This is a genomic window from Azospirillum sp. TSO5 (assembly GCF_003116065.1).
Classification (GTDB): domain Bacteria; phylum Pseudomonadota; class Alphaproteobacteria; order Azospirillales; family Azospirillaceae; genus Azospirillum.
On the sequence record NZ_LGQY01000041.1, the window covers coordinates 1 to 57,099 of the forward strand.

Consider the following 57,099-nt stretch of genomic DNA (forward strand, 5'->3'; position numbering starts at 1 on the left):
GGGCCGGGGGGCGAAGACGCCCGCCTCCGCCACGCCGGGACGCGGCATGATGGCATGGGCGCGGCCGGGCGTGGCGGTGGTGAACAGCACCTTGCCGCCGCGATCCAGCGCCGCGACGCCGAAGCTCGGCTCCGCCCCGGCGGTGGCGTAGGCGTTGAGATAGAGCGTGCCGGCGTCAGCCGCATGGGCCTTGCCGGTCAGCACAGCCAGCAGCCCGCCGATGATGCGCCCACCCATTGCGCGTCCACCAAGAACCGGCCCGGCAAGCACGCCCAGGATGTTCCTGCGGTCCATCGCCATGGTCAGTCTCCGTCCAGTTCGTTGAAGCCCAGCGTGATGTCCAGCAGCGGGGCCAGCGTGCCCAGCATCTCCACCCGCGCCGCCTTGACCAGCCGCAGCGCGCTCTCCGTCTTCTTGCGCGTGGCGGGGTCGGTCACCGCCTTGTCCAGCGGACCGGGGATCGCCTCCACGGCGCTGATCGCGGCGGCGAAGCTCTCGTCGATGGCCTGCTTGGCGGTGGCGCCGTCGTCATTGGCCGGCAGCAGCGAGACGAAGCCCGGCCCGCCATGCTCGCCCATCAGCAGGGCGCGCAGGCCCTCCAGGTTCAGCGCAATGTTGCGGAGCGACCGGCCGCTACGCAGCGCCTCCACCACCAACGGCTTGGCGTCCTCGATGCTGCCGCCGAGCGGCGCCATCAGTTTCTGGTCGATCACCACCTGCATGGCGGTGATGGCGGCGGAATAGAGCGTGTTGACCGCTTCGGAGGCGGTCGGGCCGAGGACGGTCGGCTGGCCGGCGGCGAGCGGCGCCTCCAGCTCCTTCCAGCCGTCGCGCGCTTCGGTCGCGATGGCGGCGATGTTGCGGGCGGCGGCGACGGCCAACTGGCCGCGATACAGCTTGGCGTCGCTGCCGGTGAAGTTGTCCGCGGTCACGCCCTCGTCGAACAGCAGCCGTTCCAGCACGGTCAGCCCCTGCACCGCAGCGCTCTGGCGGGCGAGCGCACCCGGTTGCAGCAGCTTCGGGTCATGGTCGCGCAGGATCTGGCCGATCTGGCGCTGGACCACGCCGGGTCGCTCCGGCCAGAAGGACATGCGGTCGGCGCGCAGGTTCATGGTCAGGGGACCCGGCCGCAGATGCTGCACGGACGCCCAGGCATCGGTGACCTTGGTGTGGGCCGCGCGCGCCTCCTCCAGTCCGGAGGCGGAAGGCGCGGCGGCGAAGCGGCCGAGCGTGTCGACATAGCCATTGGCGGCAGCGACCAGCGCGTCGAAGCGCGGCAGGGCATGGGTGCGGACCATGCCGCCCAGGAAGGCGGCGTCCTTGTCGGACTGGCGGGCGGCGAAGGCCGGGGTCCGCGGCAGCAGAGCCGCCATGGCGGCGGCAGCGGACATCAGTCCAAGCACTATGCGGCGTCGCATACGATCAAATCCCTTCTGCCGTTGATTCTGCCGTTGGTGTGGATCGAAGCCCCCGCCCTTCCTTTACAAACCCAGCACATAACGCACCAGCCGTTTCCGCTCCCCGCCGGGCAGGGTCATGAAGCGGTCCTTCGCCCCTTCCGCCTCGCCGCCGTGCCACAGGATCGCTTCGGCGACGCTGCGGGCGCGCCCGTCATGCAGGAGCGACAGTTGCCCGTCCTTGGCCGCCAGCCGGTTCAGGCCCCACAGCGGCGTGGTGCGCCAGTCCGACCCGCGTGCCTCACCCATCGGCAACTCGTCCCCCAAGGCGGGGCCGAGGTCGTGCAGAAGCATGTCGCTGTGTGGGAAGATCTCGCGGTTGGAAAGGGCAGGGTGAGCCGGGTCCTCCGCCGTGCGCCAGGACGGGCGATGGCAGGCGGCGCAGCCGGTGTCGGCGAACAGCTTGGTCCCCGCCTTGTCCTTCGGCGCCTCCAGGCTGCCGTCGGGCGGCAGGTCGCGCAAATAGCCGTCGATCAGGCCGATGATCGTGCTGGGAATCTCCAGCCCTTCGAACTGTTTGGAATCGCCATGCGGGGCCTCGCGGCAGGCGGTCTGCGCCGGGGTGCAGTCACCCCAGGGATCGCGATAGGCCGGGGTCGACATGCCGATGTCGAGGCTGAAGGCCTCCGCATCCTGATGGTCCAGGGTGGGGTGCATCGCCTTCCAGCCGAAACGGCCGACCTGACGCTTGCCGTCCACCGTCACGTGGTTCACCCGTCCGACGATGGGACCGCCTGACGCTTGCTGCCGCGCGGCTTCGGCCTCGATGGCTTCGGCCGGGATGCGGTCGAGCAGGCCCATGCCGTGGACACGCGGCGGCACGCGGGCGGACATCACCGTCGCTTCGGCCAACGGGCCATAGCCGAGATCCTCGACCACCGGCGTCGGGTGGCGCAGGCGGACGGTCTCGCCGTCGGGGAAGCGCACCTCCTCCTCGCGGTAGGTGACGCGGGGACGGCCTTCGATCACCTGTCCGAGGGTGGCGTTGGACTGGATCTGCCGGCCATAGACCGGGTCGCCGTTCAGCTTGATCGCATAGCCGATGCCCTGGTCGCCCTCCACCGCCGGATCGGGCGGCCGGCCGCCGCCGGCGCGCGGGTGGCAGGTGGCGCAGGAGCGGGCGTTGTAGAGCGGTCCCAGACCGTCCGCCGCCTGGGTCGCGGTGGGCGCCGCCACCCACATGCGGCGGAACAGCGCCTCGCCGATGCGGTTGTCGAGGCTGTCGGCGGCCTGGGCGGTCGGGGCGACGAGGAGGAGCAGGGCGGCAACAGTCGCAGCGCGCAGCGACATACCCTCTCCCCCTCGGGGAGAGGGGGGGGACCCGCGCCGCAGGCGCGGGGAGGGTGAGGGGGCCGGCGCGCCATCGCGCGCCGCCAAGGGGCATTCTGCCACTTGGCAATCCCCTGGCATGGGCTGGCGCCCATGCTGCCCCCTCACCCTGACCCTCTCCCCGGGGGGGAGAGGGGATTTCAGGTGCGTAAGTCGTGAATCAAGCAACGCGGATGTATCCCATCATGCCGGTGTCCTGGTGTTCGATGATGTGGCAGTGGAACATCCAGTCGCCGGGATTGTCGGCCTTGATCGCCACGCGCAGCCGTTCCTTCGGTTCCAGCAGCACCGTGTCGGCGTGGTGGGGCACCACCTGTCGGCCGTCGGAGGACAGCACCTTGAAGGTGTAGCCGTGGATGTGGATCGGGTGCAGGTGCGGCGTCAGGTTGGCCAGCTCGAAGATGTAGCTGCGGCCCTTTTCCAGCGTGACCAGCGGCGGCGGCAGATGTTCGTGCCCGCCCTCCGGCCAACTCTGCTGGTTGATCGCCCAGAAGGTCTTCGCCGACAGGCACAGCGCGTCGGCATAGGGCAGGCCGGGCAATACCGCCGGGTCGAAGCTCTGCGCTACCGCGGTGGCGGAGAAGGCCATCGGGATGATCGGCGCGTCCTTCAGGTCCGGCTCGGGAATGGCGGAGGCGGGCAGGGCCCGCGGCTTGAAGCGCTTGTTCGGACGGGTGGGACCGACGGCGCGGAAGGTGGCGAGCGGCCGGGGCTCGGCCGAATAGACGTTGGTCAGCCGCAGGGTCTGGCCCGCCTTGGCCGGAGCGCGGAACAGCACATCGATGCGCATCGCCGGCCCCATCGGCCAGCCGTCCAGCGGACGCGGCGGCAGCGGGTTGCCGTCGACGGCGATGATCCAGGCCTCCGCCCCCTCCACCCGCAGATCGACCACGCGGGTGCTGTCGATGTTGTAGAGGCGGGCGCGGATGTCGCCGTTGGTGGGAACCTCGATCACCGGATCGATGGCGCCGTTGACGGTGGACACGCTGCCGAAGGTGCCGGCGCGTGAGGCGCCGCGGTCGGTCATGAAGGTGCCGAATTTGCCGGTCTTGTCCAGCTGCCAGTCCTTGACCAGACAGACGAGGTCCGCATCGAATTTCGGTGCGTCCGGCTCCTCGACGATCAGGACGCCGGCAAGGCCGCGACCCAGCAGCTCCACCGTGTTGCAATGGGGATGGAAGAAGAAGGACCCGGCATCCGGCGGGGTGAACTCGTAGACATGGCGCTCGCCCGGCTTGGTCGGCGGCTGGGTCAGGTAGGGCACGCCGTCTTCCAGATTCGGCAGTCGGATGCCGTGCCAATGGACGGAGGTGTGCTCGTCCAGTTCGTTCACCAGGGTGGCGCGCAGCCGCTGGCCCTTGCGCATGCGGATGATTGGGCCGGGGAAGTGGTCGGCATAGGTGATGAGCGGCGACGGTTCCGCCGGTTCGGGCAGGATGCGCTGCATCCGCTGTTTGGCGACCAGTTCGACCTCGACCAGATCGCCGGCCGAGGTGACGGGCGCCGGGCCGGCAAGGCCGGGCTTCAGCGCGCCGGCATCGGGAGCCTTCAATCCAGTTCCGCCGAGCGCCATCGCCGCGACGGCGGCACCTCCGGCACGCAGGAGGGCGCGGCGGGACAGCGGAACGGCGAGACGATGCGGCATGACGGCGGTCCAAAAACTTCAGGCGGGAAGAGAGCCGGCTCCGGCCCCGCCTCCGCTCCCTGCCTGATCGGCCCGGAAGGGAAGCGCGGGTGGTTCGATCATGCGCGGGACGGCGCGGGACCGGAGCCGGGATAAGCGTGTTTACCTGTCGAGGCTTACTTGCCGACCTTCGACGGATCGTCGAGGCTGTCGGACCCCTTGACATCGACCGAGACGCCGAGGGCAGCGACGGCGCCTTCCAGCGCCTTCTTCTGGGCGACCAGACCGTCGATGCCGTTGGCGACCAGCTTGTTGCCCTCGTCGTTGTCGGCGGCGATCATCTGGTCGTAGGCCATCTTGCCGCTGTCGGCGGTGTCCTTGATCGCCTGCATCGCCTTCATGGTGTTGCCCATGGCGGTCTTCACCGCGGCGTCGGCGTCGGCGGACTTGGCGGCGACCAGCTGCGACAGCGAGGCGCCCGACACGGTCTTGCCGTCGGTGCGCTTGTAGCTGCCGTTGTAGACGTTCACCATGCCGACTTCGTCGTAATAGTGCGAGTTGTGGGTGTTGTCGGAGAAGCAGTCATGCTCCTCCTCCGGGTCGTGCAGCATCAGGCCGAGCTTCATGCGCTCGCCGGCCAGTTCGCCGTAGCTCAGCGACCCGAGGCCGGTCAGCATGCGGGCGACGCCCTCGCCCTCCGGCGCCTTGGCGATGGAGACGCGGGCCTTGCCCTTGGTGGCCCAATCGGCGGTCATCTCGGACAGGTCGTCCACCAGCATCTGGGTGGCGACCTTCAGGTACTGGGCGCGGCGGTCGCAGTGGCCGTTGGTGCAGTCCTTGCCCTTGGCATAGTCGGTGGCCTTGCGCTCGCCGGCGCCCGGACCGGTGCCGTGCAGGTCCTGGCCCCACAGCAGGAACTCGATGGCATGGTAACCGGTGGCGACGTTCGCCTCGACCTTGCCGGCCTCGTGCAGCTTGTCGGCCAGCAGGTCCTTGGTGATCTTGGTGGCGTCGATGGTCTTGCCGCCGGCCGTGATCTTCGGGTTGGCGATGACATTCGCCTTGGCGTAGGGGTTGCTCTCGCCGCCGGCATAGCCCTCGTCAACGTAGTCGATCAGGCCCTCGTCCAGCGGCCAGGCATTCACCTTGCCCTCCCACTCGTCGACGACCGGGTTGCCGAAGCGGAAGGCTTCCGTCTGCATGTACGGAACGCGGGCAGCCTTCCAGGCCTCGCGCGCCTTCGCCAGCGTTTCCTCGGTCGGGTTGGCGACCAGGGCGTCCACCGCCTTCTTCAGCGCCTTGGCGCCGTCAGTCGCGTCCTGATAGGCGGCATGGGCGATGTCGGCGTAATTCTTCGCCACGTCCTTGTAGGCCGGTCCGGCCGCCTGGGCGGCGAACGGCAGCAGGGCAACGACGGCTACGGCGGCGAAGCCGGCAGCGCGCTTCGACATGGAGGTCTCCTCGAACGTCGGTGGTCGGTAATGACAGCAAGTGCGACTTATTCTCAGCGAATAACGTCGCGAATCATTCTCACTGTCAAGCCCTATCCGCGTTGGGGGTACTCGGAAAAGCGCATGCCGCCGGTGCCGCCTCGATCTGTCCCGGCGCTTAGCCCTGGCCGAGTGATTGGCCGAGCGCCTGATCCAGGTCGTCGTAAAGATCCTCGGGCGACTCCAGGCCGACCGACAGGCGCAGCAGGTCGCCCGGCACGGGGGAGGTCGGGCCTTCGATGCTGGCGCGATGCTCGATCAGGCTCTCGACCCCGCCGAGCGAGGTGGCGCGACGCCAGATGCCGACGCGGGCGGCGGTGTCGATGGCGGCCTGGGTGCCGCCCCTCACCCGGATGGACAGCATGCCGCCATAGCCGCCGGTCATCTGGCGGGAGGCGATGCCGTGGCCGTGGAAGCCGGGCAGGCCGGGATAGAGCACCTCCGACACCCGCGGATGGGCGGTCAGCCGCTCCGCCAGCGACATCGCCGCGGCGCTCTGCCAGCGGACGCGGGCGAACAGAGTGCGCAGGCCGCGCTGCAGAAGCCACGCCTCGAAGCTGCCGAGGATGCCGCCCTGCTGGGTCTGCACCGCCTTGATGCGGCCCCAGAACTCGTCCTTGCGGGCGGCGGTCAGGGTGCCTGCGACGACGTCCGAGTGGCCGTTCAGGTATTTGGTCGCCGAATGCATGACGATGTCGGCGCCCAGTTCGATCGGCCGGGTCAGCACCGGCGTGGCGACCGTGCTGTCCACCGCCAGCCACGCCCCGGCCTCGTGCGCCAGTTCGGCGACGGCGGCGATGTCGGTGACGGTCCACAGCGGGTTGGCCGGGGTCTCCACCCAGACCAGCCGCGTCTGGCCGGGACGGAGCGCCGCGCGCACCGCGTCCGTATCGCTGGTGTCCACCCCTTCGACCTTCAGCCCCCAACGGGTGGCGGGTCCATGCACCCAATTGCGGAAGGCCCAGTACATCACGTCGGGCACCAGCACATGGTCGCCCGGATCCAACGCCTGGAACACGGCGGTCGCCGCCGCCATGCCGGATGCGAACAGCAGGGTGTCCGCGCCCTTTTCCAGTTCGGTGATCGTCCGCGCCGGAATGTCGAAGGTCGGGTTGTCGGCGCGGGCATAGACCCGGCCGCGGTCATAGCCGTTGTCGGGGTCGCGGACATAGGTGGTGGACGGGTGGATCGGCGGAATGACCGCGCCGCTGGCCGCGTCCTCGAAGCCCAGGGCGCCGGCAGCGATGGTTTCGGGACGGTGGGGACGGTCGGTCATTGCCGGGGCACTCCGGTATCTGGCATGGAGGGGGGAAATCAGGATACGCCCCGGAGCGGAGCCGGCGCAACGCCCCGTCCCGGGATTCCGCCTTTCATCCCAAACGGTTCAGGCGTACCGCGCGATCAGCCGGGCGAGCGGCGGGCCGGACAGCACCACCACGAACAGCCGCAAGGTCTGCAGCGCCAGCACCAGCGGCAAATCCACCCCGCTTCCCAGCGCGATCACCACCACGGAATCGAGCCCGCCCGGGCTGGTGGCGAGGAAGGCGGTCAGCGGATCGGTTGGCAACAGCGTGACCAGCACCCAGGCCGACAGGCTGCACAGAGCGATCATCAGCCCGGTCGACAGCAGCATCTGCGGCACGGCGCGCATCGCGTGGCGCAGCACCTCGCGGGTGAAGCGCAGGCCGATGCTCCAGCCAATGACGGTGTAGGTGACGGTCAGCAGCAGGTGCGGCAGCTGCAGGGTCACCCCGGCGCCGGCCTGGACCAGCGCGCCCAGCACCATCGGCACCAGAAGCGCGCCCGAGGGAATCCGGAAGCGCTGCCCGATCCAGCCGCCCACACCCGCGACCAGCAGCGTCGCCGCCAGCCCACGCAGGTCCAGCGCCTCCACCGGTGCCACCGGCAGGGCGCCGCCGTCCGGAGCCGCGGTCAGCGCGTGCGTGACCAGCGAGGCGCTGAGCACCACCAGCACCACGCGCAGATACTGCATCACCGCCACCAGCCGCGCGTCCGCCCCGTATTCCCCGGCCATGGCGACCATGGCGGCGGCCGCACCCGGCGACACGCCCCAGGCGGCGGTGGTTCCGGGCAGGCTGCCGTAGCGGACGAACAGCCAGCCGACGATGCCGCTGACCACCACCGTCAGCCCGACGGTTCCCAGCATCAGCGGCCAGTTCCGCGCGATGGACAGCAGGATCGACGAGGTGACGGCGTGGGCGACGAGGCAGCCGATGATCGCCTGCGCCATGGTGAAGCCCGAGGGCGGCACCCGGATGGAGGCTCCGCCGACGCCGAGCGCGATGGCGCCGATCATCGGCCCGATCAACCAGGCCGCCGGCAGCCCGACCGCCTCCAGTCCCAACGTCACCGCCGCCGACAGGGCGAGCAGGCCCGCCCATTGCGCCACCGTTCGCGCGCGGAGCTTCGGCCAGCCCCCTTCCGCCCCGTCCCTTGTCCCGACCACGAACTCTTACCTGTGCGAATGATTTGCGTCCCCGGCATGCTGCCTGCCGCCGGCCTTGCCCGTCCAGCAGGCGAACGGGCGCGGCAGCCATGCGCGGCGGATCAGCGAGCGGTGCGGATGCGGGTCAGGAAATCGCCGACGCCGCGGTTCAGGTCGTCCGCCTGCCGGTGCAGCAGACCGGCGGCGGCCAGCACCTCCTGCGCGATGCCGCCGGTCTCCGACGAGGATTGCGTCACCTGACCGATGGAGTCGGTGACCCGGCGGGTGCCGACCGCAACCTCCTGCACGTTCCGGGTGATTTCCTGGGTGGCGGCGGTCTGCTGTTCCACCGTGGCGGCGACGGTGGTGACGATCTCGTTGATGTGAGTGATGGTGCGGCCGACAGCGTGGATCGCCTCGGCGGCATTGCCGGCGGCGCTCTGCATGCCGGCGATCTGGCTGGAGATGTCCTCCGTCGCCTTGGCGGTCTGGTTGGCGAGGTGCTTCACCTCGTTGGCGACGACGGCGAAGCCCTTGCCCGCCTCGCCGGCCCGCGCCGCTTCGATGGTGGCGTTCAGGGCCAGGAGGTTGGTCTGGCTGGCGATGTTGCTGATCAGCTTGACCACGTCGCCGATGCGCTTGGCCTCTTCGACCAGCCCGCTGACGGTGCTCTTCGTCCGCTCCGCCTCGTCGACGGCGGAGGAGGAGATGCGGGACGATTCGGTGACGTGGCGGCTGATGTCGGAGATGGAGATCGAGAGCTGTTCGGTCGCCGCGGCCACCGTCTGCATGCTGGACGAGGTGACTTCGGTTTCCGACGCCACGTCGGAGGAACGGCGGCTGGTGCTGGTGGCGATTTCCGACATTCGCTGGGCATGGGCCTGCATCTGGTTGGAGGCGGCGACCGTGCCCTCCACGATGCCCTTCACGCTGTCCTCGAACGTGCCGGCGAGCCGGTCGAGCGTGGCGCGCTTGCTCTCTTCCTCCGCCTCCCGATAGGTCTCAAGAAGCAACTCGATGTCGAACCACGCGATCTTGTTGAGCGTTTCCAGCTGGGCGGCGCGGGTGCGGCGGGCGGCGGCGCCGAACAGGTTGGCGGCCAGACCATCGTCGCCACCGGTGAGGCCGAGCTCGCGGGCGATGTTGGAACTGACGACGTAATGGCAGATCGACACCGCATAGGCCGGAACGCCGTTCCGATAGAACAGGGTCGCGAGCCGCTTCGCGGAGTCGGCGAACTCGGCATCGATCCGGCCGGACGCGGCCCGCGTCCAGTGATCCGTCCGGGCGGCGTGCACGTCGGGGCGCTTCAGCGCCGCCTGGATTTCCGGCCAAGCGTCGAAATGCCGGTGCCATTGCTCGAGAAGCGCGGGCAGCCGCCGCTCCGCAAACTCGCGGTTCCCCCGGAGCCGGGCCAGATCGTCATCGGTGATGGAGAAGGTGGCAAGTCGCTTCGCCTGCGCATCTGTCAGCTTGACGGTCATGATTTTGGACGATCCTCGGTTCCGGTGCCTCTTTAGGATCGTTTTACGTAAGCGAGGCCGTTCCGGATTGGCGGCAAGCGGCCGCGGATGGCCCCTTTTTCTTCATACCCAGATATGCGTAGGAAAGAGTGCAGCGGCCGATCATAGACGGGCGACCGCCCATGAGCCCGCGCACCTTCGGCCTATCATGCGGGTCGCGGGCGCAGGCCGTTCAGCAGAAGGGCGATGGACTGGCGGGAAATCTCCGCCGGGTCCAAATCGCCGTCCGGGCGGTACCAGCGCGCGACCCAGCTGAGCGCGCCCGACAGGGTGAAGGCGGCGATCTTCGGATCGCAGGGAGCGATGCTGCCCTCGGCGATGCCGCGCTCGATCAGGCTGCGGAATTTCAGGTCGATGCTGCGCTTCAGGCCACGCAGGGTGCGGCGGCTTTCCTCGGTCAGCGGCTCCTCGCCGACGCGGATCACGCACATGCCGAAATCCATGGTGACGATGCCGACATAGGTGGTCATCACCGCCACCAGCTCGTCATAGGCGCTGCCGCCATGACCGATCACTTCGCTCGATGCGCTGTCGAGCAGTTCCAGCCCGATCCGCACGCACTCGAACAGGATCTCCTCCTTGTTCTTCACATAGTAATAGATCGTCGGCTTGGTGACGTTCAGCCGGCGGGCGATGTCGTCCAGCGAGGTGGCGTGATAGCCAAGCTCGTTGAACGCCTGCGCCGCGGTTCGCAGCACGGCGATCCGCTTTTCCTCGCGCTCGCTGCGGCGGTCGGCGGCGGTCTTCCATGGCGACTCCGACATGCGGCGTTGGCTCCCTTCGATCATTGTCCTGCGTTCCTGCCCATCGCTTTCCCACTTGCCGGTGCCTATGTCCAGGGGCAGCGTTCATCCGTTCGTTCAGCAAACTTGTTTCCGTTCCTACTTTCAAGTAACTTAGGTTCCAGTCAGTAAAAAAGAAATCCGGCCGCGCCCGTGCATCGGTGAGCGGCGCCGGTCGCGAAAACCTGAAAACCGGGAGGACACGCATGCCTATGGACGTTGCGAACAACGCGATCGCCGCGGCGCGCGGTATCAGCATCGGCGGTGCTCTGGCACGGGCGGCGCGGCGGCATGGCGGCCGTATCGCGCTCCGCTATGAAGGCCGCGAATGGAGCTTCACCGACCTGCACCGTGCCGCGAAGCGGGTGGCGAGGCGGTTCACGGACATGGGCCTGAAGCGGGGAGACCGGGTGGCGGCCTTCGGGCGCAATTCCGACGCCTATGTCGTGGCGTGGCTCGGCTGCGCGATCGGCGGCTTCATCCATGTGCCGGTCAATTACGCCCTGACGGGGGAAGAGCTGTCCTACATCCTGACGCAGTCCGGCGTGCGGATGGTGCTGCACGACGCCGATCTGGCTGGCCCTCTGGCCGATGCCGGTGACGCGGCTCGGCTGGAATGGACCGGGACGCTGGCGGCCGGCAGCGGTGAGCTGGACGTTCTGTCCATCGCGCAGGATGCGGGCGCATCGGCGGACATCGAGGTGGTGGTGGATGCCGACACGGTGGTTCAGCTTCTCTACACCTCCGGAACCACCGCGGCGCCGAAAGGCGCGATGATGACCCACGGCAGCCTGCTGGCGGAGTATGAAAGCGCCATCCATAATTGCCGCTTCGCCGAAAGCGACCGCGCATTGGCGGCGCTGCCGCTCTACCATTCGGCGCAGATGCACGTCTTCCTGATGCCGCAGCTGATGGTCGGCGCCACCACGTTGCTGATCCAGACCCCGGCGCTGAAGCAGTGCCTGGAGTTGATCGCGGCGCACCGCATCACCTCCTTCTTCGCGCCGCCCACGGTGTGGGTCGGGCTGCTGCGCCATCCCGATTTCGACGCGTATGATCTGGGATCGCTGGAAAAGCTCTATTACGGCGCCTCGATCATGCCGGTTCCGGTGCTGCAGGAGCTTCGCCAGCGCCTGCCCAACGCCCGCGCCTTCAACTGCTATGGCCAGAGCGAGATCGGCCCGCTCGCCACCGTTCTGGCGCCGGAGGAGCATGAGGAGCGTCCCGCCTCCGCTGGCAGCCCGGTGCTGAATGTCGAGACGCGGGTGGTCGATCTGGAGATGAACGACGTGCCGCCGGGCACCCATGGCGAGATCGTCCACCGCTCCCCCCAGCTGATGGTCGGCTACTGGGACAAGGAGCGTGAGACGGAGGAGGCGTTCCAGGGTGGCTGGTTCCATTCCGGCGACGTCGGCTATCTGGACGAGGCCGGCTATCTCTACATCGTCGACCGGATCAAGGACGTCATCAACACCGGCGGCGTGGTGGTCGCCAGCCGCGAGGTGGAGGAGGCGATCTACACCCACCCCGCCGTCGCCGAGGTCGCGGTGGTGGCTCTGCCCGACCCGAAATGGATCGAGGCGGTGACCGCCTTCGTCGTGCTGCGCAGCGGACAGAGCGTCGATGCCGAGGGGCTGATCGCCCATTGCCGCGGCCATCTGGCGCCCTTCAAGCTGCCCAAGCAGGTGCATTTCGTCGACAGCCTGCCGCGCAACACCGCCGGCAAGCTGCTGAAGCGCGAGCTCCGCCGATCCTACAGCGAGACCGCCGCATGAGCGCGTATGAACCGCCGCTGCAATCGGTCCGCTTCCTCGTCAACGAGGTGCTGAAGGCTCCCGAGGCGCTTGCCGCAGCGGGTTGGGAAGACGCGACGCCGGATGTGTTCGACGCGGTGCTGGCGCAGGCCGGGCGGCTGGCGGTGGACGTGCTGCTGCCGCTCGACCGTTCCGGCGATGAGGAGGGCGCGCGGGTCGAGGAGGACGGCGTGCGCATGCCGGCCGGCTTCCATGAGGCGTGGCGCCATTGGCGCGAGGGCGGCTGGAACGGGCTGGCCGGCGACCCGGCCTATGGCGGGCAGGGGATGCCGGCGCTGCTCGACACGCTGGTGACGGAGATGGTGTGCGCGGCGAACCTCGCCTTCAGCATCACCCCCGGCCTGACCCAGGGCGCCATCCGGGCGCTCGCCGCCCATGGCGACGCGGCGGTGAAGGAACGCTGCCTGCCGCCGATGCTGGCCGGCGACTGGACCGGCGCCATGGCGCTGACCGAACCGCAGGCCGGCACCGACCTGGGCCTGCTGCGCACGCGAGCGGAGCCGGTGGGCGATGGCACCTACAGGCTGGCGGGGCAGAAGATGTTCATCTCCTCGGCCGACCATGACCTGACCGGGAACCTCGTGCATCTGGTGCTGGCCCGCCTGCCCGACGCGCCGCCGGGCACCCGCGGCATCAGCCTGTTCGTCGTGCCGAAGCGCCTGTCCGACGGAGCCCGCAACGGCTGGTCGGTGCTGTCGGTCGAACGTAAGATGGGGTTGCACGCCTCGCCCACCTGCGTGGTGTCCTATGAGGGTGCCGTCGGCTGGATGGTGGGGGAGCCGCACCGCGGCCTCGCCGCCATGTTCACGATGATGAACCACGAACGGCTGTTCGTCGGCATCCAGGGCATCGGGGTGGGGGAACGCGCGGCGCAGGCGGCTTTGACCTATGCCCGCGAGCGCGTGCAGGGCAGGGCGCCCGGCGGCGATGAAGGCAAACCGATCCTGCATCATCCCGACGTGCGGCGGATGGTTCTGACCGCCCGTGTGCTGACCGATGCCGGACGGGCGCTTGCCGGATGGGTGGCGCTGTGGCTCGACCGCGCCGCCAAGGATCCGTCGCTGGCGGAAGAGGCGGAGGATTGGGCGGCCCTGCTGACCCCGGTGGTGAAGGCTGCCGGCACCGATTTCGGCTTCGAGGTGGCGGTGCTGGCCCAGCAGGTGATGGGCGGCCACGGCTACATCCGCGACAATGGCGTCGAGCAGCTGGTCCGCGACGTGCGGGCGACGCAGATCTATGAAGGCACCAACGGCGTCCAGGCGCTCGACCTCGTGCAGCGCAAGCTGGGCCTGCATGGCGGCCGACCGCTGACGCGGATGCTGGACGCGGTGGAGGATGCCGCGGCGACGCTGGCCGACGACCCTGTGACCCGGGAACTGGCGGAGCCCCTGCGGAGCGCTGCAGACCGGTTGCGCGGCCTCGCCGACTGGCTGCGGCAGGAGGGGCGCGACCCGCGCGATGGGGCGGCCGGGGCGACCGACCTGCTGCGGCTGACGGCGCTGGTCGCCTATGGCTGGATGTGGGGGCTGACCGCCTCCGCCGCGATCGGGCGACCGGCAGGTTATGATCCGGCATTCCTCGATGCCCGCATCGGGTTGGCGCGTTTCTTCATGACCCGGCTGCTACCCGAAACCGCCATGCTGGAGGCACGCATCCGCAGCGGCTATGCCGGGTTGGATGCGGGACTGTCCGACCGGCTGGGGGGCATCGAAGGATAGCGATCCGTCACGCCGCCGCCACGATCAGAACGGCCGCGATCAGCACCACCGCATCTTCAATCAGGGCGGCGGGGCGGTCGCGGCCAAAGGCGGCGGCCATCCGCATGCGTGCCGCATAGCCGACAAGCGTGCCTGCGACGGCGCCGATGCCGCCGGCGACCAGACCGCCGACCCAGAATCCGGCATTCGCCCCGACGGCAGCCCCGGCGATGGCCCCGCCGGCGATGCGGCTGGCGAAGGGGAAGGGCAACTTGCGGCTGGGGGTGGTCGGCAGCTTGTCGACGATCAGCTCCACCACGGCCAAGACGGTGAAGACCCAGGGCGACACCGGGTGTCCGAGGAAGAACAGCCAGCTTCCCGACACGTCGAGCCAGCCGCCATAGGCGGCTCAACTGACCGCGGCCGGAGCGAGCAGCGTGCGCGAGCCGGAGACTGCGCCGATCAGGAAGGCGAGGATCAGGGCAAGCATTCGGTCATCCATCATCAATTCGGCGTCGTCAATTCGGCATCGTCAATTGCGAGAGCGTCCACGCACCGCCAGCACCATCCGCCGGAGCGCCTCGGTTCGGGTGCCGGGGCCGCCATGGAACAGGCGCAGAGCGGCCAACATCAGCGCGTCGTCGCCCTCGCGCGGAGCGTCGAAATGCGGGCGCAACCGCCCCGTGCGCACCGAGACGGTCTTCACCTGCGTCATCTCCAGAAGCCCTTCGGCACCACGGGTGACGCCCCAGCCGCTGGCATGCCGTCCGCCGAAGGGCAGGCGCGGATCGGCGGTCGGCACGATCAGGTCGTTGATCGTCACCGTCCCGGCATCGATCCGCCCGGCCAACTCCCGAGCCTGAGCCACCGGCCCGAAGACCGACGCCCCCAGCGCGTAGGGGCTGCGCGTCGCCGCATCCAACGCCTCCTCGATGTCCCGCACCGGCACCAGCGATAGGACGGGGGCGAAGATGTCCTCGCGCAGCAACGCCATGCCGGGCCGTGCGTCGGCTAGGATCAGCGGCGTCATGGCGGGGGCTTCGTCCTCCGGTACAGTCCCCAGAGCACGCGCGCCCTCCGCCATCGCATCGTGCGCAAGGGCGGCGAGCCGGCGTCTCACCGGCAGGGACACCGGCACCGGGGGGATCGTGGCGACCTGACGGACAAGGGCGGCCTCCAGACCTGCGGCCATCCCATGCGGAACGAAGACCCGCCGCGGCGCGATGCAGGTGGCGGAGCCATTGAGCCGCAGGCCGAAGGCCAGCGCGCGGGCGACCTGATCCGCGTCCGCGCCCGGCAGAACGAAGACGGCGTCATTGCCCGACAGCTCCATCGTCGAGGGCACCAGATGGCGGGCGAGACGTTCCGCCACCGCCCGGCCGGTGTCCGCCGAGCCGGTCAGCACCAGCTTGTCGATGCCGGCGGCGATGGCCTCGCCCACCGCCCCGGCGGACTCGTCCAGCACCTGGAACAGCCCCGGCGGCAGGCCGGCCTCCTCCAGCCATTCCCCCAGCAGGACCATCGGTGCGCCGCATCCCGGCGCCGGCTTGACCAGCACCCGGTTGCCGGCCGCCAGCGCCTGCACCGCCTGCACGCCCGGCAGCAGCAGCGGGTAGTTGGACGGCCCGACGATCAGGACCGTGCCGATCGGATCCCGCCGCACTTCCGCCTCCACGCCGAACAGCCAGACCGGGCGCCCGCGCCGGCCCAGCCGCCTCGGCGCCAGCAGGCCGGCCGCCTCGCGTTCCAGGAATCGGCAGGCCTCCGCCAGCGGCAGGATTTCGGCACTGACGCTCTCCGCAGCATGCCGGCCCGGTCGTGTCTCCAGTGATCGCACGAGCCTCTCGGCATCGGCCGCAATACGGTGGCGAAGTTCGCGAATAATCGAAAGTCGTAGTGAAATGTCCTGGGCACGCCATGCCTTAAACTCAGCTGATGATCGAAATTTTTCATTGATCATCGAAAGGGTTACGACATCAGGAGAGGGGCTGTTGTTGCGATCCATTTTCGACCCGGCTGCGTAACCACGAAGACAGAGTTCGGCAGCGCAGGAGCGTTTGGCAAGCGCATGGAACGACAAGTCGTGATCATCGGCGCGGGACCGGGCGGATTGGCATCCGCGATGCTCCTGGCGCTTACGGGTGCAAAGGTGACGGTGCTGGAACGGCAGGACCGCGTCGGCGGCCGGTCGGCCGGCTTCTCGATGGACGGATACCGCTTCGACAGCGGCCCCACCTTCTTCCTCTATCCCCGCATTCTGGAGGAGATCTTCGAGGCCTGCGGACGCCGCCTGTCGGACGAGGTCGACCTGATCCGCCTCGACCCGCTCTATCGGCTGGTGTTCGAAGGCGGCGGCGAGTTGCGCGTCCAGGCCCAGATGAAGGCGCTGATGGCGGAGATCGCCAAACTCAGCCCGCGCGACGCCGAAGGTCTGCCGCGCTTCCTGGCCGACAACCGGGCGAAGATGGAGCGTTTCCGCCCGGTTCTGGAATCCGACTTCTCCAGCCCCTGGGCCCTGGCTTCGCTGCCGATGCTGAAGGCGCTGGGCAGGCTGTCGCCGCACCGGTCGGTGGACCGCGACCTGTCCCGCTATTTCCAGGACCCGCGCATCCGCCTCGCCTTCTCGTTCCAGAGCAAATATCTGGGCATGTCGCCCTTCCGCTGCCCCAGCCTGTTCACCATCCTGTCCTTTCTGGAGCATGAACATGGCGTCTTTCATCCCCGTGGCGGGACGGAGGCGGTGATGGAGGCGATGCGCCGGGTGGCGGAAAGCCTGGGCGTCACCGTGCGGCTGAACGAGACGGTGCGCCACATCAAGTTCCAGGGCCGCCGCGCCGTCGGCGTACGGACGGAAGCCGGCGACTATCCCGCCGATGCGCTGGTCATCAACGCCGACTTCGCGCGGGCGATGACGACGCTTGTGCCCGACGACCTGCGCCGGCGCTGGAGCGACGCCCGCCTCGCCACCAAGAAATTCTCCTGCTCCACCTTCATGATGTATCTGGGCATCGAAGGCAAAGTGGACGGGCTGGACCACCACACCGTCTATCTGGCGGAGGATTACGCCCGCAACCTCGCGGAGATCGAGGAGTGCCGGGAACTGCCGCGCCGGCCTTCGATTTACGTCCAAAACGCCTGCGTCACCGATCCGGCGATGGCGCCGCCGGGCGGCAGCACGCTCTACATCCTCGTTCCGGTCGGCCACCAGCGTGGGCACATCGACTGGCAGGCGGAGGCGCCGCACTACCGCCGGCTCGTACTCGACCGGCTGGCAGGCTTCGGTCTGACCGATCTTGAGCGCCGCATCCGGGTGGAGCGGGTGGTGACGCCGGCCGACTGGGAAAGCCGGTTCGCGGTGCATCGCGGCGCCACCTTCAATCTGGCGCACAGCCTGGACCAGATGCTTCACCGCCGCCCGCGCAACCGGTTCGAGGATCTCGACGGCGTCTATCTGGTGGGCGGCGGCACCCATCCCGGCAGCGGACTGCCGGTCATCTTCGAAGGCGCACGGATCACGGCGCGGCTGCTGGCCCAGGAACTGGGCCTGCCGACGCCCTGGCGCACAAAGACCATGGGATTGTCCGGCATGCTGCGGCAGGCCGTTGCAGGGGGGATGGCATGACGGATCGCATCGCGGTGATCGGTGGGGGCCTGGGCGGTCTGGCGGCGGCGGTGGTGCTGGCGGCGCGCGGGCACACGGTGACCCTGCTGGAAAAGAACGCCTGGGTCGGCGGCAAGGCCGCCGTGCTGGAGGACAGCGGCTTCCGCTTCGACATGGGGCCGACCATCCTGACGGTGCCGCGTGTCCTGCGCCGCATCCTGGAAGAGGCCGGCTGCGACCTCGACCGCGAATTGGAGATGGTCCGGCTGGAGCCGCAATGGCGCTGCTTCTTCGACGACGGCACCGTGCTGGACCTGTCGGAGAATGTCGGCACCATGGCGGCCGAACTGGACCGGCTGGCCCCCGGCCGTGGGGCGGGGGATGGCTATCGCCGCTTCCAGGCGATGTCGGAACGGCTGCACGGCATCTCCGAACGCTTCTTCTTCTGGAAATCAGTGGAGGATTTGGGCGACACGCTGAACTTCCGCAACAGCTTCAACGCCAGCACCCTGTCCGACGTGCTGGCGCTCCGCATGGGCAGCACGGTGGCGGGCACCATCCGCAACCATGTGCCGGACGCGAGGGCGGCGCAGATGCTGGACCATTTCACCCAGTATGTCGGCTCCTCCCCCTACGGCTCGCCGGCAGTGCTGTGCGCCATCGCCCATATGCAGACCAATGACGGCGTCTGGTATCCGATGGGCGGCACCCGTGCCGTGCCGGCGGCGCTGGAGCGGGTGGCGCGGCGGTTGGGCGTCGACATCCGCACCAACACCGGCGTCCGCCGCCTGCAGGTGGAGCGCGGGCGCGTCATCGCGGTCGAAACCGACGAAGGCGAGCGCATCCCGGTCTCCGCCGCGGTGTCGAACATGGATTCCGTCCGGACCTATCAGGAACTGGTCGGCGGGCAGCCGGCCAAGCGGTTCTCCAAGCGCCGCAGCTACGAGCCGGCCTGTTCCGGCGTGGTGTTCTATCTGGGGCTTGACCGCGCCTACGATCACCTGCTGCACCACGACTTCGTCTTCTCCCGCGATCCGGAGGAGGAGTTCGACTGGATCTATAGCCAGGGGGAACCGGCACCCGACCCGACCTGCTACATCGCCGCGCCCGCCCGCACCGAACCGGGCGTCGCACCAAAGGGTGGGGAGGCGCTGTATGTGCTGGTCCACACCCCCTATCTGCGCCCGCGCCACGACTGGAGCCGCATGCTGCCGGCCTATCGCCGGGTGGTGTTCGACAAGCTGAAGCGCACCGCCGGCATGGCCGACCTGGAGGACCGCATCCGCGTCGAACATGTGCTGACTCCGCAGGATATCCACGACCGTTACAAGGTCCTGAACGGCGCAATCTACGGCTTGGCGAGTCACGGCCGCTTCATGGGCGCCTTCAAGCCGGGCAACCGCTCGCGCGATGTGGAGGGGCTGTATCTGGCCGGCGGGGCCGCCCATCCGGGACCGGGCATGCCGATGGTGCTGATGTCCGGCTGGATCGCCGCCGACAGCCTGGACCAGGACATGCGTGGCTCAGCCCGTGCCGTGGCCTGACGGAAGGCGGCCCAGGGGATTGACGAACGGCATGACGGACGATCCGGTCGCGTTACGGTCGCGGTTTCTCTGCTGGTACTTCGGCGGCGTCATGGCACGGCGTCTGCAGCGCGGCTTCCATGCCATGAGGCTGGCCCGACCGGGCTGGCCGGTGCTGCCGCCGGGCCGGCCGGTCATCGTCTATCTGAACCACCCGTCCTGGTGGGACCCCGCCCTGCTGATCGTGATGGGGACCACCCGCTTCCGCGGCCGTCCGGGTTTCGGGCCGATCGATGGGGGGATGCTGCGCCGCTACCGCTTCATGCGCCGGATCGGCCTGTTCGGGCTGGAGCCCGGCCGGGCCGGGGCCGTCACCTTCCTGCGCACTGCCGAGCATATCCTGGCCGATCCACGCGCCATGCTGTGGATCACCGCGGAGGGCGCCTTCACCGATCCGCGCCGCCGCCCGGTGACCCTGCGGCCGGGAATCGCCCATCTTGTCCGCCGCATGCCCTCGGCCGTGGTGGTGCCGCTGGCTGTCGAATACCCGTTCTGGGACGAACGCACACCGGAGGCTCTGCTCCGTTTCGGCGAACCGATGGATGCCGCCTGCTTCGCCGATCTGCCGGTGCCGGAGATCGCGGCGGATCTGGAGGGGCGGCTGGAGGCGGTGATGGACCAGCTGGCGCTCGATGCGCAAAGCCGGGACCCAGCGCGTTTCCTGACGCTGATGGAGGGGACGGTGGGGATCGGCGGGGTTTACGACCTATGGCGCCGGGCACGGGCCTGGGCGGGCGGACAGGCCTTCTCCGCGGCACACAACGATGGGCAGAGGCCGATGCCGCAGCGGGAGGTGAAACGGCAATGAGCGTCATCGACCTGATTGCCGGGCTGTTGCTGGTTCTGGCGCTGCTGCCGCTGGGGCAGGGAATCGTGAACCTGTCCCTCTATCGCCGTCCGACCGCCGCCCCGCCGCTGGGCACCGCCGTCAGCATTCTGATCCCCGCCCGGAACGAGGAGGCCGGCATCGCCGCCGCCATCGATGCGGCGCTGCTCAGCCGTGGTGTCGAGGTGGAGGTCGTGGTGCTCGACGACCACTCCACCGACTGCACGGCGGAGATCGTCCGCAGCATCGCCGCCCGCGACGCGCGCGTCCGGCTGGAGCCTGCACCGCCGCTGCCGCCGGGCTGGTCGGGCAAGCAGCATGCCTGTCAGGCGCTCGCCGGGCTGGTGCGCCATCCGGTGCTGTTGTTCCAGGATGCCGACGTGCGTTTGTCCCCCGCCGCCGCCCGTCTGACCAGCGGCGCCCTGCTGTCGGGCGGGGACGGTCTGGTCAGCGGCTTCCCGCGCGAGGAAACCGGGACGCTGGCCGAGGCGCTGGTGATCCCGCTGATCCATTTCCTGTTGCTGGGCTACCTGCCGATGGCGGGAATGCGGCGGTCCACCGACCCGCGCTTCGGCGCCGCCTGCGGCCAGCTGATCGCGGTGCGGAAGGACGCCTATCTGGCGGCCGGGGGCCATGCGGCCATCGCGGCGTCGCTGCACGACGGGGTGACGTTGCCGCGGGCCTTCCGCCGGGCCGGGCAGGGCACCGACCTGTTCGACGCCACCGGCCTTGCCCGCTGCCGGATGTATCGCGGCTGGCGCGAGCTGTGGTCCGGCTTCTCCAAGAACGCGACTGAGGGGATGGCGACCCCGGCCGCCCTGCCGGTCTGGACTCTGCTGCTGTTCGGCGGCCATGTGCTGCCCTGGATGCTGCTGGGCTGGGCGGCTCTGCACCGGCTGCCCGTGGCGGCGGTCGTCCTGGCCGGGCTGGCGGCGGTGGCCGGGGTGATCTTCCGCCTGCTGCTGGCCGTCCGTTTCCGCCAGAGCGTCGTCGGCGCCCTGCTGCACCCGGTCGGAATCCTCATCATGCTGGCGATCCAATGGTCTGCGCTGCTGCGCGCGCGCCATGGCAAGCCGTCGGAATGGCGGGGCAGGGCCTATCCGGCCGGGCCGGGACCGGACGCGCCATGACCCCCTGGCTGCGCCGGAATGGGCACCGCATCTTCCACCCACTGGCCGGCGCCGACGCCGCCACGCTCGCCACCGTGCTGCGCGACGGCGGCGGTGTGGGGCCGCTGCACCTGCACCGCGTCGCGACCGCGGTCGGCGCCGCCGCGATCCGCGCACCGTTCGACCTGCTGGAGCAGCGCCGGGTGAAGCGGCTGGCGGGGCAGGGCAGGGCCGCAGGGCCGCCGCCGCTGTTCATCCTCGGCCACTGGCGCAGCGGCACCACCCATCTGCTGAACCTGCTGGCCCAGGATCCCCGGTTCGCCGCTCCCGATCCGCTGGCGGTCGGCCTGCCCTGGGGCTTCCTCGGCCTGAGTTCCTTCTGGCGCTCAAGGATGGAGGAATGGCTGCCGCCCGACCGCATCATCGACGCCATGCCGGTCGACCCGACCTCCCCACAGGAGGACGAACTGGCTTTGGCCCTGATGCAGCCGCTGTCCTACTACCACGGCATCTTCTTCCCCAAGCATCTGCGCCGCGCCTTCCGCCAGGGCGTGTTGTTCGAGGATTGCCGGCCGGAGGCCGTCGACCTGTGGCGCCGCCGGATGGACCTCTACCTGACCAAGATGCAGATCTATTGCGGCGGCCGGCGCCTGCTGATCAAGAATCCGGCCCACACGCCCAAGCTGGCGAAGTTGCTGGCCCTGCGACCGGACGCCGTTTTCGTCCACATCCACCGCGACCCTTACGAGGTCTTCAGCTCCACCCGCCGCATGCTGCTGACCCTGCTGCGGGAGTTCTCGCTGCAATCCTACGATTCGCGTGTGGTCGACGGTTTGGTGCTGGACCTCTACCCGGCGATGATGGCGCGGTTCGACCGTGACCGGGCGTTGCTGCCACCCGGCAGGCTGGTGGAAATCCGCTATGACCGCTTCATCGCCGACCCGCTGGAGACCCTGCGCGTAATCTATGATGGGCTTGCTCTCGGCCCGTTCGAGCCGGTGCGGCCGCGGGTCGAGCGCTACCTCGCAGACGTGCGCGACTACCGCCGCGCCCGCCACGATCTGGAGGACCCGGCCCGCAGCGCCGTCCGTCGGCGCTGGGCCTTCGCCTTCGACCGCTGGGGCTATTGAGCCGTCACGTCTCGCCGCGTTCCTCGCGCTTGGCCTGCTGCCAGAGGGCTTCCATCTCGTCCAGCGTGGCGTCCTGCGGTTTGCGCCCGCCGTCGGCCAGCAACGCTTCGATGCGGTGGAAGCGGCGTTCGAACTTGGCGTTGGTGCCGCGCAGTGCCGCCTCCGGCTCCACCTTCAGCCGGCGGGCGAGGTTGACCAGCGCGAACAGCAGGTCGCCCAACTCGTCGGCCACCCGTTCCTGAGCCGAATTCGCGTCCATCTCCGCCCGCAGCTCCCGCACCTCCTCCTCGATCTTGTCGAGGATGTCGCGGGCGTCGGTCCAGTCGAAGCCGACGCGCGCCGCGCGGTTCTGCAGCTTCAGCGCGCGGGTCAGCGCCGGCAGCCCGGCGATCACGCCCTCCAGCGCCGACGGCGCCCGACCTTCCTCGGCAGCCTTCGCCGCCCGTTCGGCCGCCTTGTGGTCCTCCCAGCGCGAGGTCTGCTGGTCGGACGACTTCACTTCCTCCGGTCCGAAGACGTGGGGGTGGCGGCGGATCATCTTGTCGGTAATGACACCGGCGACCTCGTTGAAGTCGAACAGCCCTTCTTCGCGCGCCATCTGGCTGTAATAGACGACCTGGAACAGCAGATCGCCCAACTCCTCGCGCAGGGCGATCTTGTCGTCCTTCTCGATGGCGTCGGCGACCTCATAGGCCTCCTCGATCGTGTGCGGCGCGATGGAGCGATAGGTCTGCTCCAAATCCCACGGACACCCGCCGTCGGGATTCCGCAGCCGCGCCATCACGTCGAGCAGCCGGTCGATGTTGCGGGTCATGTCGTGCCGTCTCCGATTGCGGGGAGGGGAAAGTCCGCGACGATAGCGGACAGGCGGCGACGGGGGAAGGTTTGCCGCACCGGTACTGACATTCCTACTTTGCGGCCACTCATTCAGCACATAATCAGCATTATGGAAACATTTTCGGCGCACTTCGGTTATTGTCCCACTCCCGGTAAAGGCCTATATTTCCGACAGGCGCCGGCGTAAATTTGGCCATGCCGGGAACCCTTCGGGGCCGCTGGGATGCGATGGCTCCCAGGCCGGCGCTTCTCAGTCCAGCGAGTTTCGAACCAATTCCCCGCGCCGATGAAAGCGCGGCAGGTCGGCAGGACGCATCCGACGGAAGGATTGCAGATAAACTTCCTTGCCGTCGCGTATCGCCTTAAGAGCGGCATACCACCATTTCCCGTTGAAATGCGCGACAACGACGTGGTGATCACGGTCCGCCCGGACCTCGCCATGGTCAAGTACCTCTTGAAGGTATGCGAAAATCTCAGTTGTCCATGCGTGGTGCCCATGAGTGTCTCGGGTTCCGCCAGACAGGAACACGCGCGCCGTCTTCGCCTTCAGATGGGTCTGAATATCGAGCGGCAGCTTGGCAACCACGATCACACCCGACGCATCTCCCTCCAAAAAATCCTTCACGCCAACCGGTCCCCGCTACGATGTTCGGGCGTGACGCTATCTCAGACGATGAAGAGGAGAAAGCCGGCGACTGCATACAACCGCGCGACAAATAGCCTGCCCTGTCTTGCCCCTCCCGCACCGCAGCAATCCAGCCATGCGGCAAGCGGGACCGCAGGCGCACTGTGCCCCCTTGCCGGATTTCGATAGCAAACCTATTAAATAGGGATGCTACAAGATAAGCCTCTACGCCTTCCTCCCAATTTCGGCCTGCACCTGTTCCGCGCCTCCCATCTGTGGCGGCGGGCGGCGAACAAGGTGCTGGCGGACAGCGGATTTTCCACCTCGGCCATCGCGCCGCTGATGCTGCTGGCCGAGCTCGGCGACGGACTGCGGCAGCGCGAATTGGCGGAAGAGATGGGCGTCGAAGGCCCGTCGCTTGTCCGTCTTCTCGACGGGCTGGAAGCGGCCGGGCTGCTGGAACGGCGCGAGGATGCCTGCGACCGCCGGGCGAAGACCCTGCACATGACCGACGCCGGCCGTCAGCTGTTGATTCAGGTGAATGACGCATTGAACGACGTCCGCCAGCGGTTGATGGCAGAGGCGACGGAGGCCGACGTGGAAGCCTGCTATCGCGTGCTTTCCATCATCGAGGCCAACGCCAAGCGTGAACAGAACTGACCGGTGCGTGTTCTCCGGGGATGCGCCACGGCCAGGACCGGCCGCGCTGCGCCTCCGGCCGTATCGGTGCGGTGATCGAGGAACCAAGACCGTGACATTTCTTCCTTCCTTCCGGGCCGTGGCCCGGATCGCCGTGACCCTGCTGGTGACCGTGGCGGCGGTCGGCGGCGGACTGTGGCTGTGGGATTACTATATGAACGAGCCCTGGACCCGCGACGGCCGCGTCCGCGCCGACATCGTCCAGATTTCCTCCGACGTCGCCGGGCTGGTGACCGACGTGCGGGTGGCCGACAACCAGCTGGTCCACAAGGGCGAGGTGCTGTTCGTCGTCGATCCCGGCCGCTACCGGCTGGCGGAGGAGCAGGCGCAGGCCAACCTCGACAGCGCCAAGGCCGAGCTGGCCTATCGCACCGCCGAGGCGCACCGGTACGAGCAACTGGGCAACAACGTCGTCTCCACCGCCCAGCGCCAGGAGGTAAATTCGGCGATGGCCAAGGCCGCCGCTGCAACCAAGCAGGCGGAGGCGGCGCTTGACCTCGCCCGCTTCAACCTCGGCCGTACGGAGGTGAGGGCGACCGTCGACGGCTATGTCACCAACCTGCAGATGAAGGCCGGAAACTATGTCGCTGCCGGGCAGGCGGTCGTGGCGCTGATCGACAGCCATTCCTTCTATGTCATGGGCTATTTCGAAGAAACCAAGCTACCGCGCATCCATATCGGCGCCCCCGTCTCGGTTCGGATCATGGGCGTGAGCACCGAACTGCGTGGGCGGATCGACAGCATCACCCGCGCCATCGTCGACCGCGACCGGGCGGAGGGCACCGGGCTGGTCGCCAACGTCAACCCGACCTTCAACTGGGTGCGGCTGGCCCAGCGTATCCCCGTGCGCATCGCCCTGGACGAGGTGCCGGAGTCGCTCCAGATGGTTGCCGGGCGCACCGCGACGGTGTCTGTGGTGGGGGCCACTGACAGAACGCCGAAGGTCGCCGAACTGCCGGCCGGGCAGTGAGCGCAAGGCGATGCCCAAAGCCCCTACCCTCGACGAGCTGGTCTTTTCGCTGAAGTCCTTCGCCGCCTCCATGCTGGCGCTCTACGTCGCGTTCGGCATGGGGCTACCGCGTCCCTTCTGGGCGATGCTGACCGCCTATGTGGTGTCGAGCCCGCTGTCGGGCACCGTTCGGTCGAAGGCGGTCTATCGCGTCGCCGGTACGGTGGTCGGCAGCATCGCCGCCATCGTCCTGACGGTGGAACTGGTCAATGCGCCGGAGCTGCTGTCGCTGGCGGTCGGGCTTTGGGTCGGCGGCTGCCTGTTCATCTCGCTGCTGGACCGCACGCCGCGCAGCTACGCCTTCATGCTGGCGGGCTACACCGCCGGGCTGATCGTCTTTCCCGGCGTCGCCAATCCGGAGGCGATCTTCGACACCGGGCTGGCCCGGGTGGAAGAGATCATCCTCGGCATCGTCTGCGCCACCGTCATCCACAGCGTGATCCTGCCGCGCGGCATGGGACCGGTGCTGCTCGGCAAGCTGGACGCCGCGCTACGCGATGCGGAGCGCTGGACGCTCGACGCGCTGGAACAGGTCACCACCGACACGCGACTGCAAGACCGCCACAGGATGGCGACCGACCTGACCGAACTGCGGGTGATGACCACCCACCTGCCCTACGACACGTCCGATCTGCGCTGGATGACCCGGCCGATGCGGGCCTTGCAGGACCGCATGGTCTATCTGCTGCCGGTGCTGACCGCCGTGCATGATCGGCTGGGTGCGTTGCGGCGGCCGGACGGGGCGATACCACCGGATGTGGCGCCGGTGGTGGCTGCCGTGCGGGACTGGATCGCTGCCGGTGCGGCTGCGGATCCGGCGGACGCCGCCCGGCTGATCGGCTGGCTCGACCGGCTGGAAGCGGAGGAAGCGGGGCGGGCTTCGGCCGGCTGGCAGGCGGCGACACGCTTCAGCTTCATCCGGCGCCTGCGGTCGCTGGTGGAGATCCACCGCGACTGCCGGGACCTGCGGGCGCACATCGCAACCGGCGACCACGACCTGCCCGATCATCTCGACCCGCTGGCCCGCAAGCGCTCCCGCGGCGTCTTCCATCTTGACCAGGGCATGGCGGCTTGGTCGGCGGCGGCGGCCCTGCTGGGCATCACCACCGTCTGCGCCTTCTGGATCCTGACCGGCTGGTCTTCCGGGGCGGCGGCGGCGATGATGGTGGCGGTCTTCACCTGCTTCTTCGCGTCCTTCGACGATCCGGTACCGGGCATCCGCCTGTTCCTGGTCTACACGCTGGCGTCCATCCCGCTGTCGGCCTTCTATCTGCTGGTGGTGCTGCCGTCCTTCGACAGTTTCCCCATGCTGGTGCTGTGCCTGGCGCCGACGCTGGTGGGCCTGGGCATCTTCGTCGCCCGGCCGGCGACAATGGGCAAGGCGATGGCGCTGATCTTCGGCGTCGGCGGCTCGCTCAGCCTGCTCGACACCGGCAACGGCGATTTCGCCTCCTTCCTGAACAGCAGCACCGGGCAGATCGTCGGCATCGTCACGGCGATGCTGGTCACCCGCATGTGCCGGTCGGTGGGCGCGGCCTGGAGCGCGCGGCGCATGCTGCACATCGGCTGGCGCGAGATCGCCGATCTGGCGCGAATGGGCGGGGAGCCGGCGAATGACGGGTTCGAAAGCCGCATGCTGGACCGCGTCGGGCTGCTGTCGGCCCGGCTGGCGCAGGCCGGAGGGTCGGTGGATGTGGACGCCATCGACGCGGTGCGCGACCTGCGCGTCGGGCTGAACGTGGTGGAGCTTCAGCGGGCACGCCCTGTTCTGGGTGTGGCGGGCGGGGCGGCTCTGGAGCGTCTGCTGCGCGGCGTCGCTGCCCATTTCCGTGCCCTGTCCGCCAAGCGGCCCGACCCGGCGCCGACCGAGCTGCTGGACAGCATGGACGATCTGCTGTCGGCCATCGACGCCGCCCCACCCTGCCCCGAGCGCGACCGCGCCGTGGTGGCGCTGGCTTCCCTGCGGCGCGCCCTGTTCCCGGACGCAGCCCTGGAGGCGCAACCGATCGCCCCAGAGGGGACCCACGAGCCGCTGCAACAGGAAAGGGCACGCGCATGATCGGTGAAATCGACGTCTACGGCCTGTTCCTGCCGCCGCTGTTGATCCTGGCGGTGGTGGCCTGGGCGGTATCGGCGCTACTGCGCCGGGGCTTGCGCGCCATCGGCGCCTATGGCTGGGTCTGGCACGCGCCGCTGTTCGACTTCGCGCTCTATGTGCTGGTGCTGAGCGGCCTTGCCGGCCTGTGGTCGATCTGGTCCGCCTGAAATCGTCCACACCATGACGGTTGCGGCGTGCTAGTCTGCGCACCATGACCGCCCCGCTGTCGCAGCCATTTTCCATGCCCGGCATGACGCCCGATGCCGACGCCGAGAGCGCCTGGATCGACGTGATCCGGAAGATGGACGAGACCTATGCCAATCTCGTGACGCAGCAGGTGGAGCTGGAACGCAAGAACGCCGAGTTGGAGGAGGCGCAGGCCTTCATCGCCAGCGTTCTGGGTTCCATGACCGACGTTCTGATCGCCTGCGACCGCGACGGCCGGATCGAGCAGACCAACCCGGCAGCCGAACGGGCGCTGGGCTGTGCCGGGCGCGAGCTGACCGGGCGGCCGCTGCGCGATTTCCTCGACCCCGCCTTCCATCCCGCCTTCGCCCGCCTGTGCAGCGCCGCCCTTCAGCGCGAGGAGGCCAGCGATGTGGAGCTTTCCCTGCGCGGGCCGGCTGGCCCCTTCCCCATCGCGGTCAACAGCACGGTGCGCTACGACCAGCGCGGCCATGCCATCGGGCTGGTTCTGGTCGGCCGGCCGGTGGGCGAGCTGCGCCGCGCCTACCGCGACCTCGCCGCTGCCCATGAAGGGCTGAAGCAGACCCAGCAGCAGCTCGTCCATTCGGAAAAGATGGCATCGCTTGGTCGGCTGGTCGCCGGCGTGGCGCATGAACTGAACAACCCGATCTCCTTCGTCTATGGCAACGCCCATGCCATGCGCCGCTATGTCGACCGCATGACCGCCTATCTCGACCGCGTGCATGAAGGCGCCAACCCGGCGGAACTGGCAGCCCTGCGCAAGGAACTGCGCATCGACCGCGCCCGCGCCGACGCCGCGGCGACCCTGGACGGCATGCTGGAGGGGACGGAGCGGGTGCGCGACATCGTCGCGGAGCTTCGCCGCTTCTCATCGGAACAGAAGCACGCCTCGGAACGCTTTGATCTGACGGGACTTCTTCGCTCCGCCGTCACCTGGGTCGCCAAGGCGCAGATGCCTGACCTGACCGTCGTCTTCGACCTGCCTGACACGCTGGACATCGCCGGCCATCCCGGCCACCTGCATCAGGTCGCCATGAATCTGGTCCAGAACGCCATCGACGCCATGGCCGGGGCGGCCGTCAAGCGGCTGGAACTGCATGGCCGGGAGGAGGCGGGAACGGTCGTCGTCACCATCCGCGATACCGGACACGGCATTCCCGATGCGATCGTAGGCCGCGTTTTCGATCCCTTCTTCACCACCAAGCCGGTCGGCAAGGGCACCGGGCTCGGCCTGTCGATCAGTTACCAGCTGGTGCGCGACCATGGCGGCGATCTGGCCGCCGCGAACCATCCGGATGGCGGGGCGCTGTTCACCCTCACCCTGCCGGCGGCTGGGCGCCGGGAAGGAGCCGTGCGATGAGAGAGCGCCCGCTGTCGGTGCTGTGGCTGCAATCGGGCGGCTGCGGCGGTTGCACCATGTCGCTGCTCTGCGCCGAATCGCCGGACCTGATGACGCTGCTGGAAACCGCCGGCATCCGCCTCCTCTGGCACCCGAGCCTTTCGGAGGAAATCGGGGCCGAGGCGGTGGACCTGTTCGAGCGCATCCTGTCGGGGGCCGAGCCGCTGGACGTGCTGTGCGTGGAGGGATCGCTTCTGCGCGGGCCGAACGGCACCGGACGCTTCCATGTGCTGGCGGGCACCGGACGGGCGAGCATCGACTGGGCGCGCGATCTTGCCGCCGTCGCCGGAACTGTGGTCGCGGTCGGCACCTGTGCGGCCTTCGGCGGCATCACCGCAGGGGGCGAGAACATCGCCGACGCCTGCGGCCTGCAGTATGAGGGCACGCAGCGCGGCGGCGCCCTGGGCGCGGAGTTTCGGGCGCGCGGCGGCCTGCCGGTGGTGAACGTCGCCGGCTGCCCGACCCACCCGAACTGGGTGACCGAGACGCTGATGCTGCTCGCCGAGGATGCGCTTGCCGCCGCCGATCTGGACGTCTACCAGCGCCCGCGCTTCTACGCCGACCATCTGGTCCACCATGGCTGCCCGCGCAACGAGTATTACGAGTACAAGGCCAGCGCGGAAAAACCCTCCGATCTCGGCTGTCTGATGGAGCATATGGGCTGTCTCGGCACCCAGGCGCATGCGGACTGCAACACCCGCCTGTGGAACGGCGAGGGGTCCTGCACCCGAGGCGGCTATGCCTGCATCAACTGCACGGCGCCGGGCTTCGAGGAGCCGGGGCACCCGTTCCAGCAGACGCCGAAATTCGCCGGCATCCCCATCGGCCTGCCCACCGACATGCCGAAGGCGTGGTTCGTGGCGCTGGCCTCCCTCGCCAAGGCGGCGACGCCGGAACGGGTGCGCCGCAACGCCGCCGCCGACCGCATCGTCGTCGCCCCCACCGTCCGCCCCACCCGGAAAGGCTGACCCGGTGAGCAAAGAGCCCAAACGTCGCCTGATCGTCGGCCCTTTCAACCGTGTAGAAGGCGATCTTGAAGTTAGACTTGAGATTTCCGGCACAAGTGTTTCTGCTGGCTATGTGAATTCACCACTGTTTCGTGGATTCGAGCGCATCCTGGAGGGTCGCGACCCGATGGACGCGCTGGTGGTGGCGCCGCGCATCTGCGGCATCTGCTCCGTCTCGCAAAGCCATGCGGCGGCGCTGGCGCTGGCCGGCGTGATGGGGCTGGAGATGCCGCGCAACGGCCTGCTCGCCACCAACCTGATGACGGCGACGGAGAATGTCGCCGACCACCTGACCCATTTCCACCTGTTCTTCATGCCCGACTTCGCCCGCTCCGCCTATGAAGAGCGTCCCTGGTTCGGACAGGCGGAGGCGCGTTTCAAGGCGGCGCAGGGCAGTGCCGTGCGCCGCGCCACCGCAGCGCGGGCGGAGCTGTTCCATGTGCTGGGCATCCTGGGCGGCAAGTGGCCGCACACGCTGACGCTCCAGCCCGGCGGCGTCACGCGGGCGGTGGATGCGCGTGACCGGGTGCGTTTGCTCGCCACCGTCCGCAGTTTCCGCCGCTTCCTGGAAGACAGCCTGTTCGGCGCACCGCTGGAGCGCGTGCTGGCTCTTGCCTTGCCGGAGGATCTGGAGCGCTGGAGGGTCTCCGGCCCGTCCGGCGACTTCCGCCTGTTCCTGGAGATTGCCGAGGATCTGGACCTCGCCCATCTCGGCAAAGCCTACGGCCGCTTCCTCAGCCACGGCGCCTATGCCGGCATGGAGGGCGGACATCTCTACCGTAGAGGCACCTTCGCCGACGGACAGGACGCTCCCTTCGATCCGGATCAGGTGGCGGAGCATCACCGCTTTAGCCGGATGGCCGGGCAGGACCGCCCGCACCCGCCCTTCGCCGGCTCGACCGTGCCGGATGGAATGGACGAAACGGGGTATAGCTGGTGCAAGGCGCCACGCTTGGCCGGCCTGCCCTATGAGACCGGCGCGATTGCCCGGCAGCTGGTGGACGGCCATCCGCTGATCCGGGCGCTGGTGGCGCAGGATGGCGGATCGGTGCGCAGCCGCGTCATCGCCCGCCTGCTGGAACTGGCACGCACCACCGACGCGATGGAAGGCTGGCTGCGCGCCATCGATCCGGCTGCCCCTTGGTGCGTGGCGGCGGAGATGCCGGACAGCGCCCAGGCGGTGGGTTTGACGGAAGCGGCGCGGGGAGCCCTGGGACACTGGCTGCGGGTGGAGCGCGGGCGCATCGCCGGCTATCAGATCATCGCCCCGACGACCTGGAACTTCTCACCGCGCGACCTCGACGGGGTGCCCGGTCCTCTGGAGCAGGCCCTGGTCGGCGCTCCGGTGCAGGAGGGAGAGCGTACGCCGCTGTCGGTGCAGCACATCGTCCGGTCCTTCGACCCCTGCATGGTGTGTACGGTGCATTAGAACATTATCATTTTGTATCATCGCTTTAGGCGGAGAACTTCGAAGTTTCTCCGAAATCCGTTCGGCAGGATGCTGAAGAATAGCTCTGCCTCCGTTGCCGTCTCCCATCCCCGCCATGCTCCGCGCATGCCCTGGTGGAGGTCAGGCAAAAAGAATGCCCGCGGGTAGTGTGGGCCAGCGCGGGAAATCCGCAGAAAATTGCGGATTCCTTGCATCTCATTTCACTCGCTTGCAGAGGCTTTCACAGCCACATTCTCCGGGCGGTCGGGGCGGTGGGTGGGCCACCGCCCGCGCCGCTCTACCGGAGGGCAAGAGGATGGATAAAATCCTCACTCTCCTGATCCTGCTGTTGCAGGTGCTCAAGCTGCTGCTTGAATACCTGAACCGCTGATCGGGCGGGCGTGCCGGGGCTCGCATCCTCGGTACGCCTTCCCCGAAAATAGTCCTCGACGGACTATTTATCAAAGTGATTCGCTGCATGCAGCGTTCCGCTCAGAACGACCGATGTTCGCGCGGAGCCCGCCCGCCAAGTCTGCATGGGTCAACCCGCCGGACAATATGTCAAGACTTTACCCCTTTCACGCCCCGCACCAACGGTCAGGACGCGATGAACGCCGCGTAGGACATGACGCCGACGAACATCATCAAGGAAACCATGCGTGCCATTTGAACCTCCATCGGACGGGAGATATCCGTCCTGTTGGACGAGATGTAATCCCGCGCAGGTCTGGGATAAACGCACGGATCCTGTTTTCACCGTTCGGCCAGCGCGAACAATCCAACCCTCCCGCTGCGGCAACTGCGCAGCCATAGTGGCAACCAACTTGCCACTTGCCATGCATGCTGTAATGTTGATGTCCACAATCGCTGCTATATCGAGCGATGGGTCCGGAAATATGCAGTCCGATCAATGACCTGACCTGACCGCCGGTCCTGGCATGGAACTTGTACAAACGAAGGTTCGGCGGCAGGGCGCCGCTCCATCGGACAGAGGCCGGGACACGGGAATGGATTTGGCGGGGGACGAAAGCGGTCGCGGGGCGGCGCGGATCCTGGTGTTGGGCATCGGCAACATCTTGTGGGCCGACGAGGGCTTCGGCGTCCGCACGGTGGAGCGTCTGGCCGCTGATTGGCGCTTTCCCGACACCGTCACCCTGATGGATGGCGGGACCCAAGGCCTGTATCTGCTGCCGCATCTTGAAGCTGCCGACGCGCTGATCGTGGTCGACGCCATCGACTATGGTCTGCCGCCCGGCACGCGCCGGGTCTTCCACGGGGATGACGTGCCGGCCTTCCTCGGCGCCAAGAAGATGAGCCTGCACCAGACCGGCTTTCAGGAGGTGCTGGCCAGCGCCATGTTCCTCGGCCGCTGCCCGCAAACGCTGATCCTGGTCGGCGTCCAGCCCGAATGCCTGGAGGATTACGGCGGCGGCCTGACCGACACCGTCGCCGCCCAGGTCGCCCCCACCATCGACGTCATCCTGAACCTTCTGCGCGATGAGTTCGGCGTGGTGGGCACGCCCGTTGAGGCCTCCACCGACATCGCCGCCCCGGCCATCGCCCGCGATGCCTATGAGGGCGGTCGCCCGAGTGCTGAAGACGCCTGCCGCATCGGCGACCCCCGCATTCTGGCGGCCCTGTCCGTCCCTGAGACCTAAGCGGAGCGCCCGGCCATGTGCATCGGCATTCCCCTGCGCCTCACCGGTGTCGACGGCGTCGCCGGCCGGACGGAGGACGGGTCGCTCATCGACCTGTCGCTGGTCCCGGAGGCCAGTCCCGGCGACTGGGTGCTCGGCTTCCTCGGCGCGGCGCGGCGTCTGCTGGAACCGGAAGAAGCAGCCCAGATCCTCGACGCGCTGGCGGCGATGGCCGCGGCGCTGGACGGGGAACGGCTCGACAGCGCCTTCGCCGACCTGACCGACCGCGAACCGACCCTTCCCCCCCACCTGGAGGCGGCCCGCGCGGCCGGCCTGACGGAGGCCTGACGCCCATGACCGACCTTGCCCCGCCGCCCGCCAAACCGCGGCTGCCCCTGCCGCCACTGGTCGATCTGCTGACCGACGTCCATCGCTATCCGCGGCTCGACCATGCCGACGACCGGCCCTGGCTGGACGATTCGGGCGAGGATTGGCCGGCCAAGAATTGGGTGGTCTTCCTGCCCGGCCACGGCAAGGGCAATGCCGAGACCGCCGACGTCGCCGTCATCCTGCCGGAGTTGGTCCGCGCCCTGCACCCGCGTCTGACCCCGGCGGTGGCCGGCGAGGCGGCGGAGCGCGCGATCCTGTCACTGACCGGCATGATGAGCCTGCCGGCGCTGGTCTTCCTGCGCGGCGACCGGCTGCTGGGCAGCATCCCGCGCGTGCGCGACTGGAACGATTATCTGCAGCGGATCGGTGAGATCCTGGAAGGCGCTTCGGAAGGCGGTGCAGCATGAGTTCCCTGTTCGGCATGACCTATCCGCCGGTCGGCTTCGGCCCCGGCAGCCAGCCCGACGCGACCGAAGAGGGGCTGGAGTATTTGCCGATGCCGTCAGGCATGCGCGTCTACGAACCGCATTTGCCGGAAGTCGCCGATCCCGCCCGCGCCGCCGCTGCCCGTGCCGTGCTGACCCGCATCCACGAGGCGCTCGCCAATTGGTCGGCCGGCGAGGAAATCCGCATCCCGGTCGATGATCTCGACGCCCCGGTGCTGGCCCTGGTCGATGAAGCGCTGGGCGAGGGCGAGGTCGCGGTCAAGGTGGAGCGGGCCGGCGACCGGCTGGAGATTCAGGAGGCGTCGCTGGCCGGCGTCTGGCGCGTGCGTGGCTTCGGTGACGGAACGACGCGCGAAAGCCTGCTGGTCGGCAGCTTCCCGCGGGTGGCGCTGAACCGCGCCTTCACCGCCGCCGCAACGACCGCGACCGGGCCGGCGCCGGCCGGGCTGATGAACGGAATGCCGATCCTGACCGAGTTGCTGGACCGAAGCGCCGCCTGGCGCCGCGGCGACGCTCCCCATGCGGTGAATTTCAGCCTGCTGCCCCACACGCCCGAAGACCTCACCTTCATCGAGCAACGGCTGGGTGTGGGTGCCACCACCATCCTGTCGCGCGGCTACGGCAATTGCCGCGTCACCGCCACCGCGACGCCGAATGTCTGGTGGGTGCGCTATTACAACTCGGTCGACACGCTGATCCTCGACACGGTGGAGATCGTCGACGTGCCGGCGGTGGTCTGCGCCGCGGCGGAGGACATCGCCGACAGCGCCGAGCGGCTGGCCGAGATTCTCGACGCGCTGGCGACCGATCTGGAGCGGGTGCGATGAGCGCCGCCGCCTCCCGCTTCGAGGGCTCCTATCTGGGCGACGCCACGCGCATCGGCGCGGCCACCCGGATGGAATGCAAGATCTGCTGGCATGTCTACGATCCGGCGGAGGGTTGCGAGCACTGGCAGGTGCCGCCCGGCACGGGCTTCGCCGCCCTGCCCGACCATTGGCGCTGCCCGGTCTGCGACGGCGCCCGCGACCAGTTCATGGCGCTGGAGGGCGAGCCGATCACGGCCGATGCGGCTGCGGATTCCGTCCCGCTGGCGGACGCCGGCCCTGCCCTGCCGACCGAGACCATCGCACGGCTAGAAGCGGCCTTCCGCGAGATCCACACCGCGCAGATGCGCGGCCTGCCCATCGTCAACGACGCGCTGGCGGTGAAGGCCGTGGGTTTCCGCCGCCATGGCGAGCGCTGGCTTGGCGCGCTGGTGACGCCCTGGTTCCTGAACCTCGTCCTGTTGCCCGGTGAGGGCGACGAATGGTCGGAACTGGTGCCGGGCGCGAAGGAGCTGATCGAGTTTCCGTCCGGCCGCTACGAATTCGTCCATGCCAACCGCAAGGGCGTGGGCGCCTACAAGGCCTGCTCCCTGTTTTCGCCGATGTTCGAGTTCGCCTCGATGCTCCAGGCGACCGAAACGGCCTCGGCGGCTCTGGTCTCCCTCTTCGATCCCTCCATCCGCGAAGACGGCGCCCAGACCGCCGAGATCCGCCGCCGGCGCGAGGAGGAACTCGCCCCGCCGCCCGATCCCGCAACGACCCAAGTCGAATCGGTGGTCGACCCGGCGCGCCCGTCCCGCCGGGCGCTGCTCGGCATGGGGTCCGCAGAGGCCGCCGATGCATGAGATGGCGCTCTGCGAAAGTCTGCTCCAGGCGATGGAGGAGGCCGGGCGGGCGAACGGCTTCAGCCGCGTGACCAAGGTCCGGCTGGAGATCGGCCGCTTCGCCGGGGTGGAGGTGGAGGCTCTGCGCTTCGGCTTCGACGTGGTGACGCGCGGCTCGCTGGCCGACGGGGCGGAGCTGGTGGTGCTGGAGGTGCCGGGCCGCGGCTGGTGCTTCGACTGCAACGACACGGTGGATCTGGACGACCGGCTGTCGCCCTGCCCACACTGCGGCGGCAGCCGGCTGCACCCGAATGGCGGCACCGAGATGACGATCAAGGATCTCGAGGTCGAGTGAGGCAGGTCGAATGAAGAAGGATTCCGCGCGATGACCGATCCCGCCCGTCCCGGCATCCTGGTGGTGGATGACGAGCCGCGCTCCGTCGAGGTCATCGCCCGCCTGCTGGACGAGGAGTTCGAGGTGTTCACCGCCCTGTCGGCGGAGGAGGCCCTGCGCCTGCTGGAAACCGAGTGGATCCAGGTCGTCTTCTCCGACCAGCGGATGCCGGAGGTCAGCGGCGTGGAGTTCCTGACGCAGGTACGCGAACGCTGGCCCGACGTGGTGCGGATCGTCATCACCGGCTACATCGATCCCGAGGACATCATCGGTGCCATCAACACCGCCGGCATCCACCAGTTCATTACCAAGCCCTGGCACCCCGACCATCTGCTGTTGACCGCCCGCAACGCTGCGAAGCTGTACCAGCTCCAGCGCGAGCATGACCGGCTGACCAACGAACTGAAGCTGCTGCCGCCGCTGGCCGAGACCCGCGTCGCGACCAAGCGCGAGCGGGTGCGCCAATCCTACCGCTTCGACGGCCTGATCCGTGCCGAGGGCAGCCCGGTGGAGGAGGTCTGCCGGCAGGCGAAACGGGTGGCGGGCTTCAACGTCCCGGTTCTGGTGCTGGGCGAGACCGGCACCGGCAAGGAACTGCTGGCCCGCGCCATCCATTACGGCAGCCCGCGCTCCGACCAGCCCTTCTACTGCGAGAATTGCGGCGCCATCCCGGACGAACTGCTGGAAAGCGAGCTGTTCGGCCACAAGAAGGGCGCCTTCACCGGTGCCCACACCAACCGTGTCGGCCTGCTGGAGCAGGCGGACGGCGGCACCATCTTCCTGGACGAGATCGGCGACATCAGCCCGGCCTTTCAGGTCCGGCTTCTGCGCTTCCTGCAGGAGGGCGAGATCAGGCCGGTGGGGTCCAACGAGACACGGCGGGTCGATGTCCGCGTGGTCGCCGCCACCCACCGCGACCTGACCGCCGAGGTGAAGGCCGGCCGCTTCCGCGAGGATCTCTATTACCGGCTCAGCACCATGACGCTGACCATGCCGCCGTTGCGCGACCGGCCGGACGACGTCCCGGTTCTGGCCCGCCACATCCTGGACCGGCTGTCCGCCGCCCACGGCAAGCCGGTGACCGGCTTCGCCCCCGACACGCTGGCCTGCCTGGAGGCCTATGGCTGGCCCGGCAACGTGCGCGAGTTGCAGAACGAGATCATGCGCATGCTGGTGCTGTGCGAGGGCGAGACGCTGGGGGCAGACCTGCTGTCCGACCATGTGCTGCGCGGTGCCGCGCTGAACGCCCGCCCGGCGTCGCCGGAAGACGGACCGCTGCCGCCGCTCGACTTGATCGGCCAGGGCGGGCCGTTGAAGTCCCGGATCGAGCGGGTGGAGGCCGGCATCCTGATGGAAACGCTGGTCCGCTGCCGCTGGAACAAGAGCAAGGCCGCCGATGAACTCGGCCTGTCGCGCATGGGCCTACGCGCCAAGCTGGAACGCTATGGCATTGAGCGCGGGCCGGCACAGCGGCATTGATGCCGCACTCTACCGATCACCAAAACCACAAGAACCCCGAGGAGCCGTTCGATATGTCGAAGATCACTCGCCTTGCCGCCATCTCTGCGGCCATCGCGCTTGCCGCCACCCCGGCGCTGGCCCATCCCGGCCATCTCGCCGGGGCCGGCTTCCTCGACGGCGCCGCGCATCCGTTGGGCGGGCTCGACCACCTGATCGCCATGGTCACCGTCGGCGTCTATGGCGCGACCATCGGCGGGCGCGCCGTGCTCGCGGTGCCGGGGGCGTTCCTGGCCGCCATGCTGGCGGGTGGGCTGTTCGCGCTGACCGGTGGCGAACTGCCGCTGGTCGAGCCGACCATCTACGCCTCCACCGTCGTGCTGGCCCTGCTGTGCGTCATGCCGATGTCGCGCAACGGTCTGATCGGCGTGGTCTTCGCCGCCGGCTTCGGCCTGTTCCACGGCTTCGCCCATGGCGCGGAGATGCCGGCCGACGCCGCGGCGGTTGGCTATGCCGCCGGCTTCCTCGCCAGCACCGCCGGTCTGCATGCGGTCGGTGTGGCGATTGGTTACGCGATCCATCGCCTGATCGGCCGGCCGGAAGAGGCCCTGCAGTAAGGCGCCGCTTGCCCCCTCCCCAACCCTCCCCCGCCTGCGGCGGTGGAGGGGGCGGTGCGGCATTGCGAACTTCCCCTCCACCGACGAAGGCGGGGGAGGGAGGGACCCGCGGCGGAGCCGTGGGAGGGAGGGGGCACCGCGCACCCGCCCTATTTCAGCCACCGGCAACTCTCCTTCCACCCCGGCCGTCGTTTCGGCCGGGGAGTTGCCAGCGGTCGAGACTCCAGACCCTTTGTGACCGTTGGTTTGCCCAATGTTCGTAGTACGGCACGATTGTTGCCTATCGCCCGCGGAGAAGCGCACCGGATCCTCGCACGCCGGTGCTGCCCGACGGGAGAAAACAAACCGATGGCAACGCTGGAAACCTTCTACGAGGTGATGCGGCGGCAGGGGATCACACGCCGTTCGTTCCTGAAATACTGCTCGCTGACCGCCGCGGCGCTCGGCCTCGGGCCGGAACTGGTGCCGCAGATCGTCCACGCCATGGAAACCAAGCCGCGCACCCCGGTGCTGTGGCTGCACGGGCTGGAATGCACCTGCTGTTCCGAATCCTTCATCCGCTCGGCGCACCCGCTGGTGAAGGACGTGGTGCTGTCGATGATCTCGCTGGATTACGACGACACGCTGATGGCGTCGGCCGGCCACCATGCCGAGGCGATCCTCGACGAGGTGATGGAGAAGTACAAGGGCAACTACATCCTGGCTGTGGAGGGCAATCCGCCGCTGAACCAGGACGGCATGTCCTGCATCATCGGCGGCAAGCCCTTCACCGACCAGCTGCGCAAGGTCGCCAAGGACGCCAAGGCGATCATCTCCTGGGGCTCCTGCGCCTCCTTCGGCTGCGTCCAGGCGGCGCGCCCGAATCCGACCCGCGCCACCCCGGTGCATGAGGTCATCACCGACAAGCCGATCATCAAGGTCCCGGGCTGCCCGCCGATCGCCGAGGTGATGACCGGCGTCATCACCTACATGCTGACCTTCGACCGCATCCCGGAGCTGGACCGCCAGGGCCGGCCGAAGATGTTCTACAGCCAGCGCATCCACGACAAATGCTATCGTCGGCCGCATTTCGACGCCGGCCAGTTCGTCGAATCCTTCGACGACGAGGGCGCGCGCAAGGGCTATTGCCTCTACAAGGTCGGCTGCAAGGGCCCGACCACCTACAACGCCTGCTCCACCGTCCGCTGGAACGAGGGCACCAGCTTCCCCATCCAGTCCGGCCACGGCTGCATCGGCTGCTCGGAAGACGGCTTCTGGGACAAGGGGTCCTGGTACGCCCGCCAGTCCGACATCCTCCAGTTCGGGATCGAGGCCAACGCCGACGAGATCGGCACCACCGCCGCCATCGGCGTCGGCAGCATCATCGCCGCCCACGCGGCCGTCAGCGCCCTGAAGCGCGCGCAGCACAAGGGAGACGTCTGACCATGGGCATCGTCCAGACCCCGAACGGGTTCTCGCTCGACAATGGCGGCAAGCGCATTGTCGTCGATCCGGTCACCCGCATCGAAGGCCACATGCGTTGCGAGGTGAATGTCGACAGCGACAACATCATCCGCAACGCGGTGTCGACCGGCACGATGTGGCGCGGTCTCGAGGTCATCCTGAAGGGCCGCGACCCGCGCGATGCCTGGGCCTTCGTGGAGCGCATCTGCGGCGTGTGCACCGGCTGTCACGCGCTGACCTCGGTCCGCGCGGTGGAGGATGCGCTGCAGATCCGCATCCCGAAGAACGCCCACCTGATCCGCGAGATCATGGCGAAAACGCTGCAGGTCCATGACCACATCGTCCATTTCTATCACCTGCACGCGCTGGACTGGGTCAACCCGGTTAACGCGCTGAAGGCCGATCCGCAGGCGACCTCGGCTCTCCAGCAGGCGGTGTCGCCGCGCCATGCCAAGTCCAGCCCCGGCTATTTCCGCGACGTCCAGACCCGCCTGAAGAAGTTCGTGGAGAGCGGTCAGCTCGGCATCTTCAAGAACGGCTATTGGGATAACCCGGCCTACAAGCTGTCGCCGGAAGCCGATCTGATGGCGGTGACCCATTACCTGGAGGCGCTCGATCTCCAAAAGGACATCGTCAAGATCCACACCATCCTGGGCGGCAAGAACCCGCACCCGAACTACATGGTCGGCGGCGTCCCCTGCGCCATCAACATGGACGGCACCGGATCGTCGGGCGCGCCGCTGAACATGGAGCGGCTGAACTTCATCCGCGCCCGCATCCAGGAAGCGACGGCCTTCGTCGAGAACGTCTATCTGCCGGACGTGCTCGCCATCGCCAGCTTCTACAAGGACTGGCTCTATGGCGGCGGCCTGGCGGCGACCAACGTCATGGACTACGGCGATTACGAGAAGGTGCCGTACGACCATTCGACCTGCCAGCTGCCGGGCGGCGTCATCCTGAACGGCAACTGGAACGAGGTCCACCCCATCGACCCGCGCGACCCGGCCCAGGTGCAGGAGTTCGTCGCCCACAGCTGGTATCACTACGAGGACGAGAGCAAGGGCCTGCACCCGTGGGACGGCGTGACCCAGGCCAAGTTCGAGCTGGGCGCCAACACCAAGGGCACCCGCACCGACATCAAGGAACTGGACGAGGCCGCCAAGTACTCCTGGATCAAGGCCCCGCGCTGGCGCGGCCATGCGGTGGAGGTCGGCCCCCTGCCCCGCTACATCCTGGCCTACGCCCAGGGCGTCGGTTACGTGAAGGACCAGATCACCGAATCGCTGGGCGCCTTCAACAAGTTGGCCGGCACGAACTTCACGCCGCAGCAGGCGCTGCCGACCACCATCGGCCGCACGCTGGCCCGCGCGCTGGAATGCCAATACTGCTGCACCATGATGATGGACGACTGGAACGCCCTGATCGCCAACATCAAGGCCGGCGACACCGCCACCGCGAACGTCGAGAAGTGGGACCCGAAGACCTGGCCCAAGGAGGCCAAGGGTGTCGGCACCGTCGCCGCCCCACGCGGCGGCCTGGGCCACTGGATCAAGATCAAGGACGGCAAGATCGACAATTACCAGTGCGTCGTGCCGACGACCTGGAACGGCAGCCCGCGCGATCCCAAGGGCAACATCGGCGCTTTCGAGGCCTCGCTGCTGAACACGCCGATGGCCCGCCCGGACGAGCCGGTGGAGATCCTGCGCACCCTGCACAGCTTCGACCCGTGCCTCGCCTGCTCCACCCACGTCATGGCGCCGGACGGCGCCGAACTGGCCCGCGTCACCGTGCGCTGACCGGCAACCGAGGAGGATTACGTCATGGCTCCTCTCGACGATGCGAAGCCGGTCGCGACACCGGACGAGGACGGGACGGCCGCTCCGGCGGCCGGCCGCTTCCTGAAGGCGATCTATGTGTACGAGGTGCCGGTGCGGGTCTGGCACTGGGTCAATGCGCTTGCGATCGTAGTGCTGTCAGTCACCGGCTACCTGATCGCCAACCCGCTGCCGACCATGCCGGGCGAGGCCAGCGCCAATTTCCTGATGGGCTACATCCGCTTCGTTCATTTCGCGGCGGCTTACATCTTCGCCGTCGGCTTCATCGGCCGAATCTATTGGGCCTTCGCCGGCAACCACCATGCCCGGCAGCTGTTCCGCTTCCCCTTCTGGGACCGCCACTGGTGGGGGGAGCTGTTCGTGGAAGCCCGCTGGTACCTGTTCCTGGAGCGCAAGCCGAAGCTGTATGTCGGCCACAATCCGCTGGCGCAGTTCGCCATGTTTTGGGCGATCGCCGTCGGCAGCGTCTTCATGATCGTCACCGGTTTCGCGCTCTACAGCGAGGGGGCGGGACAGGGCAGCTGGCAGGACCGGCTGTTCGGCTGGGTCATCCCGCTGTTCGGCCAGAGCATGGACGTCCACACCTGGCACCATCTGGGCATGTGGGCGATCCTGCTGTTCGTGATCGTCCACGTCTATGCCGCGGTGCGCGAGGACATCATGTCCCGCCAGTCGATCATCTCCACCATGATCAGCGGCGTCCGCACCTTCAAGGACACCGAAGCCCCGGCGGACGAGGAGCATGAGCGGCCGGTGAAGAAGGTGGCGCGGGCGGGGTGAGTTTGCGCACGCCACCACTCCGCACCCCTTGAAAACCTTGAATTGTTCCGCATGCGTTCCCATATCTGGGAGGTTCCGAAACCACGGAGTCTCCCAGATCAGCACCGCCCCGTCCGGGTGCGGCCGGAGGACGTCATGCCTTACTTTCCGACCATTGAATTGACCCCGCAGGTGAAGATGCTGCTGGCCCGCGGGGCTCTGACGCTGAACCCCGGCCAGTGGGTGCGGGGGGAGAAGGGACGCGGCCGGTTCCTGCGCACCGATCCGCGTACCGGCACCACCTATGTCAGCTGGCTGCGGCCGGGCGACGATTGGGAAACCGCGTCGCAGCGCTTCCACCGCGCCTGCCGCAAGGGCTATATCGGCAAGTATCGCGGCCTGTACGAGTTCGATAAGGCCACCCGGACTGCCGATGCCCCTGCCCGCCGCGAGAAGGTCCGGGCGCCGGTCCAGATGCCGCTGTTCCGCTACAAGGCGAAGGACGCGATCCACGCCTGACCGAGGCTGAGCCCGCCATCGTTGGCCGGCGCCAGCCTCGGCAGCAGCGCCTCCACACCGGCGACGCGGAAGCCGGCAACCAGTTCCTCCGCCAGAACCGCGTTCATCAGACAGCCGCCGGACAGCACCACCCGGCACAGTCCATGCGCGCGCAAGGCCGGCAGCGTCCAGTCCACCAGCGCCGCCGCCAGCGTGCCGTGGAACAGCTCCGCCCCCTCCGCTGCGTTGGTTACGGACAGCAGCCGCTCCAGCAGGGGTGTGAGGTCAAGCTCGCCGTTCCCGATCCGCCACGCGCCCTCCGCCACCCGTGGCCGGCGCGCCAGCGATTCCAGCGCCATCGGCGCTTCGCCCTCGAAGCCCGCCACGGCGCGGACGCCGAGTAACCCGCAGGCGGCATCGAACCAGCGCCCGCAGGAACTGGACAGCGGCGCGTTGATGCCACGCTCGATCATCCGCCGCACCCCCTCGGCCGGACCGTGGCCACCGAAGCGGGCAACGATCTCGTCGGCGCGGCCCATGCGCATCAGGGCGGATGCCGCCATTCGCCAGGGCTGGCGGGCCGCGACATCGCCGCCGGGTTGGGCCAGCGGAGCGAGGCTGCCGAGCCGCTCTGCCCGCAGCCCGTCGACCAGCAGCATCTCCCCACCCCAGGAGCCGCCATCCTCACCCAGCCCGAAGCCGTCGAGTGCGAGGCCCAATGCCGGCCCTTCCACCCGGTGTTCGGCCAACACGGCGGCGACATGGGCGTGGTGATGCTGGACGGCGATCGCCGGCAGGCCGCTCATCTCGGCGAAGCGGGTGGACTGGAAATCCGGGTGCTTGTCATGGGCGACCGCCACCGGCTCCACGCCCAGAATGTGCAGCAAATGGGCGACCGTCTCCTCCAGGAAGCCCAGCGTCGCGGCATTGTCGAGGTCGCCGATGTGCTGGGACAGGAAGGCCTCGTCGCCGCGGGTGACGCAGACCGTCGCCTTCAGGTGGCCGCCGACCGCCAGGATCGGCGGTACGGGGCGGGCCAGCCGGATCGGCTCCGGCACATGGCCGCGGCCCCGGCGCAGGAAGGCGGGGGCGCCGGCCAGCTTGCGCAACACGCTGTCGTCGGCGCGGATGATGATGTCACGATCGTGATCGACGACCAGATCGGCGATGCCGTCCAGCCTCTCCCGCGCCTCGTCGTTGCCGATGGCCAGCGGCTCGCCTCCGGGATTGGCGGAGGTCATGACCAGCGTCAGCTCCTGCGGCTCGCCCAGCCAGCCGGTCCCGTCGGGGCGACCAGCGGCCTCGTGGAACAGCAGGTAATGCAGCGGCGTGTAGGGCAGCATGACGCCCAGCCAAGCCAGACCGGGGGCGATGTCGGGCGCCAGTTCCGGTGCGTCCTCCCGCCGCCGCAGCAGGACGATGGGGCGTGCCACGCCTTCCAGCACTGCGCGTTCGTCGGCATCCATGCGGACATGGCGGCCGGCGGAGTCCGCATTGGCGACCATCAGGGCGAAGGGCTTGCCGTTGCGCTGCTTGACCCGCCGCAGCCGCTCCACCGCATCCGCCCGCGTGGCGTCGCAGGCAAGATGGAAACCGCCCAGCCCCTTGATGGCAACGATCCTGCCATCCCGCAGCGCCGCCAAAATCTCCTCCGGCGGGTGTGACAGGCGGGGGCCGCAAGCCGGACAAGCGGTCGGTTGTGCATGGAAGCGGCGGTCGGTCGGGTCCTGGTACTCCGACAGGCAGTCGGGACAAAGCGTAAAACCGGCCATCGCCGTCTGTGGCCGGTCATAAGGAAGCCGCCGCGTGATGGTATAGCGCGGGCCGCAATGGGTGCAATTCAGGAAGGCGTAGCGATAACGACGGTCGGCCGGATCGAACAGTTCGGCGAGGCAGGCCGGGCAAACCGTGGCGTCCGGCCCGATGCCGGTGGCGACGGCGCCCGTTGACCCGCTGTGGTGAATGGAAAAGGAGTCCTCGCCGGGGAGCGGGGCGATGGTCTCGCACTGCACGGCGTCGATGCGGGCCAGCGGCGGCGCCTCCGCCGTCAGGGCCGCGACGAGATCGGCGGCGGCGGTGCCCTGCACCTCGATCAGCACGCCCTGCGGGTCGTTCAGAACCCAGCCGGTCAGGCCGAACCGCCGGGCGAGCGCATGGACATGCGGGCGGAACCCCACCCCCTGCACCCGTCCCCGCACGCGGATCCGCAACCGGTTCTCAACGCCTGTCATCGGCTTTCCCGAATGGTCTTCGGCTGCGCCGAACCCCTTTACTCTAACCGCCTGCCGTCTCCTGGCGAAACTTGGATTCGCCTGTTCGCAACGATCCCGCCTGCGGCCGGTTGACAGGGGAACATGCGGAACCGGAACGGAGACGCCGTCATGAGCGCAAGCAAGCACGACAAGACAGACAAGCCCACCGACGCCGACCTGAAGAACAACCCGCAGATCGGCGGGACCAAAGGCGCCCGCGCCGCTGGAATGACGCCGGACGACATGGATCTGGCCCAGGGAGAAAGCACCTTCGAGGGCGACGTCGAGAACCAGACCAATGACAAGGGCGGGGTCGACAAGCCATTCCGCGACACCGCCCCGCTGAAGCCGCGGCAGGCCTAGCGGAAGGGTCTTTTAAAATGACGGGGGGCGGCGCTCGCAGAGGCGCCGCCCCTTGTGATTCGCGTCTGATACCTGTCAAGCCAGGATCGGCAGGGTTGCCGCGCCTGCGGCAATCTGTTACGTCTGCGGCATGCTGCACCGCGTCACGCCGCCTTGACGGCCTGCTCACCGCATTGACCTGAAGCCCTTCGGCCCCTTTTCCGGGCCGGCCGCCGCTTCGCAGCCATTCCATTCTTCCGATTCCAATTCCCACGATACGACCCGCCGCCCGGCCCAACGCCGGATCATGGCGTCGGCCGCCATCGTGCGCCTCAAGCTTGCGAGACCCATGACCATCGATTTGCAACGGCTCCGTCAGGAGTGGTTCGGCAACACGCGCGGCGACCTGCTGTCCGGGCTTGTCGTCGCCCTTGCCCTGATTCCGGAGGCCATCGCCTTCTCCATCATCGCCGGCGTCGATCCGAAGATCGGACTTTACGCCTCCTTCGCCATCGCCATGACCATCGCCATCGTCGGCGGCCGGCCGGGCATGATCTCCGCCGCCACGGCCGCCACCGCCGTGCTGATGGTCACGCTGGTCAAGGACCACGGGCTGCAATATCTGCTGGCGGCCACCGTACTGGCCGGCGTGCTGCAGATCGGCGCCGGATTCCTGCGGCTGGGCGCGCTGATGCGCTTCGTGTCGAAATCGGTGATGACCGGCTTCGTCAACGCGCTCGCCATCCTGATCTTCCTGGCCCAGTTGCCGGAGCTGGTGGGCGTGCCGACCGTCACCTACGCGCTGGTCGCGGCCGGGCTGGCGATCATCTACCTGCTGCCGCGTCTGACCAAAGCGGTGCCGTCGGCGCTGGTCAGCATCCTGGTGCTGACGGCGGTCACCATCGGCTTCGGCATCGACGTGCGCACCGTCGGCGACATGGGCGAACTGCCCAGCACCCTGCCGGTCTTCCTGCTGCCCGACATTCCGCTGACGCTGGAAACGCTGCGCATCATCCTGCCCTATTCCGCCGGCATCGCCGTGGTCGGGCTGTTGGAATCGCTGATGACCGCCGCCATCGTCGACGACATGACCGACACCGGCAGCGACAAGAACCGCGAATGCGTCGGCCAGGGCGTGGCCAACATGGTCTCCGGCTTTCTCGGCGGCATGGCCGGCTGCGCGATGATCGGCCAGTCGGTCATCAACGTGAAGTCGGGTGGCCGGGGCCGGCTGTCGACCTTCTGCGCCGGTCTGTTCCTGCTGTTCCTGATCGTCGTGCTGGGCGACTGGGTGAAGCGGATCCCGATGGCCGCCCTGGTGGCGGTGATGATCATGGTGTCGGTCGGCACCTTCAACTGGCGGTCGTTCCAAACGCTGGTGACGCACCCGCGCAGCTCCAGCGCGGTCATGTTGGCGACCGTCGTCGGCGTGGTCTTCACCCACAATCTTGCCGTCGGCGTGCTGATCGGCGTTCTGCTGTCCGGCATCTTCTTCGCTGGCAAGGTCGCCCGGCTGTTTCGTGTCACCTCCGCCCTGTCGGAGGATGGGCTTAGCCGGACCTATCTGGTGGAGGGACAGCTGTTCTTCGCCTCCGCCGATGATTTCTCCGCCGCCTTCGATGTGCGGGAGAAGCTGGATACCATCGTCATCGACGTGTCCCGCGCCCACATCTGGGACATCTCCAGCGTCGCGGCGCTCGACGGCGTGGTGCTGAAGTTCCGCCGCGCCGGGGCGGAGGTGCGGCTGGTCGGCCTGAATGCGGCGAGCGAAACCATCGTCGACCGGCTGGCGATCCACGACAAGCCGGGCGCGGAGGAACGGGTGATGGCACACTGACGGACTTTTGCCGGCGGCCATTGCCAAGGGTTGCCAGTCAGTCGACATCATTTTTGTGAAAGCGCGCCCGCGCGCTCGAAAGTCGATAGACTTTTGAGCAAGCGGGCGCCGGCGCAATGGCCGCCCAATATTCCTGTTGGCTGATATGGCGGGGTCGCCGCCCCGCCCGTGGTTTTACCCGGCGGCAGCATGCAGGAGGCAGGATGTCACCCGATCCGCGGCTGTTGTCGGTCGCCACGGCGTTGCCGCCCCACCGGTTCGAACAGGCGGAGACGCTGACCGTCGCCCGCTCGGTGTTCGCCCATCGCCTGCGCGATTTCGACCGGCTGGCCCCCGTCTTCGCCAACACCGGCATCCGCACCCGCCACGCCGCCTGTCCGCTGTCCTGGTATCTGGAGCCGCATGGCTGGGCCGAGCGCGCCGCCGTGTTCGAACGGGTGGCGCTGGACCTGCTGGAAGAGGCGGCGGCCAAGGCGCTGTCCGCCGCCGGCCTGGGCCCCACCGATGTCGATGCCATCGTCTGCGCCACCACCACCGGCATCGCCACACCCAGCCTGGAGGCGCTGCTGCTCGACCGCATGGGCTTCCGTCCCGACACGGTGCGGTTGCCGGTCTTCGGGCTGGGCTGCGCCGGCGGTGCGCTGGGGCTTGCACGCGCCGGCATGATGGCGCGTGCCATGCCCGGCCGCACCGTGCTGTTCCTGGTGGTCGAACTGTGCACCCTGTCGCACCGGCCGGAAGAGGCCACCGCTACCAATGTCGTCGCCAGCGCGCTGTTCGCCGACGGCGCCGCCGCCGCCCTTCTGCGGACCTCCGGGACCGATGACGACACCCCTGGTCCGCGCGTCGTCGACAGCGCCGAGCACACCTGGCCCGGCACGCGGCGGATCATGGGCTGGCGCATCGAGGACGAGGGCTTCGGCGTCGTCTTCAGCCAGGACATCCCCCGCCTGATCCGCGAAAGGCTTCCCCCGGTGATCGACGGCTTCCTGAGCGGTCGCGGCATGTCCCGCGCCGATCTGGCCGGGGTGATCTGCCACACTGGCGGAGCCAAGGTCCTGCAGGCGCTGACCGAGGTGCTGGAGCCCGCCATCGCCGGCATGGACGACTCCTGGGCGGTGCTGGGCGACTGCGGCAACATGTCGGCCGCCAGCGTGATGTTCGTTCTGGACCGGCGGATGCGCAGCGGAGCGGCCGGACCGCATCTGATGCTGGCGCTCGGCCCCGGCTTCACCGCCGGCCTCACCCTGCTGGATCTGTGAGCATGGACGCAATCGGCTGGCCGCAGATCATCCTGGTGGCGGTGGCGGCGCAACGGCTGCTGGAACTGGTGATCGCCCGCCGCAACACCGCCCGGCTTCTGGCCGAGGGCGCGCGGGAGGTCGGGGCGGCGCATTACCCGCTGTTCGTCGCGCTGCATGCCGGGTGGCTGCTGGCGTTGTTCGTCATGGTGCCGGCCGACGCGCCGGTGAATGGCTGGCTGCTGGCGCTGTTCCTGCTGCTCCAGGCCGGGCGGGTCTGGGTGATCGCGACGCTCGGCCGCTTCTGGACGACGCGGATCATCACGCTGGACGGCGCGCCGCTGGTCCGGCGCGGCCCCTTCCGTTGGGTCCGGCACCCCAATTACCTCGTGGTGGCGGGGGAGCTTGCGGTGCTGCCGCTGGTGTTCGGCGAGGTCTGGATCGCCGTCGCCGCCACGCTGCTGAACATCCCGCTGACCCTGCACCGCATCCGAGTGGAAGAGGGGGCGCTGAGCGGACGGGACGGAACCGGGGGCGGTGCAGGGAGTTGGACAGGATGGAGCGGCAGACGTCCAACCCCCCGGCCGACCCCTGACCGCTCCTGAGGCGCAATAAGAACAGGACCCCCGCCATGCAACCGACCAACGGCCTCCCCCACTCTCCCGTCGTCTGCATCACCGGTGCATCTGCCGGGGTCGGCCGCGCCACCGCGCTGGCCTTCGCCGCCTACCGCCAAGCCTCCATCGGCTTGATCGCCCGCTCGGCCGACGCGCTGGAGGAGGTGAAGGCGGAGGTCGAACGGCTGGGCGGGCGGGCGCTGGTCCTGCCGCTGGACGTCGCCGATCCGGATGCACTGGATGCCGCTGCCGACCGGGTGGAGGAGGCGTTCGGACCCATCGACGCCTGGATCAACGTGGCGATGGTGACCGTTTTCGGCCCGGTGCATGCCGTGACACCGAAGGAATTGAAGCGGGTGACCGAGGTGACCTATCTCGGCTCCGCCTACGGCATCCAGACGGCGTTGCGCCGGATGCGGCCACGCGACGTCGGAACGATCCTGCAGGTGGGCTCGGCACTGGCCTACCGGTCGATTCCGCTGCAATCGGCCTATTGCGCGGCCAAGCATGCGATCACCGGCTTCATCGACAGCCTGCATTCCGAACTGATCCACGAGGAGAGCGGCGTCAAGCTGACCACCGTGCATCTGCCGGCGGTCAACACGCCGCAATTCGACTGGGCACGCAGCCACATGCCCCGCCGGGCGCGGCCGATGGGCACCATCTTTCAGCCGGAGGACATCGCCCGCGCCATCCTGCATGCCGCCGAGAATCCCCGCCGCGAATATTGGCTGGGCTGGTCGGCGATGCAGGCGATCCTGGGCAATTTCCTGGCGCCGGCCTTCGCCGACCGCTACCTCGCCGACAACGCGGTGGACGGCCAGATGACGGACGAACGCGAGACGCCCGGCCGGCCCGACAACCTGTTCCACCCCGTCGACGGGCTGCACCGCACCCGCGGGCGCTTCGGCCTGCCGCACAACACATTGCGGTTGGCGGCACCAAGCGCCGCCGCCCGCGGCGTCGCGGTGGCGGCCGGCTTTCTGCTGGCCGGCGGGCTGGGCTTCGCCATGAGCCGGATGACCCCGCGCCTGCGCTAGGCGGCGGACCATCGACACGAAACGGGCCGGCATTCGCGATGCGAGTGCCGGCCCGTTTCGTGTGAAGACAGTTCAGCAGCGACATTGGTGGAATACGAACATTCCGCCCGAAACGCTATTGCCAACTGCAATCAAGCATACTACCATACCAGTGACTGAATAAACTGGTCATCGGCCATCCCCTTCCCTGCTGGACCGCCCCTTGAATCGGGGCGTTCGCCGGTGTTCCGGCGGCGGGCCGAACACGCACCAGTCGAATGCCGGCCGTCGGTCGCCGGCGGTCCATATTGCTGGGAGGAAATGCATGTCTGTCATGGCGAACGCCGTGCGTACGGCGCTGTTCGGCGCGGTGGTGTCCCTGGTTTCATTCGGCGCCTCGGCGGCCGACTACACGCTCAGCGTCAACACGGCCCTGTCGCAGCAGGACCCGCTCTACAAGGGCCTGGAAGAGTTCAAGGCCAATGTGGAGAAGCGGTCGGCCGGCAAGATGGCCGTCCGCCTGTTCCCCGCCTCGCAGCTTGGCAAGGATGAGGATCTGCTGGAACAGGCCCGCGCCGGCGCGCCCGTCGCGGTGGTGGTGGACGGCGGCCGGCTCGCCGTGTTCGTCAAGGAATTCGGCGTGCTGGGCGCGCCCTACGTCGCCCAGGGCTATGGCGGCATCCGCAAGGTCGTGACCTCGCCGATGTTCGAGGAGTGGGTGCAGAAGCTGCGCAAGGCGTCCGGCCATCAGGTGCTGTCCTTCAACTGGTGGCAAGGCGAACGCCACATGCTGACCAACAAGCCGGTGAAGGTGCCGGCCGACCTGAACGGCGTCCGCGTCCGCACGCCGGGCGCGCCGGTGTGGATGGAGACCATCCGCGCCATGGGCGCCACCGCGACGCCGCTGCCCTGGTCGGAGGTCTACACCGCCATGCAGCAGCAGGTGATCGACGGCGCCGAGGCGCAGGATCCCGCCATCTACGGCGCTCGCCTCTATGAGGTGGCGAAGTACCTGACCAAGACCGGCCACATCAACCTGATCACCGGCATCGTCACCAGCGCCGCCTGGTTCGACAGCCTGCCGAAGGACATGCAGATGATCCTGCGCGAGGAGTCGCTGAAGGCCGGCGACGATGCGTCCAAGGCGACCGAAGCCTCGCTGGCCGATTTTGAAAAGCAGATGACGGATAAGGGCATGCAGGTTGTCGACATCGACGTCGCGCCCTTCCGCGAGGCCACCGCGCCCGTCTATGAGAAGCTCGGCTATGGCGAGTTGCACAAGCAGGTCGACGCGCTGCTGAAGCAGTGACCGGCCGGCCTTTTCTGTAGTGACCGGGGTGGGGCCGCCTTTGCCGGGCCGCCCCGCTCCCCTCCCGCAACCGACGCCCGCACCCAACGCCCATTGCCATCCGCACCACCGGCGCACTCCCGCGGGCCGGACCGGAGCACCCCCTTCCGATGAAATCCCTGTACGTCAAGGCGGAGACGGTGCTGGCGACAACGCTGCTCGCCGTCATCGTCCTGCTGGTCTTCGTGGCCGGCATCAGCCGCTGGTTCGGCTATCCCCTGGTCTGGTCGGTGGACGTCGCGCAGCTGCTGTTCGCCTGGGCCAGCTTCCTCGGCGCCGACCTCGCGCTGCGCAAGCATGCCCACATCGGCATCGACTATGTCGTCAAGCGCCTGCCGCCGCGTGTGCGCGCCATCCTGGACATCCTGCTGGCGCTGCTGGTGCTCGCCTTCCTGCTGACCATGGCGGTCAAGGGCTATCAGCTGACCATGCTGAACCTGGAACGCCAGTTCGGCGACAGCGGCATCAGCTATGCCTTCGTCACCTCGGCGGTGCCGGTCGGCTGCCTGTTGCTGTCCTTCACCCTGCTGGGGCAGACGATGGCCGCCATCGGCCGGCTTCGCCGCACCCCGCGCCCGATCTTCAACACGCCGTCGGACGTCCCGGTGGCGGAGGAGGTGATGCCGTGATCCTGCTCGCCCTCACCTTTTTCGTCCTGATGGGGCTTGGCGTTCCGATCGCCTTCGCCATCGGCATGGCCGGCTTCACCTTCTTCCTGACCAACGGCATCATTCCGGTGTCGATCGGGGTTCAGCAGGTCGCCACCGCCTCGCAGAGCTTCCCGCTGCTGGCCGTTCCCTTCTTCGTCCTGGCCGGTCACATGATGAACCGGACCGGCATCACCCACCGGCTGATCGGCTGTTCCAACGTGCTGGTGTCGTGGATGTCCGGCGGGCTGGCGCAGGTCTGCATCGTGCTGTCCACCCTGATGGGCGGCGTGTCCGGCTCCGCCGTCGCCGACGCGGCGATGGAAGCACGCATCCTCGGTCCGGACCTGATCCGCAGCGGCTATTCGAAGGGCTTCACCTCGGCCGTCATCGCGGTGGGATCGCTCATCACCGCGACCATCCCGCCCAGCCTGGGCCTGATCCTGTACGGCTTCGTCGGCAACGTCTCCATCGGACGGCTGTTCCTGGCCGGCATCGTTCCCGGTTTCCTGATGATGGCCGTGCTGATGGTCACCGTCTGGTGGATCGCGCGGCGCCGCGGCTATGGCGCCGCCACGACGCAGCGGCCGACCGGCAAGGCGATGTGGGAGGCGGTGGTCCATGCCAAATGGGCGCTGCTGTTCCCGGTGGCATTGCTGGTCGCCATCCGCGGCGGCCTGTTCACCCCGTCGGAGGTTGGCGCCTTCGCCGTCATCTATGCCGCCGTCATCGGCTTCTTCGTGCACAAGGAACTGACGCTGCGCGCCATGGTGGACGCGCTGGTCGAGGCGGTGACGGACACCGGGCTGATCCTGCTGATCATCCTGTTCTCCGGCATGGTCGGCTACGCCATCGTCTTCGAACAGGCGCCGCAGACCATCGCCGCCGCGATGACCGGACTGACGCGGGAACCGGCGCTGGTCGTCACCCTGATCCTGATCTTCCTGTTCATCGCCGGCCTGTTCATCGAAAGCACGGTGCTGGTTCTGCTGCTGACGCCGATCTTCCTGCCGATCGTCCAGCCGCTGGGAGTCGATCCGGTGCATTTCGGCATCCTGATGATGACCATCGTCACGCTGGGCTCGATGACCCCGCCGGTGGGGGTGGCGATGTATACGGTGTGCAGCCTGCTGGACTGCCCGGTCGAGGAATACATCGTCGAATCCATCCCCTTCGTCCTGGCCGTGGTGGCGCTGGTCACGGTGATGCTGCTGTGGCCCGGTCTGGTGCTGTTCGTGCCGAATGCCCTGATGTGAACACCCCGGTGAATGTCACAGCGGAGCAGTCAGGAATCCGACTTGCAGCATCCGTGAAGTGGCCTATATAGGGTGTCGTACGTCAACAACTGAAAGGAGGTGATCTCGTGTCTCATTGTCCGTCTCACTCGTCGTCGAGCGCTAAGGCCGAGGTCTCTTTCTTCGTGGAAGGGATTTCGGTCCGCTAAGGACTGCGCCGTGGTGTCGACGACACACGGATTGACAATGGAAGGGCTGCCGGAAACGGCGGCCCTTCTTTGTTTTTTGGGTATATCGGACGCATTCACCCACTTGGTCAGCGCTTCTTTCCGCCGCCCTTATCGCCACCGTGCGGCAGGTAGCTTTCGACGAAGTCCTTGGCGGTGCCCTTCAGCATGTCCCACACCTCCGGATCGCCCTTGGCCAGCGTCGCCATCATCGCGGCGGCGTTCTTCAGCGAGATGTGCGGCGGCAGCGGCGGGACGTTGGGATCGGTATAAGCCTCGACCACCACCGGGCCACGGGTCGCCAGCGCCTCGTCCCAGACCTTGCCGAGGTCTTCCGGCTTGTCGACAAACAGGCCCTTGAAACCCAGAAGTTCGGCATAGCGGGCATAGGGAACGTCGGGAAGCTCCTGCGATGCCTCGAACTTCGGATTGCCGGCCTGGGCGCGCATCTCCCACGTCACCTGATTGAGGTCGCGGTTGTTCAGAACCAGCACGATGAAGCGCGGGTCGCTCCACTGCTTCCAGTATTTCGACAGGGTGATGAGGGCGTTCATGCCGTTCATCTGCATGGCGCCGTCGCCGACGATCGCCAGCACCGGGCGGTCGGGATGGGCGAACTTGGCGGCCAGCGCATAAGGCATGCCCGGTCCCATGGTGGCGAGGCCGCCGCACAGGCTGGCCTTCATTCCGCGGCGGATCTTGATGTCGCGGGCGTACCAGTTGGTGCCCGAACCGGTGTCGCAGGCGATCACCACGTCGTCGGGCAGCCGCGGCGAGAGCTCCCAGAAGACGCGCTGCGGGTTCAGCGGCGTCGCGTCATTCATGGCGCGGGCTTCCAGCACCTTCCACCAGTCGGCGACGCCGGCCTCGATCCTGTCACGCCAGGAGCGGTCCTGCTTGCGCTGGAGCAGCGGGATCAACTCGCGCAGGGTGCCGGCGCTGTCACCGACCAGATTGACCTCCATGGGATAGCGGATGCTGAGCATCTTCGGATCGATGTCGATCTGGACGCCGCGCGCCTGCCCCTCCTTGGGCAGGAACTCCGAATAGGGGAAGCCGGAGCCGATCATCAGCAGCGTGTCGCAGTTCACCATCATCTCGTAGCTCGGCCGGGTGCCGAGCAGGCCGATGGAGCCGGTGACGAAGGGCAGATCGTCGGGCAGCGCCGCCTTGCCCAGCAGGGCCTTGGCGACGCCGGCGCCCAGGATGTCGGCCACCTCGATCACCTCGTCGGTGGCGTTCAGCGCCCCGGCGCCGACCAGGATCGCCACCTTGGAGCCGGCATTCAGCACGTCGGCGGCGCGGCGCAGGTCGGCCTCGGCCGGGCGCACGACGGGGGCGGAATAGCCGACGCCGGAATGGATGGTGCCGTGGGCGCGCGGCGGCGTCTCCACCGCGTCCATCTCCTGCAGGTCGTTGGGCAGGATGATGCAGGTCACCGTGCGCTCGGCCTTGGCGATGCGCACCGCGCGGTCCACGAGGTGCCGCACCTGGGCGGGCGTGGAGGCCATGTGGACATACTCGCCCGCCACGTCCTTGAATAGGGAGACGAGGTCGACCTCCTGCTGGTAGTGACCGCCCAGCGCGGTCAGCGCCTGTTGGCCGACAATGGCGAGCACGGGCTGATGGTCGAGCTTCGCATCATAAAGGCCGTTCAGCAGATGGATGGCGCCGGGGCCGGAGGTCGCGAGGCAGACGCCCAGCTCGCCGGTGTATTTGGCATGCGCGGTCGCCATGAAGGCGGCCAACTCCTCGTGGCGGGCCTGGACGAAATCGAACTGGTCGCCGGTGCGGGCGAGCGCGCCGACCAGCCCGTTGATGCCGTCGCCGGGATAGCCGAATATCCGCTTCACACCCCATTCGGAGAGCCGTTGCCAGAAGAAGTCGCTGACGTTCGCAGCCATTGTCGCCTCTCTTGTGTCTGGTCGTGAGTCACCGCCTTGCCTGTTTCAACTGCGATCCAGCGCTTCGGTTCGCCCGAAGCGCTGGATTTTTTTGCACCCCTCCTCCGCCTGGACCGCGATCCATAGGGATCAGGCGGCGGCGGCGATCCGTTCCAGCTTTGCCGGGATGCCCTGGCGCACGGCGGTCCCGGCGACCGGATCGACCCAAACCGACGCCCCGGCGCGGGACGGATCGGCGATGCCGAGGTCGTTCAGGTTGATGCCCGCCCCGATCTCCGGCACCGAAGGCTGGCTGTGACCGCCGATCAGGTGCGGGCGGGCGCCATATTCGCGGTGGCCGAAGCCGTGCTCCACCGCCAGCACACCGCGCATCACGCCATGGCGGACGATCGCGGTGGCCTCCCGCACCCCGCCGGGCGTCGCGATGCGGATGCGGTCGCCGGTCTCGATGCCGAGACGACGGGCATCCTCGGCGTTGATGCCGACCGGGTTTTCCGGATGCAGATGGCGCAGCCGCCCGGCGGCGATGGTATAGGCGCTGACCAGCACCGACTTGGAGCTGACCAGATGGAACGGCCACTCCTCCGCCGTATGGTGCTTGCGGATCGGGCTGCCGTCGGCGAAGACCGGCTCCATCCAGGTGGCGGTGCCGCTCCAACGCCGGCCGGTGATGCTGCTCTTGGCCGTTCCCACCGCCTCGTTGTAGACCTGCAGCGGCTTGACGAACTTATGGGTCGCCTTGTCGCCCTCGAAGCCTTCCGCCTGATTCTGGTAGCGGCCGCCGCGCGCCAGGACATAGGCGACCTTGCGCCATTCCTCCGGCTTCAGCGTGGCCTGCAGCGCCGGCATCACCCGTTCGACGCCGGACAGGGCGATGTCGCGGTCATCGGCGTCGGCGACCGGCTGCTTGCCGAGCCACGCGATGTTGGCGCCGCCGCGCAGATACCAGTCCTCCGGCCGGTCGAGCGGATGGAGCTTGCCGTCCATGTCGGCGATGGCGTCGGCGCCGAAGCCGGGCAGACCCATCCGCTTGGCCAGCGCGATCAGGAAGGTTTCCATCTGGACATGCAGCCCATCGGGCAGCGCCTGCGTGCGCGGCTCCACCACCGGCCAGCGCGCGGTGCTGGTCTTGGTCGGCACGCCGCCCCAGGGCGATGCCCAGCCCCAGGTCTCGTACAGCACGGTGTCGGGGACGATGTAGTCGGCGAAGGCGGAGGTCTCGTTGATGAACGGGTCGATGGAGACGATCAGCGGCAGCGTCTTGGGGTCCTTCAGCGCCGCCTCCGCCGTGGAGCGCAGGCCGGGGATGCCGTAGAGCGGGTTGCTGTTCCACAGGAACAGGGCCTTCAGGCGATAGGGGTAACCGTCGGCAAGCCCGCTGGTCAGGTACTCGGTGGTCAGCTGCGGCGCGGCCGGATACCAGGGCGCTTTGGCCGGATAGGGCTTGCCGGCTTCCTTGTTGCGGGCGAACTCGCTGGATTTCTCGTACGGGACCGGGCGGCTGATCGCGGTGCCGGACGGCTTCACCGCGCCGGGGAAGCTGGCCAGCTTGTAGCGTGGGCCGTCCTGCTCGTCCGGGAAACG

Annotated in this window: 49 protein-coding genes and 1 pseudogene (1 of these 50 only partly in view); 34 read left to right on the top strand and 16 right to left on the bottom strand. The window is 68.3% G+C overall.

Annotation, left to right across the window (positions count from 1 at the left end; all coding sequences use genetic code 11):
• The 9 genes and pseudogenes from TSO5_RS12800 to TSO5_RS12840 all read right to left on the bottom strand — a co-directional run.
• Positions 1–300, bottom strand: a pseudogene (locus TSO5_RS12800) (DUF1513 domain-containing protein); the annotation flags it as partial.
• A 2-nt stretch (positions 301–302) separates the two neighbouring features.
• Positions 303–1,418: an imelysin family protein gene (locus TSO5_RS12805; RefSeq protein ID WP_109151964.1), complete on the bottom strand. Its 1,116-nt coding sequence runs from the start codon at positions 1,416–1,418 to the stop codon at positions 303–305.
• Positions 1,419–1,481: 63 nt separating this feature from the next.
• On the bottom strand, positions 1,482–2,747 hold the full coding sequence (locus TSO5_RS12810; RefSeq protein ID WP_247870732.1) for a di-heme oxidoredictase family protein: 1,266 nt from the start codon (positions 2,745–2,747) through the stop codon (positions 1,482–1,484).
• A 199-nt stretch (positions 2,748–2,946) separates the two neighbouring features.
• A complete protein-coding gene (locus TSO5_RS12815) occupies positions 2,947–4,431 on the bottom strand; it encodes a multicopper oxidase family protein (RefSeq protein WP_109151965.1) in 1,485 nt (494 codons plus the stop codon).
• A gap of 155 nt (positions 4,432–4,586) precedes the next feature.
• Positions 4,587–5,861 carry an imelysin family protein gene (locus tag TSO5_RS12820; RefSeq protein WP_109151966.1) on the bottom strand — a complete coding sequence of 425 codons (1,275 nt, stop codon included), beginning with the start codon at positions 5,859–5,861 and terminating at the stop codon, positions 4,587–4,589.
• 157 nt (positions 5,862–6,018) lie between these two features.
• On the bottom strand, positions 6,019–7,176 hold the full coding sequence (locus TSO5_RS12825; RefSeq protein WP_109151967.1) for an aminotransferase class I/II-fold pyridoxal phosphate-dependent enzyme: 1,158 nt from the start codon (positions 7,174–7,176) through the stop codon (positions 6,019–6,021).
• 108 nt (positions 7,177–7,284) lie between these two features.
• A complete protein-coding gene (locus TSO5_RS12830; protein WP_247870733.1) occupies positions 7,285–8,367 on the bottom strand; it encodes an AbrB family transcriptional regulator in 1,083 nt (360 codons plus the stop codon).
• Between the two features lie 101 nt (positions 8,368–8,468).
• Positions 8,469–9,830 carry a globin-coupled sensor protein gene (locus TSO5_RS12835; protein WP_109151969.1) on the bottom strand — a complete coding sequence of 454 codons (1,362 nt, stop codon included), beginning with the start codon at positions 9,828–9,830 and terminating at the stop codon, positions 8,469–8,471.
• A 185-nt stretch (positions 9,831–10,015) separates the two neighbouring features.
• Entirely contained in the window at positions 10,016–10,633 is a 618-nt protein-coding gene (locus TSO5_RS12840) for a TetR/AcrR family transcriptional regulator (protein ID WP_109152014.1), read from the bottom strand.
• Between the two features lie 224 nt (positions 10,634–10,857).
• Between TSO5_RS12840 and TSO5_RS12845 the strand changes: the two genes are divergently transcribed.
• On the top strand, positions 10,858–12,426 hold the full coding sequence (locus TSO5_RS12845) for a fatty acyl-CoA synthetase (protein WP_109151970.1): 1,569 nt from the start codon (positions 10,858–10,860) through the stop codon (positions 12,424–12,426).
• Positions 12,423–14,183, top strand: coding sequence for an acyl-CoA dehydrogenase (locus TSO5_RS12850; protein ID WP_109151971.1), 1,761 nt, complete (start codon positions 12,423–12,425; stop codon positions 14,181–14,183). The genes TSO5_RS12845 and TSO5_RS12850 overlap by 4 nt, the downstream gene beginning before the upstream one ends.
• A 7-nt stretch (positions 14,184–14,190) precedes the next feature.
• Here TSO5_RS12850 and TSO5_RS12855 read toward each other — a convergent pair whose 3' ends face one another.
• Entirely contained in the window at positions 14,191–14,547 is a 357-nt protein-coding gene (locus TSO5_RS12855; protein ID WP_247870734.1) for a DUF4126 domain-containing protein, read from the bottom strand.
• A gap of 147 nt (positions 14,548–14,694) precedes the next feature.
• Positions 14,695–16,167 carry an aldehyde dehydrogenase family protein gene (locus TSO5_RS12860; protein WP_348981058.1) on the bottom strand — a complete coding sequence of 491 codons (1,473 nt, stop codon included), beginning with the start codon at positions 16,165–16,167 and terminating at the stop codon, positions 14,695–14,697.
• A 117-nt stretch (positions 16,168–16,284) separates the two neighbouring features.
• On the opposite strand from TSO5_RS12860, the gene crtI (TSO5_RS12865) reads away from it, so the two are divergent.
• The 5 genes from crtI (TSO5_RS12865) to TSO5_RS12885 are packed head-to-tail and all read left to right on the top strand — an operon-like array spanning position 16,285 to position 22,411.
• Complete coding sequence (gene crtI / locus TSO5_RS12865) at positions 16,285–17,784, top strand: phytoene desaturase family protein (RefSeq protein ID WP_247870735.1); 1,500 nt, start codon at positions 16,285–16,287, stop codon at positions 17,782–17,784.
• A complete protein-coding gene (crtI, locus tag TSO5_RS12870) occupies positions 17,781–19,307 on the top strand; it encodes a phytoene desaturase family protein (RefSeq protein WP_109151974.1) in 1,527 nt (508 codons plus the stop codon). The genes crtI (TSO5_RS12865) and crtI (TSO5_RS12870) overlap by 4 nt, the downstream gene beginning before the upstream one ends.
• Positions 19,308–19,338: 31 nt before the next feature.
• Complete coding sequence (locus tag TSO5_RS12875) at positions 19,339–20,154, top strand: lysophospholipid acyltransferase family protein (RefSeq protein ID WP_109151975.1); 816 nt, start codon at positions 19,339–19,341, stop codon at positions 20,152–20,154.
• Positions 20,151–21,302, top strand: coding sequence for a glycosyltransferase (locus TSO5_RS12880; RefSeq protein ID WP_109151976.1), 1,152 nt, complete (start codon positions 20,151–20,153; stop codon positions 21,300–21,302). The genes TSO5_RS12875 and TSO5_RS12880 overlap by 4 nt, the downstream gene beginning before the upstream one ends.
• Entirely contained in the window at positions 21,299–22,411 is a 1,113-nt protein-coding gene (locus TSO5_RS12885) for a sulfotransferase (RefSeq protein WP_109152015.1), read from the top strand. Before TSO5_RS12880 ends, TSO5_RS12885 begins: the two co-directional genes overlap by 4 nt.
• A gap of 4 nt (positions 22,412–22,415) precedes the next feature.
• Here TSO5_RS12885 and mazG read toward each other — a convergent pair whose 3' ends face one another.
• On the bottom strand, positions 22,416–23,225 hold the full coding sequence (mazG, locus tag TSO5_RS12890) for a nucleoside triphosphate pyrophosphohydrolase (protein ID WP_109151977.1): 810 nt from the start codon (positions 23,223–23,225) through the stop codon (positions 22,416–22,418).
• Between the two features lie 273 nt (positions 23,226–23,498).
• The gene (locus TSO5_RS12895) at positions 23,499–23,873 is read right to left on the bottom strand and encodes a hypothetical protein (RefSeq protein ID WP_109151978.1); all 375 of its coding nucleotides are present in this window, start codon (positions 23,871–23,873) and stop codon (positions 23,499–23,501) included.
• A gap of 207 nt (positions 23,874–24,080) precedes the next feature.
• Between TSO5_RS12895 and TSO5_RS12900 the strand changes: the two genes are divergently transcribed.
• The 19 genes from TSO5_RS12900 to TSO5_RS12990 all read left to right on the top strand — a co-directional run bounded on the left by TSO5_RS12900 (position 24,081) and on the right by TSO5_RS12990 (position 42,867).
• Positions 24,081–24,533: a MarR family transcriptional regulator gene (locus TSO5_RS12900; RefSeq protein WP_109151979.1), complete on the top strand. Its 453-nt coding sequence runs from the start codon at positions 24,081–24,083 to the stop codon at positions 24,531–24,533.
• Positions 24,534–24,624: 91 nt separating this feature from the next.
• Positions 24,625–25,542, top strand: a complete 918-nt coding sequence (locus TSO5_RS12905) for an HlyD family secretion protein (RefSeq protein WP_109151980.1) — start codon at positions 24,625–24,627, stop codon at positions 25,540–25,542.
• Positions 25,543–25,552: 10 nt separating this feature from the next.
• Positions 25,553–27,640 carry an FUSC family protein gene (locus tag TSO5_RS12910; RefSeq protein WP_109151981.1) on the top strand — a complete coding sequence of 696 codons (2,088 nt, stop codon included), beginning with the start codon at positions 25,553–25,555 and terminating at the stop codon, positions 27,638–27,640.
• A complete protein-coding gene (locus TSO5_RS12915) occupies positions 27,637–27,846 on the top strand; it encodes a DUF1656 domain-containing protein (RefSeq protein ID WP_109151982.1) in 210 nt (69 codons plus the stop codon). Before TSO5_RS12910 ends, TSO5_RS12915 begins: the two co-directional genes overlap by 4 nt.
• 44 nt (positions 27,847–27,890) lie before the next feature.
• On the top strand, positions 27,891–29,246 hold the full coding sequence (locus TSO5_RS12920; RefSeq protein WP_109151983.1) for an ATP-binding protein: 1,356 nt from the start codon (positions 27,891–27,893) through the stop codon (positions 29,244–29,246).
• Positions 29,243–30,253 (top strand): HupU protein, encoded by a 1,011-nt coding sequence (locus TSO5_RS12925; RefSeq protein WP_109151984.1) that lies wholly within the window; start codon positions 29,243–29,245, stop codon positions 30,251–30,253. Before TSO5_RS12920 ends, TSO5_RS12925 begins: the two co-directional genes overlap by 4 nt.
• Positions 30,254–30,257: 4 nt before the next feature.
• Positions 30,258–31,721, top strand: a complete 1,464-nt coding sequence (locus TSO5_RS12930; protein ID WP_109151985.1) for a nickel-dependent hydrogenase large subunit — start codon at positions 30,258–30,260, stop codon at positions 31,719–31,721.
• A gap of 1,007 nt (positions 31,722–32,728) precedes the next feature.
• Positions 32,729–33,379 carry a HyaD/HybD family hydrogenase maturation endopeptidase gene (locus TSO5_RS12935; RefSeq protein ID WP_109151986.1) on the top strand — a complete coding sequence of 217 codons (651 nt, stop codon included), beginning with the start codon at positions 32,729–32,731 and terminating at the stop codon, positions 33,377–33,379.
• 15 nt (positions 33,380–33,394) lie between these two features.
• Positions 33,395–33,706 carry a HypC/HybG/HupF family hydrogenase formation chaperone gene (locus tag TSO5_RS12940; RefSeq protein ID WP_109151987.1) on the top strand — a complete coding sequence of 104 codons (312 nt, stop codon included), beginning with the start codon at positions 33,395–33,397 and terminating at the stop codon, positions 33,704–33,706.
• 5 nt (positions 33,707–33,711) lie between these two features.
• Entirely contained in the window at positions 33,712–34,155 is a 444-nt protein-coding gene (locus TSO5_RS12945) for a hydrogenase (RefSeq protein ID WP_109151988.1), read from the top strand.
• Entirely contained in the window at positions 34,152–35,021 is an 870-nt protein-coding gene (locus TSO5_RS12950; RefSeq protein WP_109151989.1) for a hydrogenase expression/formation protein, read from the top strand. Before TSO5_RS12945 ends, TSO5_RS12950 begins: the two co-directional genes overlap by 4 nt.
• Positions 35,018–35,863 carry a [NiFe]-hydrogenase assembly chaperone HybE gene (gene hybE / locus TSO5_RS12955; RefSeq protein ID WP_109151990.1) on the top strand — a complete coding sequence of 282 codons (846 nt, stop codon included), beginning with the start codon at positions 35,018–35,020 and terminating at the stop codon, positions 35,861–35,863. The genes TSO5_RS12950 and hybE overlap by 4 nt, the downstream gene beginning before the upstream one ends.
• Positions 35,856–36,197 carry a hydrogenase maturation nickel metallochaperone HypA gene (hypA, locus tag TSO5_RS12960; protein ID WP_109151991.1) on the top strand — a complete coding sequence of 114 codons (342 nt, stop codon included), beginning with the start codon at positions 35,856–35,858 and terminating at the stop codon, positions 36,195–36,197. Before hybE ends, hypA begins: the two co-directional genes overlap by 8 nt.
• 30 nt (positions 36,198–36,227) lie before the next feature.
• Positions 36,228–37,715, top strand: coding sequence for a sigma-54 dependent transcriptional regulator (locus TSO5_RS12965; protein ID WP_109151992.1), 1,488 nt, complete (start codon positions 36,228–36,230; stop codon positions 37,713–37,715).
• A 53-nt stretch (positions 37,716–37,768) separates the two neighbouring features.
• The gene (locus tag TSO5_RS12970) at positions 37,769–38,311 is read left to right on the top strand and encodes a HupE/UreJ family protein (RefSeq protein ID WP_109151993.1); all 543 of its coding nucleotides are present in this window, start codon (positions 37,769–37,771) and stop codon (positions 38,309–38,311) included.
• A 348-nt stretch (positions 38,312–38,659) separates the two neighbouring features.
• A complete protein-coding gene (locus TSO5_RS12975) occupies positions 38,660–39,733 on the top strand; it encodes a hydrogenase small subunit (RefSeq protein WP_199230882.1) in 1,074 nt (357 codons plus the stop codon).
• Between the two features lie 2 nt (positions 39,734–39,735).
• Positions 39,736–41,550 (top strand): nickel-dependent hydrogenase large subunit, encoded by a 1,815-nt coding sequence (locus TSO5_RS12980; protein ID WP_109151994.1) that lies wholly within the window; start codon positions 39,736–39,738, stop codon positions 41,548–41,550.
• 24 nt (positions 41,551–41,574) lie between these two features.
• On the top strand, positions 41,575–42,369 hold the full coding sequence (gene cybH, locus TSO5_RS12985; protein ID WP_109151995.1) for a Ni/Fe-hydrogenase, b-type cytochrome subunit: 795 nt from the start codon (positions 41,575–41,577) through the stop codon (positions 42,367–42,369).
• 135 nt (positions 42,370–42,504) lie between these two features.
• Complete coding sequence (locus tag TSO5_RS12990) at positions 42,505–42,867, top strand: hypothetical protein (RefSeq protein WP_109151996.1); 363 nt, start codon at positions 42,505–42,507, stop codon at positions 42,865–42,867.
• On the opposite strand, the gene hypF is transcribed toward TSO5_RS12990, so the two are convergent.
• Entirely contained in the window at positions 42,837–45,077 is a 2,241-nt protein-coding gene (hypF, locus tag TSO5_RS12995; protein ID WP_109151997.1) for a carbamoyltransferase HypF, read from the bottom strand. The two genes, TSO5_RS12990 and hypF, sit on opposite strands and share 31 nt — an antisense overlap.
• 150 nt (positions 45,078–45,227) lie before the next feature.
• On the opposite strand from hypF, the gene TSO5_RS13000 reads away from it, so the two are divergent.
• The 8 genes from TSO5_RS13000 to TSO5_RS13035 all read left to right on the top strand — a co-directional run bounded on the left by TSO5_RS13000 (position 45,228) and on the right by TSO5_RS13035 (position 53,405).
• Positions 45,228–45,461, top strand: a complete 234-nt coding sequence (locus TSO5_RS13000) for a hypothetical protein (RefSeq protein ID WP_109151998.1) — start codon at positions 45,228–45,230, stop codon at positions 45,459–45,461.
• 328 nt (positions 45,462–45,789) lie between these two features.
• Entirely contained in the window at positions 45,790–47,277 is a 1,488-nt protein-coding gene (locus TSO5_RS13005) for a SulP family inorganic anion transporter (RefSeq protein ID WP_109151999.1), read from the top strand.
• Between the two features lie 203 nt (positions 47,278–47,480).
• Positions 47,481–48,539, top strand: a complete 1,059-nt coding sequence (locus tag TSO5_RS13010) for a 3-oxoacyl-[acyl-carrier-protein] synthase III C-terminal domain-containing protein (protein ID WP_109152000.1) — start codon at positions 47,481–47,483, stop codon at positions 48,537–48,539.
• Between the two features lie 2 nt (positions 48,540–48,541).
• Positions 48,542–49,123 carry an isoprenylcysteine carboxylmethyltransferase family protein gene (locus TSO5_RS13015; protein ID WP_109152001.1) on the top strand — a complete coding sequence of 194 codons (582 nt, stop codon included), beginning with the start codon at positions 48,542–48,544 and terminating at the stop codon, positions 49,121–49,123.
• Between the two features lie 26 nt (positions 49,124–49,149).
• Positions 49,150–50,175, top strand: a complete 1,026-nt coding sequence (locus TSO5_RS13020) for an SDR family oxidoreductase (protein WP_109152002.1) — start codon at positions 49,150–49,152, stop codon at positions 50,173–50,175.
• 304 nt (positions 50,176–50,479) lie between these two features.
• Complete coding sequence (locus tag TSO5_RS13025; protein WP_109152003.1) at positions 50,480–51,463, top strand: C4-dicarboxylate TRAP transporter substrate-binding protein; 984 nt, start codon at positions 50,480–50,482, stop codon at positions 51,461–51,463.
• Positions 51,464–51,612: 149 nt separating this feature from the next.
• Positions 51,613–52,131 carry a TRAP transporter small permease gene (locus tag TSO5_RS13030; RefSeq protein ID WP_109152004.1) on the top strand — a complete coding sequence of 173 codons (519 nt, stop codon included), beginning with the start codon at positions 51,613–51,615 and terminating at the stop codon, positions 52,129–52,131.
• A complete protein-coding gene (locus TSO5_RS13035) occupies positions 52,128–53,405 on the top strand; it encodes a TRAP transporter large permease (protein ID WP_109152005.1) in 1,278 nt (425 codons plus the stop codon). Before TSO5_RS13030 ends, TSO5_RS13035 begins: the two co-directional genes overlap by 4 nt.
• A gap of 295 nt (positions 53,406–53,700) precedes the next feature.
• On the opposite strand, the gene TSO5_RS13040 is transcribed toward TSO5_RS13035, so the two are convergent.
• Both TSO5_RS13040 and TSO5_RS13045 read right to left on the bottom strand, forming a co-directional pair.
• Entirely contained in the window at positions 53,701–55,515 is a 1,815-nt protein-coding gene (locus tag TSO5_RS13040; protein WP_109152006.1) for a thiamine pyrophosphate-requiring protein, read from the bottom strand.
• Between the two features lie 129 nt (positions 55,516–55,644).
• A protein-coding gene (locus TSO5_RS13045) for a molybdopterin-dependent oxidoreductase (protein WP_109152007.1) crosses the window boundary here: on the bottom strand, positions 55,645–57,099 show its end. The gene runs 1,653 nt beyond the window's last position; 1,455 of the gene's 3,108 nt are visible here — the last part of the coding sequence; the start codon falls outside the window, past its right edge; the stop codon is at positions 55,645–55,647.

What these genes read in the sequence shown, in the direction of transcription:
- TSO5_RS13030 (WP_109152004.1), top strand. Translation starts at nt 51,613, where the DNA reads ATGAAATCCCTGTACGTCAAGGCGGAGACGGTGCTGGCGACAACGCTG.
- TSO5_RS12945 (WP_109151988.1), top strand. Translation starts at nt 33,712, where the DNA reads ATGACCGACCTTGCCCCGCCGCCCGCCAAACCGCGGCTGCCCCTGCCG.
- TSO5_RS12845 (WP_109151970.1), top strand. Translation starts at nt 10,858, where the DNA reads ATGCCTATGGACGTTGCGAACAACGCGATCGCCGCGGCGCGCGGTATC.
- TSO5_RS13025 (WP_109152003.1), top strand. Translation starts at nt 50,480, where the DNA reads ATGTCTGTCATGGCGAACGCCGTGCGTACGGCGCTGTTCGGCGCGGTG.
- TSO5_RS12990 (WP_109151996.1), top strand. Translation starts at nt 42,505, where the DNA reads ATGCCTTACTTTCCGACCATTGAATTGACCCCGCAGGTGAAGATGCTG.
- TSO5_RS13020 (WP_109152002.1), top strand. Translation starts at nt 49,150, where the DNA reads ATGCAACCGACCAACGGCCTCCCCCACTCTCCCGTCGTCTGCATCACC.
- crtI (WP_109151974.1), top strand. Translation starts at nt 17,781, where the DNA reads ATGACGGATCGCATCGCGGTGATCGGTGGGGGCCTGGGCGGTCTGGCG.
- TSO5_RS12910 (WP_109151981.1), top strand. Translation starts at nt 25,553, where the DNA reads ATGCCCAAAGCCCCTACCCTCGACGAGCTGGTCTTTTCGCTGAAGTCC.
- TSO5_RS12825 (WP_109151967.1), bottom strand. Translation starts at nt 7,176, where the DNA reads ATGACCGACCGTCCCCACCGTCCCGAAACCATCGCTGCCGGCGCCCTG.
- TSO5_RS12975 (WP_199230882.1), top strand. Translation starts at nt 38,660, where the DNA reads ATGGCAACGCTGGAAACCTTCTACGAGGTGATGCGGCGGCAGGGGATC.
- hypF (WP_109151997.1), bottom strand. Translation starts at nt 45,077, where the DNA reads ATGACAGGCGTTGAGAACCGGTTGCGGATCCGCGTGCGGGGACGGGTG.
- TSO5_RS13005 (WP_109151999.1), top strand. Translation starts at nt 45,790, where the DNA reads ATGACCATCGATTTGCAACGGCTCCGTCAGGAGTGGTTCGGCAACACG.
- TSO5_RS13010 (WP_109152000.1), top strand. Translation starts at nt 47,481, where the DNA reads ATGTCACCCGATCCGCGGCTGTTGTCGGTCGCCACGGCGTTGCCGCCC.
- TSO5_RS12970 (WP_109151993.1), top strand. Translation starts at nt 37,769, where the DNA reads ATGTCGAAGATCACTCGCCTTGCCGCCATCTCTGCGGCCATCGCGCTT.
- TSO5_RS12815 (WP_109151965.1), bottom strand. Translation starts at nt 4,431, where the DNA reads ATGCCGCATCGTCTCGCCGTTCCGCTGTCCCGCCGCGCCCTCCTGCGT.
- mazG (WP_109151977.1), bottom strand. Translation starts at nt 23,225, where the DNA reads ATGACCCGCAACATCGACCGGCTGCTCGACGTGATGGCGCGGCTGCGG.
- TSO5_RS12875 (WP_109151975.1), top strand. Translation starts at nt 19,339, where the DNA reads ATGACGGACGATCCGGTCGCGTTACGGTCGCGGTTTCTCTGCTGGTAC.
- TSO5_RS12980 (WP_109151994.1), top strand. Translation starts at nt 39,736, where the DNA reads ATGGGCATCGTCCAGACCCCGAACGGGTTCTCGCTCGACAATGGCGGC.
- TSO5_RS12860 (WP_348981058.1), bottom strand. Translation starts at nt 16,167, where the DNA reads ATGGATCGCAACAACAGCCCCTCTCCTGATGTCGTAACCCTTTCGATG.
- TSO5_RS12950 (WP_109151989.1), top strand. Translation starts at nt 34,152, where the DNA reads ATGAGTTCCCTGTTCGGCATGACCTATCCGCCGGTCGGCTTCGGCCCC.
- TSO5_RS12850 (WP_109151971.1), top strand. Translation starts at nt 12,423, where the DNA reads ATGAGCGCGTATGAACCGCCGCTGCAATCGGTCCGCTTCCTCGTCAAC.
- TSO5_RS12965 (WP_109151992.1), top strand. Translation starts at nt 36,228, where the DNA reads ATGACCGATCCCGCCCGTCCCGGCATCCTGGTGGTGGATGACGAGCCG.
- TSO5_RS12920 (WP_109151983.1), top strand. Translation starts at nt 27,891, where the DNA reads ATGACCGCCCCGCTGTCGCAGCCATTTTCCATGCCCGGCATGACGCCC.
- TSO5_RS12915 (WP_109151982.1), top strand. Translation starts at nt 27,637, where the DNA reads ATGATCGGTGAAATCGACGTCTACGGCCTGTTCCTGCCGCCGCTGTTG.
- cybH (WP_109151995.1), top strand. Translation starts at nt 41,575, where the DNA reads ATGGCTCCTCTCGACGATGCGAAGCCGGTCGCGACACCGGACGAGGAC.
- TSO5_RS13040 (WP_109152006.1), bottom strand. Translation starts at nt 55,515, where the DNA reads ATGGCTGCGAACGTCAGCGACTTCTTCTGGCAACGGCTCTCCGAATGG.
- hybE (WP_109151990.1), top strand. Translation starts at nt 35,018, where the DNA reads ATGAGCGCCGCCGCCTCCCGCTTCGAGGGCTCCTATCTGGGCGACGCC.
- TSO5_RS12880 (WP_109151976.1), top strand. Translation starts at nt 20,151, where the DNA reads ATGAGCGTCATCGACCTGATTGCCGGGCTGTTGCTGGTTCTGGCGCTG.
- TSO5_RS12810 (WP_247870732.1), bottom strand. Translation starts at nt 2,747, where the DNA reads ATGTCGCTGCGCGCTGCGACTGTTGCCGCCCTGCTCCTCCTCGTCGCC.
- TSO5_RS13015 (WP_109152001.1), top strand. Translation starts at nt 48,542, where the DNA reads ATGGACGCAATCGGCTGGCCGCAGATCATCCTGGTGGCGGTGGCGGCG.
- TSO5_RS13000 (WP_109151998.1), top strand. Translation starts at nt 45,228, where the DNA reads ATGAGCGCAAGCAAGCACGACAAGACAGACAAGCCCACCGACGCCGAC.
- TSO5_RS12835 (WP_109151969.1), bottom strand. Translation starts at nt 9,830, where the DNA reads ATGACCGTCAAGCTGACAGATGCGCAGGCGAAGCGACTTGCCACCTTC.
- TSO5_RS12885 (WP_109152015.1), top strand. Translation starts at nt 21,299, where the DNA reads ATGACCCCCTGGCTGCGCCGGAATGGGCACCGCATCTTCCACCCACTG.
- TSO5_RS12925 (WP_109151984.1), top strand. Translation starts at nt 29,243, where the DNA reads ATGAGAGAGCGCCCGCTGTCGGTGCTGTGGCTGCAATCGGGCGGCTGC.
- TSO5_RS12840 (WP_109152014.1), bottom strand. Translation starts at nt 10,633, where the DNA reads ATGTCGGAGTCGCCATGGAAGACCGCCGCCGACCGCCGCAGCGAGCGC.
- TSO5_RS12805 (WP_109151964.1), bottom strand. Translation starts at nt 1,418, where the DNA reads ATGCGACGCCGCATAGTGCTTGGACTGATGTCCGCTGCCGCCGCCATG.
- hypA (WP_109151991.1), top strand. Translation starts at nt 35,856, where the DNA reads ATGCATGAGATGGCGCTCTGCGAAAGTCTGCTCCAGGCGATGGAGGAG.
- TSO5_RS12935 (WP_109151986.1), top strand. Translation starts at nt 32,729, where the DNA reads ATGGATTTGGCGGGGGACGAAAGCGGTCGCGGGGCGGCGCGGATCCTG.
- TSO5_RS12900 (WP_109151979.1), top strand. Translation starts at nt 24,081, where the DNA reads ATGCTACAAGATAAGCCTCTACGCCTTCCTCCCAATTTCGGCCTGCAC.
- TSO5_RS12820 (WP_109151966.1), bottom strand. Translation starts at nt 5,861, where the DNA reads ATGTCGAAGCGCGCTGCCGGCTTCGCCGCCGTAGCCGTCGTTGCCCTG.
- crtI (WP_247870735.1), top strand. Translation starts at nt 16,285, where the DNA reads ATGCTCCTGGCGCTTACGGGTGCAAAGGTGACGGTGCTGGAACGGCAG.
- TSO5_RS12940 (WP_109151987.1), top strand. Translation starts at nt 33,395, where the DNA reads ATGTGCATCGGCATTCCCCTGCGCCTCACCGGTGTCGACGGCGTCGCC.